Consider the following 57671-nt stretch of genomic DNA (forward strand, 5'->3'; position numbering starts at 1 on the left):
CAGGAATATTACCGTTTTAATCAGGGTTTTGTAGGTGCCAATAATTCAACTGAAACAACTTTGACAGACCTGAGTGGTAATAACCGTCATGGAACACTCAGTGGTTTTGCATTAACAGGAAACAATTCAAACTGGTTACAGTCAGGCTTTGTCAGTACTGCCAATTGTGCTCCATATGTAGCTCCAATAGCACCTATAGTGGGTAATATGTCTCTTTGTATTGGTAGCAATACTACATTGACAAATGCGAATGACGGTGGCAGATGGACAAGTAGTAATACGGGAGTAGCAACTATAAATAATACTACAGGTCAAGTGACTACCGTTAGTGTCGGTACGACTACGATCACTTATACCACAGAGTGTGGTGCTGTATCTACGGCTACCTTAACCGTGAATGCATTACCTGTTGCAAGCGTTGCTGGTACCAATACGATTTGTTCGGGAGGTTCAACAGTACTTACTGCATCAGGTGGTGCTACTTATTTATGGAATACTGGTGCAACTACAGCAGCTATTAATGTATCTCCGACTACAACAACCACGTACAGTGTTACAGCGACTAGTGCGGCTGGTTGTACATCTACAGCTAACCGAACAGTCACAGTGATTCCCAAACCAACAGTATCGGCCAGTTCAAATAGTCCGGTAAATCCAGGAGGTAATTTGCAGTTATCTGCTTCTGGTGCGGTTACTTATACATGGTCTGGACCAAATGGATTTAGTAGTTCACTGCAGAATCCTATTATTAATAGTCCAACATCAACTGCCAGTGGTACTTATACGGTAACAGGTACAAATGCTAGTGGTTGCACCAATACTGCTTCTGTAAATGTAACTGTGTTGTCAAATCCTGCTACTGCATTAAAAACAGATGGTGTGGATGATCATGTAACGATCAATAATCCATTCAGGTCATTTGGTAAAGCCATTACAGTAGAATTCTGGATGAATTCACCTACGGGTATATTGGCCCAGGGTTCTGTGATGGGTCAGTCTTCATTGAATGTGGATGGTATGACTACTGATGTATGGTTGATGCATCCGGATATTGGCCGTACAAAACTTGACTTTTATGTGAATGATGCCGGAACATGGAGACAAGTAACTGTACCTATCAGAGTGGGAGGCTGGCATCATTATGTAGGTGTGGCGAGTGAGTTTGGTACTAAATTCTATGTAGATGGTGTATTGGAGGTAACAGGGCCTGGTATCAGTACCGGTATCCTGAATAATGCCAATTCCATCATACAGATTGGTAAAGACCCAAGACATACCAACCTCCGTTTTGCAGACATGTCTATTGATGAAGTAAGGATATGGAGCCGTGCGCTTTGTGAGGATGAAATTATCAATAATAAAAACTGTGAATTGAATCCTGCGGGACAGAATGGTTTACAGGAATATTACCGTTTTAATCAGGGTTTTGTAGGTGCCAATAATTCAACTGAAACAACTTTGACAGACCTGAGTGGCAATAACCGTCATGGAACACTCAGTGGTTTTGCATTAACAGGAAACAATTCAAACTGGGTACAGTCAGGCTTTGTCAGTACTGCCAATTGTTCTCCATATACAGCTCCAATAGCACCTATAGCGGGTAATATGTCTCTTTGTATTGGTAGCAATACTACATTGACAAATGCGAATGACGGTGGCAGATGGACAAGTAGTAATACGGGAGTAGCAACTATAAATAATACTACAGGTCAAGTGACTACCGTTAGTGTCGGTACGACTACAATCACTTATACTACAGAGTGTGGTGCTGTATCTACGGCTACTTTAACCGTGAATGCATTACCTGTTGCAAGCGTTGCTGGTACCAATACGATTTGTTCGGGAGGTTCAACAATACTTACCGCATCAGGTGGAGTTGCCTATTTATGGAATACGGGTGCAACTACAGCAGCTATTAATGTATCTCCGACTGCTACAACAACATACAGTGTGACGGTTACGAGTCCTGCGGGTTGTGTATCTACTGCTAACAGAACTGTAACTGTGAATCCAAAACCAACAGTAACAGCCAGTTCAAATAGTCCGATAACAGCCGGTAGTAATTTGCAATTATCTTCTAACGGAGCCACTACTTATAGCTGGACCGGACCTAATGGGTTTACCAGTTCGGTGCAGCATCCTGTAATAACAGGTGCAACTACTGCAGCCAGTGGTGTGTATACCGTTACCGGTTTCAATGCTTCGGGTTGCAGCAATACGGCTACTGTAAATGTGACTGTTCTGGCAATTCCTGCAACAGCCCTTCATACAGATGGTGTGAATGATTATGTAGCGATTAATAATCCATTCAGGACTTTCGGAAAAGAATTAACAGTTGAATTCTGGATGAATACGCCTGATGCTATTATGCCTTATGGCTCAGTTATGGGACAGGCAACTGCTGGTGTAGACAATATGTCTACCAACGTTTGGCTCATGCATCCGAACACAACAGGTGGAATTGACTTTTTAGTAAATGATGCAGGAACCTGGAGAGGTGCTACCGTACCTATCAAAGCTGGTGGTTGGCATCATTATGTTGGTGTAGCAAGTGAATTTGGAACCAAGTTTTATGTTGATGGCATATTGGAAGCTACAGGGCCAGCGGTTACAACTGGTATTGTAAACAATGCAAACTCTGTTATTCATATCGGAAAAGATGTAAGACATAATACGGGTCGTTTCGGAAATATAACCGTTGATGAAGTGCGTATTTGGAGTAGGGTTTTGTGTGAAGGAGAAATTAATAATAGTATGAATTGTGAATTAAATCCATCAGGATTAACAGGTTTACAGCAATACTATCGTTTTAACCAAGGATTTATTGATGCTAATAATAGTTCGGTAACTACACTTGTAGATGCGAGTGGAAATGGAAGAGATGGGCAACTCAATGATTTTGCCCTAACAGGTGCCAATTCGAATTGGACGGCATCCGGTTCTACGAATACAGGTACTTGTACCAGTTACAGTGCACCTACAGCACCCATTACCGGTTTAACTTATATCTGTATTGGATCTACAAGTACTTTATCCAATTCCATACCCGGTGGTTTATGGAGCAGTAGTAATCCCGCCGTTGCTACCATTGATGCCCATACAGGATTGGTAACATCAGTGAGTGCAGGAGTAACTACGATCACTTACAAAAATGAATGTGGCGGTATTTCTACGACTACTGTTTCTACCCCTAATTTGCCTACACCTTCCATTACTGCACCTGTGGGAGGTACCAATGTTTGTCCGGGTTATACAGTTACTTTGAGTGCTCCATCTGGCTTTGGTCTAAGATACCAATGGTACAAAGATGGTGTAGAAATTCCTGGTGCAACATCTAGCAATTATACTGCAGCAGTTTCTGGTATCTATACTCTCGCCAGAACTAGTCTTCCATGTAGTTCACCTCAATCAAGTCCTGTAATAGTAACCATTGCTGATGCTGTTAAACCAAGCATTACATGTCCCCCAAATCAAACACTGAATCTGGATGCGACTTGTAAAGCAACTTTACCGGATTACAGAAGTCTGTTAACGGTGAGCGATAATTGTACGCCTGCAGGTTCTTTGGTAATCACACAAAGTCCGGCAGCAGGGTCAGTGGTGAATGATAAGGGTTCAATGATTGTTGCCTTTACTGTTACGGATGCAGCAGGTAATGAAAGTACCTGTACTATTTCAGTAGATAAGAAAGATATAACAGCACCTGTAATTAGTTGTCCTGCAAATATCAATGTTACTGCTACCAGTGCCGCTGGCGCCCTTGTAACTTATGCTACACCTGTAGGTACAGATAATTGTAGTGGTGCCACAACAGTAAGAACTGCAGGACTTGCCAGCGGATCAACTTTCCCAATCGGTACCACAACAGTTACTTATCGTGTTACTGATGGAGCAGGGTTATCAACGCAGTGCTCATTTACAGTAACGGTAGTTGGTGTGGCACCGGTAATTACCTGTCCGGCCAACATTACAGTGAACGCAGCGGCAGGTACATGTGCAGCCAATGTGAATTTCGCTGCAACAGAAACTGTGGGTATTCCGGCATCTACTATTGTTTATACGACTAATGGTACTCCGGTGGTATCAGGAGCCAACTTCCCTGTAGGTACAACAACTGTTGTAGCTACAGCTACAAACGCAGTTGGAAGTTCAAGCTGTTCATTCACTGTAACAGTAGTGGATAATCAAAATCCGACCATTACAGCACCTGCAAATGTTCAGGGTAATAATACCGCCGGACTTTGCACAGGAACTGTAACACTCGGTACACCGGTTACAGCGGATAATTGCGGAGTGGCATCTGTTGACAATGATGCACCATCTGTATTCCCTGTGGGTACAACGGTTGTTACCTGGACTGTAACAGATGTGCATGGTAATAGTGCTACTGCAACACAAACCGTAGTGATTGCAGATAATGAGAAGCCAACCATTGCAGCACCTGCAAATGTTCAGGGCAATAATACCGCCGGACTTTGCACAGGAACTGTAACACTCGGTACACCGGTTACAGCAGATAATTGCGGAGTGGCATCTGTTGACAATAATGCACCATCTGTATTCCCTGTGGGTACAACGGTTGTTACCTGGACTATAACAGATGTACATGGTAATAGTACTACTGCAACACAAACCGTAGTGATTGCAGATAATGAGAAGCCAACCATTACAGCACCTGCAAATGTTCAGGGCAATAATACCGCCGGACTTTGCACAGGAACTGTGAACTTAGGTACACCTGTTACGGGCGATAATTGTGGAGTTGCATCTGTTGAAAATGATGCACCTGCAGCATTCCCCGTAGGTACAACGGTTGTTACATGGACAGTAACAGATATACATGGAAATACAGCTACTGTATCACAGACTGTGGTGATAACAGATACTGAGCGACCCACCATTACAGCACCTGAGAATGTACAGAGCAATAATACCGCCGGACTTTGTACAGGAACAGTGAATTTAGGTACACCTGTTACGGGAGATAATTGCGGAGTAGCTTCGGTTACCAATGATGCGCCATCTGTATTCCCGGTAGGAACCACAACGGTTACCTGGACAGTAACAGATGTACATGGCAATACAGCTACTGCAACACAAACGGTTGTAGTAAATGATACAGAATTACCGGTAGTAGTAGCACGTAATATTGTTATTGAGTTGGCGGCTAACGGACAAGCTTCTGTTACACCTGCACAGATTAACAATGGCTCAACCGATAATTGTGGTATCGCTAGTGTAACATTGAGTAAGCTGAATTTCGATTGTAGTAATGTGGGTGCAAATACAGTTGTCTTAACGGTTACTGATATTCACGGAAATACATCAACAGCCAATGCAACGGTAACGGTTCAGGATAATATTAAGCCAACAGTAATTACTAAGTCTGTTACGGTTACTTTAGTAAACGGTGCAGCTTCTGTAACTGCGGCTCAGGTGAACGACGGTTCATTGGATAATTGTGGAATCGCTACCATGACTGTTTCACCTGCCAGCTTCAACTGTAATAATATTGGAATAAATACAGTAGCACTTACCGTAACAGATGTGAATGGTAATACCGCAACCAAAACAGCAATAGTAACGGTAGTGGGGCAATTACCAAGCTGTTCTATCACTTCAGTGCCAACGAGTAATGTATATACAGGTGGTAATCCTAAGAATATCTACCTGGGTTACGGTGCTCAAAGTACGGTATTGAATGTAGCAGCAACGGGTGGTAGTAGCTATACTTACCAGTGGAGTGGTAATGCAATACAAATGTTGAGTGGTACAACTGCTGCAGCGCCAGTATTCACGCCAACAGCAGCAGGTAACTATACATTCACGGTTACTGTTACTAATAATTTCGGATGTACTTCAACCTGCAGTATTACCATCTGTGTGAAAGACATCAGAGTGCCTGGAACCGGATTAAAGGGTAGCCCGGCTAAAGTGTACATCTGTCATTTACCTCCGGGTAACAACAACAATCCGCAGACATTGGAGATCAGTGTAAACGCTGTAGCTACCCATATTGGTCAGCATTCAGGCGACAGACTGGGAACATGTGCCATGACAGCTTGCGCTGAACCACCTGTAACAGCTGTAACAGCGAATAAGCAAACTGCTAAAATTGTATCTGACGAGTCTGCGAAAGCAAGCACAGAAGAAGAATTAAAAGTTACCGTAATGCCGAATCCGACAAGCACACATTTCACGCTGAAGCTGGAAAGTAAATACGATCAGCCGGTGAACATGAGAGTATTGGATGTATCAGGCAGGGTAATTGACAGCAGGGTTAAACTTGGATCAAATGCTACCATACAAATTGGACATAGCTACCATAGTGGAACTTATTTCGCTGAATTTATTCAAGGTAACAGACGTAAAGTGGTACAACTGATGAAAATAAAAGAAAGATAAAAATTTCAATAACCCTTCATGTAAACCAACCTAGAGACTGCCTTACCAAGGCAGTCTCTTTTTTTTAGCCCGGCCGTCTTTACTATTATGTTGATTGGGTTAGTGCATAAAAAAAGAGTTAACCATTGTAGTTAACTCTTTCTTTCTGTGTGACCGCGTCAGGATTCAAACCTGAAACCTTCTGATCCGTAGTCAGATGCTCTATTCAGTTGAGCTACGCAGCCGATTGTATGATTAAGGTCGATTCCTCAATCGGGGTGCAAATATAAGCCTTGTCAGATTATTTTCAAAAAGCTAAAGCGCTTTTTTCAAAAAATCAATCCAATTCATAAATGCCAGCCGCTGTTTTTTCAGCCAGTTTTTTGGGGAAAAGCCAAACCAGAAAAGCCCCTAACTGGTTAATAAAACCGGTTATCACTTCCGCTTTTTTGGCATACATGGCTTTTACAGCAATAGAAGCTACTGCTTTTGGGGTCATATTTACCTTTTCGGCAGCTCTTAATCCTTTTGCACCCACTTTGGCCCTTGCAGCAAAACCTGTGTCGGTTGATCCCGGACTCACTGCCGTTACCGAAACCCCTTTGTTCCTCAGTTCATAACGAAGTCCACGACTAAAACTCAGCATAAAAGATTTACTGGCGGCATAAGTGGTTAACCCAGGAACAGACTGATAAGCAGCCGAACTCACGATGTTTAAAATATAAGATGGCTGGTTTGTCTTTAGTTGTGGTAAAAGTGTTCCGGTAAGCTCTACAGGTACCGTCATGTTCACCTGCATCATGGCTTTGTGTTCTTCCGTGGTATAATCTGTAAACGGACCACTTAATCCGTAGCCGGCATTGTTCACCAGTATATTCACCTTAAACAGGTTGGTTTCAATCCAACTGTTTAAAGTGGTTACCGCATGGGGGAGAGCAAGATCAAGCGCCAGAAAATGTGCTTCGATATGGTACTGCTGTTTTAATGTTTGCGTCAGTTCTTCCAGCAGGCGGGCATCTCGGGCTACCAACAGCAGATGTACCTGTCTTGCAGCCAGTTCTTCTGCGATGGCTTTGCCGATTCCTTTGCTGGCACCTGTAATCAATGCATATTTCATGATGACAATAGGTTTGAATGAAAAAGGTCAACATAAGTTGACCTTTTAAAAATAATATTTTCTCTGTCTATTAGTGGTGAACTTTCCCGGTAAATCTGTGATAGAAAGGTGTTTTACTGTTTTCGTCTTTCGGCTTGTATTTACCTGTAACGATCGGTACATACATTACCCTTCTGCGGCTTTCCTCTCCAAATTTGGGCGACTGTTTTACACGGTGCCATAAACGGCCGTCGTGTACCGATAAATCACCTGAGTAAATATCAAACCCAACTTCTCTTGCATCATCATTGTTGTCGATGAAATATTTTTTGCCAAACAACAGTTTAAACATGCCTTGTTTGTGTGTGCCGGGTAGTACACGCAAACCGCCGTTCTCAAACATACAGGTATCAAGATGAATACCTACGTTGAGCATCGGCATAATTTTTTGTCCCATGAACAGGTCACGGGGGCTATCTGTATGCCAGCCCATTTGTGTAAATGTGCTGTTCGGTGTATTGATATAGTTGTTGATGACCAACCCGTCTTTTTCATTTTCTGCAATACGGCCCTCATAGGGTTGTAAAAATGCAGTTAATGCTTTCAGACGCTCATCGCCCAAAAGGTCATGGAGAGGGTTGCTATACAGTGAACTAAAGCATAAACGTTGAATGGTAGTATTGCCCTGGTCGTCTTTTCCGAATTTGAGCGGAATACCATTGATTTTATCTTTCTTTTCATCCAGCCACTGTTTTTCCAGTCGCTGAAGTTCACCGATGTACGTGGCCACTTTTTCTTTATCCAGAAAGTTGCGAAACACGATCACACCATGCTTATCAAAAAAATCCAGTTGCTCGGGGGTTACCGTATCGCCAAGCTTAAAATGACTGTCCCATTTTTTCATTCTGATCCGGTTCGTTTAGTATATAACTGTAATGTTAATTATTTATTACAAAATTGTAAAGTATCAGGGCCTATAAAACAAGCAAAAATAAGCAAATTATGACCAGATTTCCCATTTATAATGGTACCAACGGCTTATTTTGCATTTATATGACACGTTGCATCAGGCGTTTATGCCTCTCTACCTTGCTTTTGCCCTGTTTTTCCACAGTAATGTCGCAGGATTCTTCTCAAGCCAAACCAAAACTGGTTGTTTTTCCGGCCATGACTCGCTCCATTGAAACGAGCTGGGCTTTTGGGGGAGCTGCATCTTATACATTCCGGGCCTCGGCAAAAGATACCCTTTCCCGCACTTCCAGCATCCAGATGGGGGCGCTTTATTCATTGCGTAAACAATTGGTGAGCTCAGTTCGGGGTACCCAATACCTCAGAAATGAGAACTGGATATTAAATGAACAGGTCTCTTTCAGCTCTTTTCCCGATAAATTCTGGGGAATGGGGAAAAATACAACAGATGGTGCAGAGGAAGACTATTCATTCAAACAGATGTATGTATACCTGCATTTCATGAAAAAAATAGCACCCCGTTTATTTGCAGGACTTTTATATGAATACCAGCGTGTATGGGATATTGATTACAAACCCGGAGGACTGTTCGATCAGCAACAGGTAGTAGGCAGGTATGATTATTATGTATCCGGATTGGGATTAAGTCTTACTTATGATAGCCGCAACCATGCTTTTTACCCTGATAAAGGTTTCTTTGCACAAACTTATTTTAACCATTTCAGTAAACTAACTGGTTCTCAGTTTCCTTATACCAATATTGTAGTTGATATACGTAAATACATGCCGGCAGGAAGGGATGCTGTTTTTGCTACACAAGCATGGTTATTTGGCAATATTGGAAAATCAGTTCCATTGCGCAGCCAGGCAGCTTTTGGTGGCGATAATACGATGCGTGGATATTACCAGGGACGTTTTCGTGATCTTCAACAATTTGTGATACAGGGCGAATACCGGAGACATGTGTACAAACGAATTGGTCTGGTGGCTTTTGCAGGTTTGGGTAATGTAGCACATGAAATGGGGGAATTAAATTTCAGTAACCTGAAATATTCATTCGGTGGCGGACTAAGGTATGCATTGAACGCATCGGAGAAACTCAACCTGCGGATTGACTATGGAATAGGAAAGGGCCAAAACAGTGGCTTCTATTTCCAACTGGCGGAAGCATTTTAATAAATGCTGCTGATTTTACTTACCCGGTATACGATGTATGTAAAAAAGAAAGCAGCCACTACATCAATTGTGTAATGAACATGTTGCACCAATACCAGTATACCTACGGCCAGTGTAGCCAGCAGTGCCAGGTATTTATCTGTTTTTTTTGTTAGACAGAGACACATCAGGAACATATTCGAAGTATGACCGGAGAAAAACAGGTCTTTGGTCATGAATTTATCCTTTCCTCCATATACCATGCTGGTCAGTGGATCATTGAGTCTGATTAACCCATCCGGCGGATCAAGCGGAACCATCGTAATACTCACCATCCTGGCTATGCATAACAGGGTAAAAGAAGACAACATCAGCAGGGCAAATGCGGGGTTCTGTATCATTCGAACAATTACAAGAGCACTGATACTCCAGATGATCAGGAATGTAGGAATGGAAACGTCGGCTGCAGGAATAGCCTGTAAAATAAGATCGTGCAGGTAGGCACCTTCTCTTTTTTCGATATAATGAAAAAAGGAGGGAAGTGAAAAAATAATAATGGACAGAAGGATGGCACTGATGATAAACTTTCTTCTGAAAATGGCATTTGCCCAGGCTTCCTGCCAGCCCGATTTATAGGTTACGTCTTTTTGCGCCTTTTCCTGCATCCGGCAAATATAAAACCTCCGCTTTGTTTAAAAACGGAGGTTTTACAACAACGGTAAATTTCTATTAATAATGCCAGCGAACAAAAGCTTCCATGGCTGCGTATTTGGTCATGCCCAGAGCGGCATACAAGTTGGCCGTGTTTGAATTCCTCTCTTCAGCCCGCTGCCAGAATTCGCGGCTATCACTGCCCTGAAAAGGAACCATGTCTTTTTGCGACTGGTGTATGAAAATACCAAAACGTTTCTTCATGACCTGATCGGGACTCATAGGGATAGCCATTTCTATTTCTGCAATATCCCATTCCTGCCATGCACCCTTATACAACCAAACCCAGCAATCGTTGACCCAGTTATCGCCGGCAGCTTTAATGCGGCGAAGACTTTCAAAAATGATATCCAGGCAAACTTTATGTGTTCCATGCGGATCGGCGAGATCACCGGCACAGTAGATCTGTTGTGGCTGAAGTTTACGCAATAGTGCGATGGTGATTTCAATATCAGCCTCACCCATTGGATTTTTCTCAACAGTACCTGTTTCATAAAATGGCAGGTTCATAAAATGACAACGATCATCAGTAAGACCCACATAACGACAGGTAGCTTTGGCTTCGCAACGACGAATCAGTCCTTTAATAGCCCTTATTTCATTGGTATCGCGCTGATTTTTTTGTTTTCCTCCAATAAAGCTGCGGGCGGCTTTTAAAATGTCTTGACTCTTTTTATTGTCAATGCCAAACATATCTTCAAAGCCCACAGCGAAATCGATAAAACGTGTGACAAATTCGTCAGCTACTGCAATGTTTCCGCTGGTTTGGTAGGCTACGTGTACTTCATGCCCCTGATCGTGCAAACGCATAAATGTTCCACCCATACTAATGATATCATCATCAGGGTGCGGGGAGAAAATCAGGCATTTTTTGGGATAAGGGGTACTTCTTTCAGGGTGGGCTGGTATTATCGCGTTGGCTTTACCACCGGGCCAGCCTGTAAGACTGTCTCTCAGCATATAAAATACCTGTAGATTGATTTCATATGCTTCACCTTTCTCCACAATCAGATCTGATAATCCATTTTCATTGTAGTCGTGTTCGGTTAGACTTAAAACAGATTTATTGAGTTTAAGTGCCAGGTTAATAACGGCACGTTTGATCATTTTAGGAGTCCACTCACAATCTCCCGTTAACCAGGGTGATTTAATACGGGTAAGTTCAGAAGACGCAGCGTCGTCGATAATGAATGTACAGTTATCGTGTTGCTGGAGAATACTGGCAGGTACCTGTTCTGTTACATCGCCTTCCACTGAACGGGCAATGATTTTTCCTTTCATTCCCCAGCCCATCAGTAATATACGCTTTGCTTTCATGATGACACTGATACCCATGGTAACAGCGAGGCGGGGCACTTTGGAAATATTCTGGAATTCATACGCATTGGCAATCCTTGTTGTATTATCGAGGTTAACCAATCTTGTTTTTGAGTGTATGCTGGATCCGGGTTCGTTAAAACCAATATGTCCGTTATTACCAATACCCAACACCTGTAAGTCTATACCTCCAAGGTCTTCTATCAACTGGTCATAAGCGGCACAGTGTTGTTTAATTTCATCTTTTGGCCATAGTCCGTTTGGGATATATATATTCTTCGGATCTATATCTACATGGTTAAACAGGTGGCGATGCATAAAACTCCAATAACTCTGGAATGCGTCTTTTTCAATCGGGTAGTATTCGTCGAGGTTGAAACTGATGACATTGGCAAAACTTAACCCTTCCTCTCTGTGTAAACGCACCAGTTCAGCATACATACTGATGGGAGTAGAACCAGTAGCAAGGCCTAATATACATGGCTTTCCCTGTTGCTGTTTTTCGCGTATTAATGCTGCAATTTCCTGTGCTACATATTTTGAACCGTCCTTTGAACCAGGAAAGATTTTAACCGGAATCTTCTCAAAAGAATCGACCATGTTTGACATAATTTTAGCTTTACGAAAATACATGTATTATTTTAAAAAACGCAAAAACCTGCATTTATTAGGCTATTACCCGGCTTAGTCTGGGTAATTTTGTCTTTTAATTGCAATAATGTGCATGTATTACAATGATTAAAAGATAATAAAGCGTTCAGATTATTGATTAGCATTGACAACCAATATAAAAAAAGATTCCCAAGTGGGAATCTTTATATACCAAATTATGTGGAGATGAAGATTAAAGTACTTTGGTAAGTTTAATAATATTCGTTGGTAAATGCTGGTCAACCGGAGTAGAACCTGTATTCACTACAACATCGCCTGTTTGTAAAAAACCTCTCTCTTTAAGAATATTGATCTGGTCGAAAATGATATCATCCAGACTGTCTTCTTCCGCATAATAAAATGCACGAACACCCCAGCTCAGACTTAACTGGTTTACGAGCGATTTCTCTTTGGTAAAAATATAGAGTGGGGAAGAGGGTCTGTAACTACTGAGCATAAATGCCGTGTAACCACTTTGGGTCATACCAACAAGTGCCTGTGCTGATACATCTTCCGATATTTTACATGCATTGTAACAAATGGCATCGCTGTGGAAAGATGGCGAATGTGGTTGCGGTTTAAGGTCTTCTGAGCGGTTATAACGATATTCTTTTTTCTCTACTTCCAGAATAATCTTGCGCATGGTTTCTACTACCAGTGCCGGATGGTTACCTGCGGCAGTTTCACCACTCAGCATTACAGCGTCGGCTCCTTCCAAAACGGCATTGGCCACATCTGTAATCTCGCTTCTGTTGGGTTTTACCCGGTCAATCATACTCTCCATCATCTGTGTTGCCACAATAACGGGTTTGGCACGGTGAATACATTTGCGAATCAGTTCTTTCTGTATCAATGGAATCTGCTCAACCGGTAATTCTACCCCCAGATCACCACGAGCCACCATAATACCATCACTTTCAATAATGATATCACGGATATTTACCAGTGCTTCGGGTTTTTCAATTTTTGCAATGATCTTGGTCTTGCTTTTCTTTTCTGTGAGCTTGCTCCTCAATATCACGATATCTTTTACGCTGCGCACAAAACTCAAAGCCACCCAGTCGAGTTGCTGTTCAATAATAAAATCAAGATCAATCAGATCTTTTTCTGTTAATGCCGGCAAAGAAATTTTTGTGTCAGGTAAGTTGATACCTTTTTTAGATGATAAGATGCCACCAAGTGTTACCACCACTTTTACATCACCATTTTTTTCAATGCTGACTACTTTTACTTCAATTTTACCATCATCAATCATGATGATATTTCCAATAATCACGTCTCCGGCAAGATTGGGATATGAAACATAAATCTTTTCAAGATTACCAATGCATTTTTCATTGGTAAATGTGAGAATATCGCCCACTTTTACATCCAGTGCATTGTTCTCAATTTCACCTACTCTCAGTTTAGGCCCCTGTAAATCGCCAAGAATGGAAATATTATACGGTTGTGTTTTATTGATGTTGCGGATATGTTCAATGATACGTTGTTTGTCTTCGTGGCTGCCATGTGAAAAATTCAGCCTGAATACATTCACACCAGCTTTTACCAATGCCAGTAATTGTTCATAACTATCGCATGCAGGACCAACGGTAGCAACGATCTTGGTTTTATGATTCACGTGTTCCAATCCTGCCTGCTTGTCCATGTTCTTGTGCAGGTACTTGTCGAGATTTTTTGACATTGTGTGGAGTTGTGTTTATTGGTTTACGATCCTGTATTGATTGTGTTGCCCACACAAATCAACTTGCCAGTATTTTGACGATTTTAAGCCAGTCTTCTGAAATTTTCTGTTTCGCTTTAATGGCATTGTCTAAGGGTATATAATTCATCTTATTATTGAGTATTCCCACCATTACATTGAATCGTCCGGTGAGCAAACATTCTACTGCATGATACCCCATTCTGCTGGCGATGAGTCTATCAAGACAGGTAGGCGAACCACCGCGCTGGATATGTCCGAGTATACAAACCCTGGTATCAGCATTGGGTAATCTTTTTTTAATAATTTCTGCTACTTCATTGGCACCTCCATATTCATCACCTTCAGCTACAACGATGAGGTTAACGAGTTTTTTTCTTTTCTCTTTTTCTGTAAGTGAGCTGATGAGTTCTTCAATATCGGTTTTGGTTTCGGGGATCAGGATGTTTTCGGCGCCGGTAGCAATACCACTGTGTAAAGCGATATAACCGGCATCGCGTCCCATTACTTCCACAATAAATAAACGATCGTGTGCATCGGCAGTGTCACGTATTTTATCAATGGCTTCCACGGCAGTATTCACGGCGGTGTCAAAACCAATGGTGAAATCACTTCCTGCAATATCCTTATCAATGGTGCCGGGTAGCCCGATACAGGGGATATCGAATTCATTACTGAATTTCTGTGCACCCCGGAAGCTGCCGTCGCCTCCAATGATGACGAGTCCGTCAATGCCTCTTTTCTTTAAATTTTCGTAGGCTTTGGCACGGCCTTCCGGCTCGAAAAACTCTTTGCTTCGGGCTGTTTTGAGAATAGTTCCTCCACGCTGGATGATATTGGCAACTGAGCGGGAATCCATTTTGAAAATATCGTCTTCAATCATGCCACTATAGCCACGCATGACACCATATACCTCCAAACCATGGTAATTTCCCGTTCTGACAACAGCTCTTACGGCGGCATTCATACCGGGCGAGTCGCCTCCTGATGTGAGTACCCCTATTTTTGTTACTTTTTTAGCAGACATTTCTTTAGGCAGTTCTTCTTTCTTTTATGCAATAGGTCTTTCGACATTGAACGTATAACAATATGTGTATCAGCTACACGGAGTTTCAAAAATAAGCAATTGAGGTCAATTGCCAATAGCGTGATCTGATTACATTTTAGTAAACTTGCCGTATGAAAATCATGGTAACAGGTGCTAATGGCTTTACTGGTCAGCATTTATGTATATCACTTGCTGATAAAGGGTTTGAAGTTTATGCACTTGGACGAGGACCGCAAAGGATTGCGGTTCATAATCAGCTTACTTATCATAACATAGAACTAACAAGTGTTCGTTCAGTATTGAAGGTATTTGATCTGGTAAATCCTGATGTTGTTATTCATACAGCAGCCATGAGTAAACCCGATGAATGTGATCGTAACCGGGATGAATGTTTGCAGCAAAATGTGGAAGTAACCAGGTATTTGCTGGAAGCCAGCCGTCATTTTCCTATTCATTTTATCCATTTGTCAACAGATTTTATTTTTGGTGAAAATGGGCCACATAGTGAAGATGATGTGCCAGCACCAATGAATTTTTATGGCGAAAGTAAACTCATGGCTGAAAAACTGGTACAGGAAAGCGGGGTAAGCAACACAATTATCAGACCTGTGTTTATTTATGGACCCGTTTGGGAAGGTCAGCGACCGAGTTTTATTCAATGGGTAAAAAATAAATTGAATGCGGGTGAAACCATTCAGGTAGTAACCGATCAACAGCGAACACCCACCTATGTGTATGATCTTTGCACGGGAATAGAACAAATATTAATGTTTAAAAAGCAGGGGGTATATCATCTGGCGGGAAAAGATATTCTTTCTCCCTATGAAATGGCTTTAACGGTTGCCAAATTGATGGAACTCGATCCAAAACATATTATCCCTGTTACTTCGGCTGATTTTCCAGAACCCGTAAAAAGAGCAAAAAAATCAGGCTTGAAGATTGATAAAGCCATGAACGAGCTCGGTTATGCTCCACATAGTTTTGAAGAAGCCGTTCGCATGAGTTTACTATAAAATGTATGTATGAAACTTAAACAAATACTACTACCCGCTTTTCTTATTGTACTTGTACTGCATTGTATCTGCATTTTTACTGCGCTGGAAAGTTGGCGAGCAGTCACAAAATTATTGCTTGTGCCACTATTAATTACTTATTTCATTGTACAACAACAAGTGTTCAATTGGAGAATCAGACCAATATATGCGCTGTTCTTTTCCTTTCTGGGAGATGCTTTGCTGATAGGAGATGGGGCTACTTTTTTTCTTACAGGGATGATTGCTTTTGTACTGGCTCATTTAAATTATAGCTATTATTTTCTGCAATTACAACCGGTTAAAAAAGAAACAAGACAGGTATTTGTGCTTTCGCTGATCGCTATGTTATTATTTAGTTCAGTTGTTTATATTTTTCTTGATGGATACCTGGGTAGTTACCGGTTGCCTGTTTTGTTTTATATGCTATTCATCAGCCTGATGGCCTCGCTCGCCATTCATACAATTACCCATGATACAGTAAAACCAATTGCCATTAAATTCTTTTTGCCCGGAGCCATTTTATTTGTCGTTAGTGATGCGATACTAGCACTGAATATGTTCCGTTTACAGGAAGATATGCTTGCTATAGCTGTAATGCTTACCTATGGATTAGCCCAATATTTTTTAACCAGAGGTATGGTACAGGAGAGTAAACAAATCCATACATCATAAAAAAATCCCTTTCGATATCGAAAGGGATTTTTTTATGATGATCAGCCTCAGGCTGAAACCTGTCTTAGTAACCCATGCCACCCATATCAGGTGCACCCGCATGGCTATGTGGCGCTTCTGGTTTTGGTTTGTCTGCGATCACACACTCAGTGGTCAGCAGCATGGCAGCGATAGATGCAGCATTTTCCAATGCAACACGACTCACTTTGGTAGGATCAATAACACCTGCTTTTAACAGGTTTTCATATACTTCTGTACGTGCATTGAATCCAAAATCGCCTTTACCTTCTTTAATTTTTTGTACCACAATAGAACCTTCAATACCGCTATTGATAACGATCTGACGCAGTGGTTCTTCAATCGCTCTTTTTACGATCTGGATACCGGTAGCTTCATCTTCGTTAGCACCTTTCAGTTTTTCCAAAGATTCAACGGCACGGATATAGGCAACACCACCACCTGGTACGATACCTTCTTCAACAGCAGCGCGTGTAGCATGCAGCGCATCGTCTACGCGGTCTTTCTTTTCTTTCATTTCAACTTCTGTAGCAGCACCTACATATAATACCGCAACACCACCGCTTAATTTAGCCAGACGCTCCTGGAGTTTCTCGCGATCGTAATCAGAAGTAGTATTTTCAATCTGGGCTTTGATCTGGTTTACACGTGCAACGATATCCGCTTTTTTACCTTTACCACCAACAACAATGGTATTGTCTTTATCAATGGTAATAGAAGCAGCCTGACCCAAATAACTCAGATCAGCATTTTCCAGTTTGAAGCCCTGCTCTTCACTTACAACAGTACCTGCAGTGAGGATAGCGATATCAGTCAGCATTTCTTTTCTGCGGTCACCAAAACCAGGTGCTTTAACAGCAGCTACTTTCAGTGTGCCACGTAATTTATTTACTACCAGTGTTGCCAGTGCTTCACCTTCGAGGTCTTCAGCAATAATTACCAATGGACGACCGCTCTGTGCTACTTTCTCCAGGATATGGAGAATGTCTTTCATCGCGCCAATTTTTTTGTCGTAGATCAGGATATATGGATTCTGTAATTCAGCTTCCATTTTCTCGCTGTTGGTTACAAAGTAAGGAGAGATGTATCCACGATCGAATTGCATACCTTCTACTACATCAACAGTAGTGTCAGTTCCTTTTGCTTCTTCAACAGTAATAACACCTTCTTTTCCTACTTTACCCATCGCAGTAGCAATCAGTTTTCCGATTTCGCTATCGCTGTTGGCAGAGATAGTAGCTACCTGCTCAATTTTTTTAGAATCGTTACCAACGGCCTGAGACTGAGCTTTCAGGTTTTCGATTACTTTGGCAACTGCTTTGTCGATACCACGTTTCAGGTCCATTGGATTGGCACCTGCGGCAACGTTTTTCAAACCTTCGCTGATAATAGCTTGGGCCAGAACGGTAGCAGTAGTTGTACCATCACCCGCAATATCTGCGGTTTTAGATGCTACTTCTTTCACCATCTGAGCACCCATGTTTTCAATAGCATCTTCCAGCTCAATTTCTTTTGCAACGGTAACACCATCCTTGGTAACTGAAGGAGCACCGAATTTTTTCTCGATTACTACATTACGTCCTTTTGGACCCAGTGTAACTTTCACTGCATTAGCCAGGGTATCAACACCCTTTTTCATTTTATTTCTTGCTTCGATATCGAAGAATATTTGTTTTGCCATTTTGTTTAATTTGAGAATTTGAAAATTTAGAAATTTGAAAATGTAGGAGTGTGTATTTCGTTTGAAAATCTGAAATTGAAATGGTTCATTTTCAAATTTTCAGATTGGCACATTTTCAAATTATTTAAACAATCGCTAACAGATCGCTTTCGCGCATGATCAGGAGATCCTGTCCTTCGATCTGGATTTCTGTACCGGCATATTTGCCATACAATACCGTATCGCCCACTTTTACGGTCATGGGCTCATCTTTTTTACCGGTACCGGCAGCTACGATGGTTCCACGCTGGGGTTTTTCTTTTGCAGTATCAGGGATAATAATTCCGCCGGCTGTTTTTTCTTCAGCAGCGGCCGGCTTAACAATTACTCTGTCGTGCAGAGGAGTAACGTTGAGTTTCTTAGCCATACGTTATTGGTTTTAATTTAATAAGGTTTAAAATCTGAATGCCATTCATCGAGAATTATGCCATTAGTGGGCAACAGGTCAAAATTTCAGTTTTGGGGCCGTTTGGGCCAAAATCCTTCTATAACACTGTCAGAACGGGCGGCAAAGATGCAGGAAGTTTCCGGTTTCTGGTGTCAATTTTTCATTTCCTCTCTTTTCAGAAATCTTGCCGGGGTTCAATCCAAAGTCATCTGGTTAACGTAAATAATACCAAAACCAGGAAAATGAAACTCATTAAACGTATTGCAAAAGGAATATTGATACTGTTTTTGGTATTATTTGCCAGCCTGTTCATTTATGCCAATTGGAACAAACCCAGTCTGGGAGAACGCGTTTACCTGGAAAATCCCACTGAAATTGTTGTGATGACTTTCCCGGCTTCTTTTACCGCAAAAGATTCTGCTGCCATGGACAGTTATTTTCTGGCCCAGAAAGGGGTTTATTCAAATATTGTCAGCCTGAAAAGCCAGACATTATGTGTTACCATCGATCCACGCGAAACCAATCGTTCTGCGATACTCTCTGCCGGTCGTCGGTATAATCAAAGCATTGCTGAGCGGGCGCCCCTGAGTGCAAAAGCTGAATGTCCGGTGAATCTTCTTGCATTCAGGAAAATCACTTATGCGCTCAATATCCGCAAATAGCCATCATTTTTTCACTAACCAATAAATCAATAAACGATGAAAAAAAGTCTGTTGCGTATGTCGGCAATAGCATTTTCTGCCGCAATGCTGTTTACCGCATGTAAAAAAGACGACGCGCCACCTGTGAATGCAGGAAGTGAACTGTACAAAAGACTCGGCAGTAATGCCGGTATCAAAAAAGTAGTCGATGACTTTATCGGAATAGTAGTAGCCGATAATGTGATCAACGGTTTTTTTGCCAATACAGCTAAGTCGCAGGAACGTGTAGACGACCTGAAAATGAACCTGGTAAACCAGATTGGTCAGGCAGTTGGCGGACCGGAAAAGTACACTGGGTTGTCGATGAAAGCGGCACATGTGGGTCTGGGTATCAAAGATGTGCATTTCAATGCCCTGGTTAACGACCTGGTTGCAGCACTCAAAAAGAACAATGTGAGTGATGCGGATGTAAATACCATTGGCGGCGCTCTGCTGCCTATGAGGGCTGATATTGTTGAACCGTAATCTGAAAAGGGTTATTTATAGGTTGTATCAAGGTTAAACCTGTCCGTTCCCGGACGGGTTTTTTCATTTTGACGGGGTAGATGAAAACAATACCTTTGCCGCTTCCAAACAAGTTCTTACCAGATGATCAGTAGAAGAAATATTCGTGTGAAAGTGATGCAGTTACTTTATATGATAGAGGCTGCAGATACCAGTGTGACCCGTCAGAAACCGGAAATTGAGCTGAAAAAGCAATTCGATCAAACAACATCGCTGTTTGTTTACCTGCTCTATTTTATAACAGAAGTGGCCCGTTACGCCGAAACCAATGCGGTAAAACGTGCATCCCGTAACCTGCCAACCAGGGCCGATTTGAACGTAAATACCAAAATTGCGGGAAATGAACTGTTATGGAGTATACTTGAAAGTGGCACTTTTAAGAAAGCATTAGAAACCTTTTTACCGGAAAAAATACTGGATAAAGATCTGGTGCACAAAATATACAACGAGCTTACAGCAATGCCCCAATACCAGGAATATATTGCTGTGGATGGGAGGGAAAAGGGGAAAGAAAAGGAAATCATCAAACTCATTTTTACCCATCTCATGTTACCCAATGAATCCTTCATCAGCCATATTGAAGAACATTACAATAATTGGGATGACGACGCTGAAATGATGGAGCAACTCATGCTGAATTATATTCAGAAACCTGGCAGTTATAATCTCCAGGAAATGATCAGTACAGAGAAATGGCAGTTTGCCAAATCTTTATTGGTCACCAGTATTGAGAAAAAAGAACAGGCAACGGAACTCATCAAACCCAAACTGAAAAACTGGGATGCTGAACGAATTGCCCAGTTAGATATGATACTGATGCGTATGGGTGTATCTGAACTCCTGTACTTTGAAACCATTCCTACCAAAGTAACCATTAACGAATATATCGATCTGGCCAAGGAATACAGTACCCAGCAAAGTGGTCAGTTTGTAAATGGCATTCTTGATAATATCCATAAAGAGCTCACAGAAGCGGGGAAGATTCAGAAAATTGGATACAAGAAATAAGACACAAGGTTTTTTATGAAAAAAATAGCTGTTATTGTATCTGTTATCAGTTGCTGGCTGGGGGCTTGTACGGGACCCGATAAGACGGCACCAGCTGCAGAATCGCACCTGGCTGATACGGCTAACTATACAACCATTCAGTGGCTCGATTCGCTGGTAAACTTTGGTACAATTACACAGGGCGAAAAAATACAGTTGAAATTCAGGTTTAAAAATACCGGTAATAAACCCCTGTTTATTACGAATGTGCGGGCTGGCTGTGGTTGTACGGTACCCAGTTACACCAAAGAAGCGGTGGCGCCGGGTGCGGAAGGAGAAGTAATGGCAGCTTTCGATACCAACAGGTCGGCAGCAGGCGACACAAGAAAAACAGTCGTTGTTCATACAAATACACGCAACGGAAGTGAACACAGCCTTATCTTTACAGGCCATGTGAAAGAAGTAAAAGTTAACTAGTCATTTATCATTTAAACAAATAACAATGTTTTATCTTAATTCAGTTTTGCTTGCAGCGGGTGGACAACAAGGTGGAGGAATGGTTCAGTTGGTTATGATGGGTGCCATCATCCTCGTATTTTGGTTGTTTATGATTCGCCCACAGGCTAAAAAAGCCAAAGAGCAGAAAAAGTTTGTAGAGAATATGCAGAAAGGCGACAAAATTGTTACGATCGCCGGTATTCATGGTGTGATCAATAAGATCAACGAAGACAATACCATTCAACTGGAAGTAAGTCCGGGCAGCTACCTCAAGATTGAAAAATCTTCTGTGAGCATGGAATGGAGTGCTGCGATCAATAAGGCGGCTGATAAAAAATAATGATCCGTTTTATACTGGAAAATAAAGGTTCGGGAAGTCTCTTTCCGAACCTTCTTGTTTTATCTTTAGTCCATGTTAAAAATTGGTCTCACAGGTGGAATAGGTAGCGGAAAGTCTACGATAGCCGGCATCTTTAAAGTGCTGGGTATACCTGTGTTCGATGCCGATGCCAATGCACGGCAATTGATGGAAACAGACAAATCATTACAATCAGGTATAATTAGTTTATTGGGTGATAAAGCGTATGAAGATGGAAGGCTCAACCGTAAGTTCATTGCTGATATTGTTTTTAGTGATCCTTTTCAACTGGAAAAGCTGAATGCACTGGTTCATCCGGCAGCTATCAGGGCCGGTGAACAATGGGCCGATAAGCAGAACGCACTATATGTTGTCAAAGAAGCTGCGTTGTTCTTTGAAGCAGGGTCAACAGAAGGAATGGATTATATCATTGGCGTATATGCACCTCAGCACATCAGAGTCAACCGCGTTATGAAAAGAGATGCTGTATCAAGAGAAGAAGTATTGAGCAGGATGAAAAGACAGATTCAGGAAGAAATAAAAATGCGTTTATGTGATTTTGTGATACTGAATGATGACCAGCACCTGGTTATTCCACAGGTATTGCAGTTGCATGAACAATTTTTGAAGGAAGCAAAAGAAATAAACCATGGATAAAGTAAACGTGCTACAGGCTTTTGACAAGGTAGAAGGTTATTGGAATCCAACCGTTGCAGGGGCATTAAATGGGCAGGAAGTAAAGCTGGTGAAATTTAAAGGACCATTTACCTGGCATCACCATGATCAGGAAGACGAATTGTTTTATGTGATCAAAGGATCCTTTGTAATGGAGCTTAGAGATAAAAATATTGAACTAATGGAAGGCGATTTCCTGGTGGTGCCCAAAGGGGTGGAGCACAGACCCAATGCTGCAGAAGAAGTATGGGTAATGCTGTTTGAACCTGCATCCACCTTAAATACGGGCAATATTGAAAATGAATTCACCAAACACACACTCAACAGGCTATGATTGCAAAAACACCCCAGCCTCCTTATTATGCGGTCATCTTTACCAACGAATTAACCGTAGATACAGATGGATATGAAGAAATGGCCGACAAAATGTGCCAGATGGCATTAAAACAGCCAGGCTGCCTTGGGTTTGAATCGGCGCGGAATGGTTTGGGTATTACTATTTCTTATTGGGAAAGCCTTGAAGCCATTAAAAACTGGAAAGCCAATACAGAACACCTGGAGGCACAAAAAATGGGAAGAGATATTTGGTACAAATACTATAAAACAAGAATTTGCAAGGTAGAACGTGATTATGGTTTCGAAAGAAACGTTGACTAACCTAGACCCCCTGACTGAATATGATTCTTTCCCCCATTGCCGCCAATGAGCAGGAACGTTTACTGGAGTTGTTGCGCTATGAAGTATTGCATACCCAATATGAAGAAGACTTTGATCAGATTGTTCAGCTTGCCTCCTCTATTTGTAAAACACCCATATCGACCATCACACTGCTTGACGTGCACAAGCAATGGTTCAAAGCAAAAATAGGTATCGAAAATACAGATGGGGATCGTGATACTTCCTTTTGCGGACATGCCATTCATCAGTCTGATATCATGGAAGTGGAAGATGCGCTTTCTGATGAACGTTTTTTTGATAATCCACTGGTTTTAGGCGATCCCAAAATACGGTTTTATGCAGGGTATCCGTTGGTTAGTCCGGCAGGTTATACATTAGGTACGCTTTGTGTAATTGATAATGTACCACGTTCTCTGACAGAAGAGCAGAAATTAACCCTGCGGATACTTGGTAACCAGGTGATGAAACTGTTTGAGCTAAGACTGAAAAATAAAGAAGAGATAGCCAGAAATCAGCTGATTGAAGAACAGAAAATAAAATTAGAAGCCTCTAAATCGATCAAGAATAAGATCATTTCAATTATAGCTCATGATGTACGAGGCCCCGTTGCTTCAGTAAAAGCCATGATTGAACTTACCAAGGACAGTAGCTTATCCGAAGCAGAAATATCAGAATTATTAGGGCTTCTTGACAAACAATTGGATAGTACTTTAGATATGCTTACCAACCTGGTAGAATGGGGAAGCATACTCATAAAAAATGAAAAATCAGTTCTCTGTCGGGTAGATCTGGCAGCTTTGACCAATAAAATCATCAGTAACCTTCAACCATTTGCAAGTCTTAAAAACAATAAAATTAAGAACCTGGTAAATACCGATTGCAGGGTTCAGGCAGATGAAAATACACTTAGGTTCATCATGCGGAATATCATCAGCAATGCTAATAAATTTACCAGTTCCGGAACAATCGCCATCACCTGCGAAACAATGAATGAACGGGAGATAAGGGTATCGATAACCGATAACGGTTGTGGTATGAATGAGGAGATTTTACAACAGCTGTTCAATCCCGCAAAACGACAGAGTCGTGAAGGAACGCATAAAGAAAAAGGAAGTGGTTTGGGGCTTATCCTCGCGAAGGAATTTGCAGAAGCCATGCAAATTGATATGAATGTAGTTAGTGAACAGGATAAAGGTACCAGTTTTCATTTGACATTACTGTCTGCCTGATACACGAATGCTGTCTTAAGTATGTTGTTGCTCGAGAAAAAATAATACTTGTCTAATTAAGTAGTGGTTAAAACAATAAGCCTCCTAGTTGTTTTTATCTTAGGATATATTTATGTCATGCACATATAATAAATCCGCTAGCTATTTTTTGTTAATAGCTTTTTTTACACTTGCCTTTTTACAAGAACCAAAGGCTCAGGGAACCTTATTACAACGCAGAGCGGCAGATTCAATGCGATTACGTTACCTGAATGATCAATATATCCAATCATGGATTAAATCAGATACGGCCACCTATCATCGTTTGTTATGGGCAGATGAGTTCGTGCATCTGGGTGCCGCAAAAGGAAAATTGTTCACAAAAACTGCATTATCACCCGTATTTGCTGCAAAGCGATTCGATCAGATCGATTTCTTTTATGCAGACAGTGTTATCATCCGGTTGGTGGCTGATTCAGTTGCATTTGTTTATGCAGTTACACCTTATAAGGGAAAAAATTCCTCTGCTGTGGAATTCAGCCGATACAATGATGTATATATCAAATATGCAGAAGGATGGAAATGTGTGGCAGCCAATACGGTAAACATTGATCCTCTCCATTTCAAATTAACTGAAATACAGCGTCCTTATCCTGACCCGCAACCCCGATTTCCAGGTGGGTTGATAAAAGCAGAAGCAGGAGCCAAAATCTTGCAGTTGAACCAGAGTTGGGTGAAAGCATTTGCCAGAAACGATCAGCTATTTCTGGCGAAAAATACATCTGAAAAGAATTGGGTTACTTATCCGGATGGTAGCCTTGACAAAGGAATGCTGAAAACTTTCAGATCGCTGGCAATACCACCGTTCAGGGATAGTATAATACATGAAACAGTATTTTTTCCGAGAAATGATTTTGCCATCGTCAGGAATGTGTTATTGTTTACCATAGGTCAGGCGAAAATGATGGCGCTGCAAATCTGTAATTATTATTTACATCACAATGGTACATGGGAGATGGTATCGTTTAATGCTACTGCCATAAGAGATTAGTGTATTGTGATAATGCAATGCCTATATCGTTTTCATAAAAGCATCAATTGTTTTTTTATAGGATCGTCCGATAGGTATTTGCTGGTCGTCGAGATGAATTTTTCCATGCTGTATTAACCTTATTTTATCTCTGGCGACGATAAACGATTTATGTACACGTATAAACAGATCGTCTGGTAATTTTGATTCTATAATTTTCATATAGCCCAGTATAACATGTTTCTGTTTGCCTGCATACACAATCGCATAATCTTTTAACCCCTGCACATGTGTAATGCTTTTAATATCGAGTTTGGTATACCTGGTGCCCGATTTAATGGTAATTGTTTCCAACTGGTTTTCTGATTTAGCATCAACAATCTTGGCATTCATATGAATCAGATCCAATAACTCTCCGGCACGTATACAGGCCTGTTCGAACCTTTCGAATTTAATGGGTTTTAATAAATAGTCCAGTACCCCGGCATCAAAACCATCTAATGCATACTGTCTGTAAGCAGTTGTAATAATGGTAACGGGTTTGAATGTAAGGGAACGTAAAAAATCCAATCCATTAATTGACGGCATTTCGATATCTAAAAAAAGAATATCTGGCTTTTGTTCTTCTATCAGCAGTTTGGCTTCAGTTGCATGTGTATGTTTGCTAAGTACTGTCAGCAGACTACTTTTTTGAACGTAATTCTCTATTACTTCGATTGCCAGTGGTTCATCATCCAGGATGGTGCATCTGTATTTTTTCATAATTGAATTTCCAGTTGAACTTTATAGGTGTCGGTATTTTTTTCCTGGTGGAAACAGTATCTGGAAGGATAGTACAAATCCAGTCTTTTTTTCAAATTTAAGATGCCCATTTTTTTGCCCGGCTTTTTGATCGAATCAGCATAGCTGTTCTCGCATGTAAATAGCAAGGTTTCCTCTTTGATCACACATCGTATTTCAATGCTGCCTGGTTTCTCATCGTTGGGGTGAGCATATTTAAAAGCATTCTCAACAATGGGGAGTAATAGCATGGGCGCTATTTTGTAACGATTCTTCGGAATTTCAGTGATTGAATAGTTGATCTGGTATTCATTGCTGTCTTTTCTGATTTCCTCAAATTGTATATAATTAATCAGGTTGGTAATATCGGCTTCCAGCGGAACGGTGTTTTCATCTGTTTCATATAACATGTATTCCATCATGTCAGATAATTTCAATATTAATGCTGGGGTCTTTTCGGAATTTTTCAGTGATAAAGCGTACAGGTTATTGAGTGTATTGAATAAGAAGTGAGGGTTTATCTGGGCTTTGAGTAATGTTAATTCAGTATATAAATAATCGATTCTCATGGCGTCAAACTTTTCCTTCTGTGTAAACTGTTCTTTCAGGTAGTAAAAGAGCGATGAAATAAGCACGTAACGCAATGCCACAAAATAATTGTTCCAGAACTGGATGGGGTTTGTTTTATAAGTGATGAACAGTTCTGATACGCTTGGGTAATATGCCTGATAGCAAAAAGCAAATCCCGTCATGAGTAACAAATGAAACAGACAGTACTGGACAAATTTCCGCTGGATAAAAAATCGGGGAATCAGGTACCAGAGATTGATATAGGTGATAAGGGCTAATAAAAAAACGCGGTAAAAAAGAGAGAAAAAGAAAATGACAGGATGATCAGGCAGAAAACTGATGACATCGAGTATGAAAGAACAGAACATGGTAATCCAAAACAGAATATGATAGATGACCCATGATTTTTTTTGTTTCTTTTTCATCCTAGATAAAGGTTTACAGAAGCTGTAAAGGTAGTATTTGAAAACGCATGATAATGGAATAATAGGCAAACAATTAGTCTTTGGTCGATTTCTACAGTAGTTGGTCGGGTATCTTTTTTATGGGAGATGCAGTGAGTATAATTTGACGCATAAATTATACCCACTGTGAAAAAAATCAGCTTCCTTTTTGTTTTGTTTTGCCTGCTACATCAAATCAGTAAAGCACAAACAATTACCATCACACAAGTTCCCAACGGAGGTAACCAAAAATCAAGTGTATCTCAATGGATGGGATTAGGTTCGGTAACTGTTACCTATCGGGGACCTGATGTGCATGATCATACAGGGAAAGACCGTAGAGGCAATATTTGGGGTAAGCTGGTGCATTATGGAATGGAGAACCTTGGTTATGGCACTGCATCAACGTCGCCATGGCGTGCTGGAGCCAATGAAATTACTACTATCCAGTTTTCACATCCCATGCGTGTAAATGGCAAACCAATTCCGGCTGGTACTTATGGGTTGATGTTGATGGTAGATTCGCTAAAACCCTGGACCTGGATATTGTCTTCTACATCAACAAGCTGGGGCACTTATTATTATAACTCGGGTGAAGATATGCTTCGCATTGAAGCTAGTCCGGAAAAAGCACCTTATACTGAATGGCTGAGTTATTCTTTTGACCAGCGACAATCTGCTTCCTGTTCTCTTTGGCTGAACTGGGAGGATAAGCGGATTGGATTGAATATTGAACTTCCCGGTGCCAACGATCTGTATGTAGCAAAAATGAAAGAAGAATTGGTGGGTTATGCAGGCTTTGATGCCCGTAACTGGGTACGGGCGGCGAAGTTTTGCCTCGACAGTATGGTTCAATTGGAAAGAGGACTATGGTTTATCAACAACGCAATGGATACCGTTAAAATGAATGGTGTAATTGATGCAAATGCCTTAAGGATCAAATATGAACTTGCGACTGAGTTACGACGAATGGATGATGCCGACCAGACATTTAAACAATTGAGTCAGTTAAATGGAATCGGCGCAGTGGATATTTTTGTATTGGGAAGAAATATCCTCAGGAAGGGATATAAGGATAAAGCAGGAGAAATTTTTAGGTTTAACTCGAACAGATTCCCCACAGAAAGTTATTGGACTAATTTAGGGATGGCATTATGGTCTACAGCACTTGGCAAAAAAAAGGAAGCCATTGAATATTGGGAACTGGTTATTCAACATACACCTGCAGAGCGAAGAGCGAGTATCAGAGATTATGAGGCAGAAATTCAAAAATTGAAATTATAAATGGAACGGTATAGCATGATGTTCGTCGAATATCATGGTCACTGCTCTTTTTTTTATGCATTATCTGAATGGTTTATTATTTCTTGCAGCCTATTCTTGATTTTTAAATGTTCAGTATAATATAACAAAACAGAAAAAAAATATTGCCGGTACAGGCTACAGGATCGAATAAATTAATATCCCCCCGAAACTGAATCAGCCGCCATCAGGCTATACAGATTCAAATAATACTATTAGTAAAGATCTCATGTGTGTCGTTTATTGATTAAGCACGCAACGACCTGTATTTCTATGCGGGTCTTTTCATGTTCAGAAAAACAGGAAACGCTTACGACAGATGTTGATTAGGTATGTATCACTAATAAAATAAATGAGGGGTATACTTTATGCAAATATTAACGATTACGGCAGCGGATGGATATAAATTGAGTGCACTTTATAGCAAGCCGGTTGGAGACAGTATTGGTTATGTTATTCTCAGTTCGGCTACCGGGATAAAAAAAGAGTTTTACATCAATTTCGCCAGGTTCCTGGTGCAAAATGGGTATAGTGTTTTGTTATACGATTACAGGGGTATTGGCCAATCGGCACCACAGCATTTAAAAACCTGTACTTCGTATATGCACGAATGGGGCATACTGGATATGAACGCAGTATTAAACTTTATGGTGCATGTAAAAGGAGCAACCAATATTATATGGGTGGGGCATAGCGTTGGTGCGCAAATGGTTGGATTTGTTAAACAGCAGCAATATATCCGCAAGGTAATCGCCATCAGTGCAGCATTTGGATACTGGGGCTATTTCCCTTCAGCCATCAAATGGAAAATCTGGGCTCTTTGGTTTTTTATTGGCCCATTGATGGTTGGGTTATTTGGTTATGGCGCAATGAAAAAAATTGGCTGGGGTGAAAACCTCCCGAGAAATATGATGAAAGAATGGAGGGAATGGTGTTTGAGTAAAACCTATTTCAGGTCTGCCATACTGAAAACAATAAACCTGGATAAGTTTTATGGGTTTACCATTCCAATTACATCCATCTATATGAGCGATGATCAACTCGCAAATGATATCACTGCTCCAATGATGATGGATTTTTTTCCAAACGCTCCATCAAAAGTCTACAAGCTGCAGGTTGAAAAATATACAACCTGTAAAGTAGGGCACATCGGTATATTCAGGAAAAAATTCCAGGATAACTTATGGCCATTACTGGTAGATGTGATCAGTAATGAATGTAATACGGAAAACCAGATAAGCAACAGGTTGGTGTATTCTCCACACTCTGGTTAAATAAGCACTATTTGTTGCCTGTTATTTCCGTAATTACTTTTCCAACGGCACCGTTAGGCATTTGAATACTTAACATGGCCGCAATGGTAACAGCAATATCTGTCATATAGTGTTCCTGGTTGCTTTTACCACTCCGTATTTTCCAGCCATACCAAACCAGTGGAATATGCGCATCATAAGGGTTCCAGACACTGTGATCGGTACCTTTGGGATTATCTTTAAACCAATTGGGTTTGGGAATTACCTGTAAGTCAGCACTTCTGTAAGGATAGTAGCCATTGATTAAACGTTCCCGGATGGTTTGCTGTAAATTCGATTCACCCAGTTCCTCTTTGTCAACAACACGATAGATACCTTCTTCTTTTTCCATCGTTTTAATGATGAAAGATTTGATTTCGTCGGTATCCAGGTCCAGTGAATCGATTTCTTTATGATTTAATGCAAGGTTGTAATAGGTAGAATTAATGATGCCGTTTTTCAATTTGTATTTCGACAACAATTCAGAGTTTACTTTTCTCACCACATTTCCCAATGGAATAGAACCACCCGGCAGGTTATGCTCCTTTAAAAAGCCGGGTACATGCGCCGCGCCATGATCGGCTGTAAGGAATAACAAATAATTCCCCTTGCCCACCTGAGCGTCAAGGAAATTCAGGAATTGTTCAATGTCTTTGTCCAGTCGCAGGTAGGTATCTTCCAGTTCAACTGCATTCGGACCAAAACTATGTCCGGAATAATCAGGTGAAGAAATACTTACTGCCAGAAAATCGGTTTCCCTGCCTTTGCCCATTTGCTCGTTGATGGCAGCAGCTTTTGCCATTTCAAATGTATAAGTGGCAGCTTGCGGAAGGAAGGGGAGTTTGTAATAGTCTTTTCCTACATAAGCACTCATGTCGTAGGGGAAACTGTTCTTGGGGCCAATTTCTGTTCGTTCATAATCTTTTGCATCACTTGTACTCTGTGTATATGTTTCAACAGGATACAAGGTTTTCCATCCTTCTTTATAATAAGTATCAGGTAATTTTCTTGCATTGAAATCCTTCACCCACTGTGGCAGATCAGTCATGTAATAAGTACTGCTGATAAAAATACCTTTCGATTCATCGTACCAGTAAGCAGCATTGGCCGAATGTCCGGCTGGAAGAATAGCGCCACGATCTTTAATCGATATGCCAATTACCTTGCTTCTGAAATTGGTGGCCAGACGCAGTTCATCGGTCACAGTATTACTTACCATATTTACCGGACTCATTTCACCATCCCTACTATCTGATCCAACTGTTTTTACCGACTTATCTTCTGCGCAATAAACACTTTTCTGCAATTTGCTGTCCCACCAGTTATTGCCGGTGATGCCATTGATGGCCGGAACGCTACCTGTGTACACACAGGCATGTCCACAACCGGTTGCAGTAGGCGTATATGGTATAAATGTGTTCTCACAACTAAATCCCTGGTTCAGTAAACGATTAAAACCGGCTTTTCCGTAACGATTCTGGTAACGATACAGATAATCCCAGCGCATCTGGTCCACCATGAGGCCCACGACCAGTTTAGGGCGGGCAACAGGCGTTGGAGAGGCGGAAGAGGTATTCTGACCAAACCCGGTACTAACCAGCAGGGAAAGTACAGTTATCAACAGCATTTTTTTCATGTGACGCAGTTTTCCTATGTTGAAGCGATTAAATGGACCGTGAAGATAAGGCAGCGTGAATAAATGCGCTTGCCCTTTACCGATGAAAAGACTAATTTTGCGGAAATTCAGAACCAAAGTAATAATTTGATAATATGGCAGACATTTTTGAGAAACTGGTTAAGAACTATGGTCCCATTGGTCAGCACCGTGAACGTGCACATGGTTATTTTGCTTTCCCTAAACTGGAAGGTGAGATTGGCAGTCGTATGATGTTTCGGGGTAAAAAAATGATTGTATGGAGCCTGAATAATTACCTCGGACTGGCCAATCATCCTGAAGTGCGTAAAACAGATGCTGAAGCTTCCAAAGAATTTGGTCTGGCTCTGCCCATGGGAGCGCGTATGATGAGTGGAAACAGTAACTATCATGAGCAGTTGGAAAGAGAACTGGCTGAGTTTGAATCAAAAGAAGATGCCATCCTCATGAACTTCGGTTACCAGGGTATCATGAGTGCCATTGATGCCATCTGTGGCCGTCATGACGTAATTGTATATGATGCGGAAAGTCATGCATGTATTATTGATGGTCTACGCCTGCATCCCGGACATCGTTATGTATTCAAGCATAATGATATGGAGGACTTTGAAAAACAAATGCAACGTGCCACTGCATTGATTGAAAAACAAAAAACAGGTGGTATACTCGTTATTACCGAAGGTGTATTTGGTATGGCGGGTGACCAGGGTAAATTGAAAGAGATCGCAGCATTGAAAGACAAATACGATTTTCGTCTGATGGTAGATGATGCACATGGATTTGGTACATTGGGTACAACAGGTGCAGGTGCAGGCGAGGCGCAGGGCTGCCAGGATGCAATTGATCTCTATTTCTCAACATTCGCCAAATCAATGGCATCCATTGGTGCTTTTATGGCCGGACCAAAAATCATCATCGATTTTATCCGTTACAATATCCGTTCACAGATTTTCGCCAAAAGTTTACCCATGCCGATTGTGGTAGGAAACCTGAAGCGCCTCGATATGTTGAGAACCATGCCCGAGTTGAAAGAAAAACTCTGGAGCAATGCCATGAAACTGCAGAATGGTTTAAAAGAAAGAGGATTTGATATTGGTAAAACCGATACACCTGTTACACCTGTGTATATGAAAGGTGGGGTAGAAGAAGCAACAGCCATGGTCATGGACCTGCGTGAGAATTACCATATCTTCTGTTCTATTGTAGTGTATCCTGTAATTCCAAAAGGACATATCATTTACCGCTTAATTCCAACTGCGGCACATACAGATCAGGATATTGAGGAAACACTGAAAGCTTTCAGCGAAACAAAAGCCAAACTGGATGCGGGAGCGTATAAAGCAGAAGCGATTCCGGATATGGCGGAAGCGAAATAAACAGCAGAATAAGGAACAGAGAAAGTGATAGAGGAAGAAATAAAAAAAGTCGTCACGCTTTAGGCATGACGACTTTTTTATTGGAGAGGGTGTTCTTTATAATTTTTTGATCAGTTCTGTTCCGAGTTTTACGTATTCTTCATTGGGCGAAGCGGCAGCTTTGGCCAGTTCAATACATTTTTCGGCGCTGGCTTTAGCACTGATTTTATCACCCAAGTCACGCTGGATTTTTGCTTTCAATAAAAATATCCAGTAACCGTTGGGGTTTACTTCAGTGGCTTTGGTAGCAGCACTCAGGGCCTTGTTCAGGTCTTTGTCCATTTCATAATAAAAATTCGCGGCAGGATAGTAAGCGTTGGGGTTTACTTTTTCAGCACTTAATGCTTTTTCAACCTGTGCACGTACACGATCTTTAATATTGGTACTGATGGGTATTCTGATGGCAGTGCTGCCCCATACAATGTTCAGATCGCAGGTTTCGGCAGCAATGTTTGAAAACTGCATGGTAAAAGTTTCGGTATTACCAGCGGCTTTATCTGCTTTTACTTTGAAACGAACCACATCTTCAGCCTCTTTGTAGCCATCGGTGCCCCAATTGCCCAGGCCTTTGTTCAGGATGACTTCCCAGTTGTCTTTTCCTGGAATGGTGTACAGTACATAAGAACCGGTATCGAGTTTTTTACCCCCGATGGTAACATTGTCTGTAAATTTCAAACGGGTAGCGGCATTGGCACCTGTGCGCCATAATTTGTTTAAGGGAGCAAGATCACTGCCTTCTTTCAATAAACTACGCCCATTGATATTCGGACGGGAATAGGTGAGCTCTATAGAACCCATACCAAAAGCCTGTGTAACACGCTGTGTAGTGCTGGGCTGAGGCATACTGATCTGCGCAAATGCATTGATGCTGCAAACTGTGGCAGCAAGCAATAATAGTTTTTTCATACTGATGATCGTTTTAGAATGGTAAAGCTACCTGAATTTCATTCAACTAAAGAACCATTTATACCGAATGGCTATTTTTTATCTTTAAATGCCGGATGAAACTGCTGTAAAGTATTACGGAGGAAATCGCGGTCAAGATGGGTATAGATTTCCGTGGTGGTAATGCTTTCATGCCCCAGCATTTCCTGAACGGCGCGCAGGTCTGCACCACCTTCTACCAGGTGTGTGGCAAAAGAGTGCCTGAATGTGTGGGGAGAAATCGTTTTGCTGATGCCTGCTTTTTTTACAAGATCGCGTATGATATAAAAAATCATGACCCTGGATAATCCTTTGCCCCTTCCATTCAGAAAAAGGATGTCTTCAAAACCTTTCACCAGTGGTTGATGAACCCTGATATTGTCTTTGTAGAGTTTAATATACTTTACTGCATCTGAACCAATAGGAACCAGTCTTTCTTTATCGCCTTTACCAATTACCCTGATAAAGCCTACATCAAGGTACAGACAGGATATTTTCAATCCTACCACTTCACTTACCCGTAAACCGCAACTATACATGGTTTCAAGGATGGCTTTATTACGACCACCTTCGGGTTTGCTCTGGTCAATCTGTCCGATGATCAGTTCTATTTCTTCAAAACTCAGTACATCGGGCAGGGCCCTTTTTGTTTTGGGTGCTTCCAGTAAAGAAGTTGGGTCAACTGTAACAATCTGTTCGGTGAGCAGGTATTTATAAAAACTCCGGATACCTGAAATAATCCTGGCCTGTGAAGTAGCTGTCATACCCAGTTCACCAATCCATCTGGTAAAACCTTGTAAGTCTTTTAAAGTAACAGTGGCAGGAGAGGGGTTCGCTTCATCTTTGCCAAGAAACTGTGTGAGTTTGTCAACATCACGCAAATAGGCTTCAACAGATAAATCACTCAACGATTTCTCCAGTCGCAGGAAAGCTTTGAATCCTTTTTTGTAGGCATCCCACATGCAATTTGGAAATTAGGTAATTGGAAAATGAGGTGAATTCCCGCGGAATTTTTATTTGTTGTAAAAGTAAAGATTAAAGGGGGCTTTTGATGCGGGAGGGGGATAAATCTGAGAATGTATAGCGTTGTATAAAATGATTTGGCATAACGCAGTTGCTCACCGATATTGCAAGCATAAACATATATCTTAGTTCTACATGCAGCCGATTAATCTTCGTTCGTTTAAACAAAAAGTAAGACACCACCAGAAAGCATTCAAAAAATTCTTAGGTAAGATTGAGAAAAATCCTCCCAGGCATTTGGATAAAATGGCTGAAACCATTGATGCAGAAGTATGGAAGGAAATAGATTGTCTCACTTGTGCCAACTGCTGCAAAACCATGAGTCCGACATTCACCAATACCGATATCAAAAGAATAGCCACTCATTTCAGCATGACTCCCAAAGAGTTCAAGGAAAAATGGCTGTACTTCGATGAAGAAGATGGAGACTGGATGAATACCAAACAGCCCTGCCAGTTTTTAAACCTCAGCACCAATATGTGTGCTATTTACGAAGTAAGACCTGCTGACTGTGCGGGTTTTCCACACCTCAAGAAAAAGAAGATGACTGATTACATTCATGTACATCAGCAAAATGTATCCTACTGCCCGGCCACATTTAAAATGGTAGAAAAAATGATGGATCGTTTAGCTTAATCAGCCAATTAGTACCGAAGTCATAGAGATAGATCCATAAATGGTTTTATCATTAAAAAACTGCAGACTGTCTGCATCGTCTTTAAGTCCGAGTAAATAAAGCAGGGGCAGAAAATGTTCGGGAGTAGGAATCGATTGCTGAACTGCTTTACCCAGTGCATGGTAGGATGTTAGTTGTTGATGATCTCCCTTGGTGATTAAATCTTTAAAATGTTCATTGGCTTCTGTTGCCCAGTCATAACCGGTTTCAGGTGTACGCCAGTTCATCAACCCGAGATTATGTACCATATTACCGCTACCCACAATTAAAACACCTTTGTTGCGTAGGGCTGATAATTCTTTGGCCAATGCATAATGCCAGTCTGGCTTTTGCAATTGATTCATGCTGAGCTGCACCACCGGAATGGATGCGTCGGGATACATATGATTTAATATACTCCAGCACCCGTGATCCAGTCCCCATTGATGATCGGGCATTACTTCTGCCGACTGCACACTCTCCATGGTCAATGCCGCCAGCGACGGACTACCGGGAGCAGGGTATTCCACATCAAAAAGTGCTTTCGGAAAACCATAAAAATCATGGATTGTTTTCGGTTTCTCCATGGCGGTTACATAAGTACCCCTGGTTTCCCAATGAGCTGAAATACATAAAATTGCGGTGGGAGAAGGGATATCTGATGTGATGTTCTTCCAGCCGGCAGCAAACTCATTGTATTCAATGGCATTCATCGGACTTCCATGTCCAACAAAAAGAGCTGGCATGCGTGCTGTTGAGCCTGAAGAATGGATAATATCTGAAAGGGCTGTAAAAGACAATATTTAAAGTTTAAACATCAAAACTATTTCATTCTCTTCAGGTAGAAAAGTTAAAGCTTGTTTTATTAAAAATACACATCCTCAATAAGATAGATTTCTTTGGCAATCCCATTGACAAGCGTAATGGCAATGACATTAAACTGGAGATATTTCCATGCCGGGTTACGGAACTGGTATTCTTCTGCAGCATTTTTCAGGTGGGTCATTTTTTCCCTGGTGATACTTTCTTCGGGTTTGCCAAATCGCATGGAGTTTCGTGTCTTCACTTCCATAAAATGAAGTTTCCTGTCTTTCGAGGCAATGATATCTACCTCCCAGTGTTTGAAACGCCAATTGCGTTCAAGAATGGTATAGCCTTTATCTGTGAGGAATGCTGCGGCAATATCTTCGCCCTGCTGACCGGTTTGTATGTTTGTCTGTTGCATGGTTTCGTTAAAACTTGATGGCGGGATATGATTTTGAAGGATTTCAGCGTTATTTTAAATTAATTGCGTAACGATGAATGTAGCATATACCATTTCGGCTTTACAAGGTAAAGTACAACACTACGAATGGGGCGGCTTTAGCTTCCTGCCAGAATTATTGGGGATAAATAATGCAGAAAAACGTCCATTTGCAGAATATTGGCTGGGTGTTCATCCTTTGGGTGTAGCTTACGTTTTACAGGGAAATACTGCCGTTTCATTGACTGATGTGATTAGTAAGGATCCGGTTAAAGCACTTTCTGCCAGCGTGAACAGTCAGTTTGGAGAACTTCCTTACCTGCTTAAAATACTTGATGTAAACCAGATGTTATCCATCCAGGTACATCCTTCCAAAAAAGTAGCAGAAGAAGGGTTCGACAGGGAAGATAAAATGGGCATTGCCGGCAATGCTTTTAACCGTAACTATAAAGACCGGAATCATAAACCAGAAGTAATGCTGGCAATCAGTGAGTTCTGGCTGTTACATGGATTTAAACAACAGCATTTGCTGGAGCAAACACTGGCCGACATACACGAATTCCAGATACTGCTACCACTGTTTAAAAAAGAAGGACTTGCTTCACTGTACAGCTTTATCATGGAAATGGACCAGCAGTCAGTCAACAATCTCCTGCTGCCATTGGTGAAAAGAGAAATCAGGAATAAGAGAGAGGGATTGCTGACTAAAAATGACCCCGGATGGTGGGTGGCCAAATATTACCAGGAAGAAAACCCGGTTGGCGACATCGACAGGGGCGTATTCTCTATTTATCTGTTCAATATAACCCAGTTGCAACCGGGTGAAGCCATTTTCCAGGGTGCAGGTGTTCCACATGCTTACCTGGAGGGACAAAATGTTGAATTGATGTCGAACAGTGATAATGTATTACGTGGCGGACTCACCAGTAAACATATTGATGTGCCTGAATTCCTGGCCAATACCCGTTTCGAATCCATCACCCCAAAAATTCTGAAAGGAAGCGCTTTGAAAGATGGGGAAACAGTGTTTCATTTTCCGGTTCCTGATTTTGCACTTGGTTATATTCAGTTGAATGAAGCTGCACTATTTGAAGACAGTGCTTCCGGACCAGAAATATGGATGGTATTGGAAGGCGGTGTTATCATCAATAACGAAATGGTCATGAAAAAAGGGGACTCATTTATCGTGTTTCCCGATCAGTCATACATATTCAGAACATCGGGTAAAACAATCCTCTGCAAAGCATTTGTACCTGTAGATAATGCTTATTCACAATATGAGGAAAATTGAAACCGGAACTTTGAGGAGAAGGCCTATTTTTGTACCCGAAATCGACCAAAATGAAATTGAACCGTTCGCTAATTATTTCACTTGTACTGACTGTTTTTTTAAGTGCTATTTATCGCGCCATGCCTAACAGGCCATGGGGTTTTGCACCTCAATTTGCCATTGCCTTATTTGCTGGTGCTGTTTTTGTAAAAGACAAGAAATGGGCTTTTATCATACCATTGGTTTCCATGTTTCTTTCCGATCTGTTATACCAGGCATTGTATGTAAACGGGTTAACTGAAATACAGGGTTTTTATACAGGTCAGTGGAAAAATTACCTGTTATTTACTTCCTTAACTGTTTTTGGTTTCCTCTTAAGAAATGGTAAACCATTGAAGGTATTGGCTGCTTCTTTAGCATCACCTACTACTTTCTTCCTGGTTTCCAACTTTATGGTTTGGTCAGGTGGCGGTGGATTGAATCGTCCTAAAACTTTTGAAGGCCTGATCCAGTGTTATGCAGATGCCGTTCCTTTTTATGGTAACAGTTTAATTGCTACCGTTGTATTCTCGGCGATTCTGTTTGGAGGTTATTATTTATTGAATCAGTACAACGCTAAAAAAGAATTAGCGAAATAAAATACCAGTTGTGTATGCAACAATAAAAAAGGTAGGATCGTCTTATACGATCCTACCTTTTTTATTGTAAAACCAGTTCCGAGAACCAATAATTTTCATGTGCTAATGTCTGTGTTACCGCAACTTCAATGGGTTGGGTAAACAGGGGGCAATGGTACACAAGGGTATGATATTCTCCATTTTCGCCACAGGCATCTATGCCCAAGGCTTCCAGTTCATCAACCAACGCAGGGGTAATGGTTTTTCCAAGAAAGGAAGGCCCCATCACACTATTACAACTCACAATCATGGTTTGAATACCGGCATTGAGCATTTCAAACACTAATTTTCTTCTGTCCTCTAACCACAAAGGTAAAAATGCATCGAGTCCTGCATGGGAACAAACTTTTTCTTCCCAGTCGCGGTGTGCCTGTAAATCGATATCACCAAAAACAGCCGTAGTAAGCTGGTATTGCTGTTTCAGATCCATCAGTGCCGTTACAAAATTATTTTCATAATCCTGCCAGCTACTGCTGATGAGCTGTATGGGTAATCCTGCTGCTGCAGCCTGTGCCCTTAAAATATTTTCAGGAATACCATGGCTTCGGGAAATCTTACCCGATTCATTCATCACGTTCAATAATACAGCGGGATTCATGCCGGCTGCTTTGGCCTTCATCAGCGCAAAACAACTGTCTTTGCCACCGCTCCAGGAGGAGAGACAATTACTCAATTTGAAAATTTGGAAATTTGGAAATGGAGAACTGCTTTCCCGGTGGGAAAGGCAGTTGACAGCAATTTACGATGAACACTTAAACTATTTATTAGAAATCTATACATCAAACTCATTTTCAAATTTTCAAATTTTCAAATTTGGCTTTTCTCAAACTCCTCATCTACTAATAAATCCCCTCCATCTGCAGCCGCAGTTGCCAATTCGTCGCAGCGATTGTTCCAGGGGTTATCGGCATGACCCTTTACCCACACAAATCTTACTTTAAAATGGCTGGCAATGGCTTTATACCTTAACCAGAGATCCTTGTTTTTTTTGCCACCTTTAAAATCGGTTCTGATCCAGTTGTCCAACCATTTTTTTTCTACTGAATTAACAATATACTGGCTGTCGGTATAAATGGTGACAGCAATATTTTTTTTGGTCAGCGATTCCAGTGCCACAATCACACCCATCAATTCCATACGGTTATTGGTGGTGTGGCGATATCCGGCTGCCAACTCCTTTCTTTTATCGCCCCAAAGCAACACAATACCATAACCACCCGGACCAGGATTACCCCTTGCCGAACCATCGGTATAAATAATCAGTTGATGTGCCTGTTGTTCACTCATGCGATCCGGTATGTTCCTTTCATGTATAAAACGGCTTTGCCTGCAATGGTAACGCGGTCGCCATTGATGCCACACCATAAATCGCCTCTGCGTTTAGATAGCTGTACAGCTTTCATCGAAGTTTTGTCTAAAGCTTTTGCCCAGTAAGGAATAAGTGTTGCATGTGCAGAGCCGGTAACAGGGTCTTCACCAATCACAGAATTGGGCACAAAAAAGCGCGATACAAAATCAGCCTCTTTTCCTTTGGCAGTAATAATGATACCCAATGTTTCCACCTGGTTCAGTTCAACAAAATCGGGTACTGCATTCATGATCTCTTCTTCTGATTCATACAGCAGGAAATAATCACGTGAGCGTAATACTTCTTTGGGTTTGATACTGAAGCCCTCTAATAAATGTGCAGGTATTTCACAAGGTACTGGCATACGGGCCGGGAAATTCATTTCCATCAGTTCCCCTTTTTTGGTAACAGTGAGTAAACCACTTTTGCTGTGAAAACGAATCTCATCTTTGGCATAACCTAATTCATAAAATAATACATGCGCCGTGGCAAGGGTAGGGTGACCAGCCAGGTCAATTTCTAACTCCGGCGTAAACCAGCGGATATCAAAATCGCCATCAGGTCTCTCAACAAAAAAAGCCGTCTCAGATAAATTATTTTCATTGGCCAGTTGCTGCATGGTCTCTGTTGATAACCATGCTTTCAATGGGCATACCGCCGCGGGATTGCCACCGAATACATGATCGGTAAAAGCATCCACCGTATAAATAGGATAGGTTTGCATAGTAAAAATTAAACGACAAAGTAAACGGATTCATACAAACAATAAATGCCGCTGTTCATAATTCGTTTAACCTCTTATACACAACGGCTGCTTATACCTGGAATACACCTGTTCTAAATGTATCCATATCGGGATTGTGGTTGGCTGCATGAATGGCTTCTGCAATAACCTGTCTTGTTTCGAGCGGGTCTATAATGCTGTCGACCCAAAGTCTTGCGGCTGCATAATAGGGTGTGGTTTGTTTTTCATACCTGCCCTTTATTTCATCCAGCAGTTGTTGTTCCAGCACTTTGTCAACTTCTTTTCCCTGCGCTTTCATACTGGCTACCTGAATCTGAGCAAGTGTTTTAGCCGCCTGTTCTCCACCCATAACAGCAATCTTTGCGGAAGGCCATGCATAAATAAAACGTGGATCATAGGCTTTACCACACATGGCATAGTTACCGGCGCCATAACTGTTGCCTACGATAATGGTAATTTTAGGTACCACTGAATTGGCCACGGCATTCACCAGTTTGGCACCATCTTTTATAATGCCACTGTGTTCACTTCTGCTGCCCACCATAAAACCGGTTACATCCTGCAGGAAGACCAATGGAATTTTTTTCTGGTTACAGTTCATGATAAAACGGGCGGCTTTATCGGCACTGTCATTATAAATTACACCACCAATCTGCATTTCACCTTTCTTGTTTTTGCAGATGAGTCGCTGGTTGGCGACAATACCTACGGCCCATCCATCAATTCTTGCATAACCGCAGAGAATGGTTTTACCATAATCCTGCTTGAACTGTTCAAACGCACTATTGTCAACCATCCGTTCAATGATCTCTAGCATATCATAAGGCTTCTGGTTGCCTTCGGGAATGATACCGTATAATTCCTGCGGATTTTTTTGTGGTGGCTGAGCGGTAATCCTGTCGAAACCTGCTTTGGGTTGTGCACCCAGTTTCGACATCAGCTTTTTAATATGATCAAGACAGTCTTCTTCTGTTTTAAATTTATAATCTGCAATGCCGCTTATTTCTGTGTGGGTGATGGCACCGCCCAGTGTTTCGTTATCGATGTCTTCACCAATGGCTGCTTTCACCAGATAGGATCCTGCCAGGAAAATACTTCCATTGCCTTCCACCATCAGTGTTTCGTCGCTCATAATGGGTAAGTAGGCACCACCTGCAACACAGGCACCCATAACGGCAGCAATCTGAGTAATACCCATGGCACTCATCCTCGCATTGTTGCGAAAGATGCGTCCGAAATGTTCTTTATCGGGAAAAATTTCATCCTGCATGGGCAGAAAAACGCCGGCACTGTCAACCAGGTAAACAACAGGCAGTTTATTTTCCATGGCGATCTCCTGCATGCGCAGGTTTTTCTTTCCCGTAATGGGAAACCATGCACCTGCTTTTACGGTCTGGTCATTGGCCACAATAACGGCCTGTCGCCCACTAATATAACCCACTCCGGCAACGGTGCCCGCTGCGGGACATCCACCTTCTGCTTCATACATATCAAAACCGGCAAATGCACCGATTTCAACAAAGGGGCGGCCTTCATCGCATAAATAGGCAATCCGCTCACGGGCGGTGAGCTTCTTTCTTTCTTTTTGTTTTTCGATTGATTTTTTTCCGCCTCCCAGTTTTATCTTATCCATGTGTTGCTGTACCTGGCTGAGTCCAAGTTTCATCCAGTCTTCGTTACGGTTGAATGCCATGTCTGTCATACGAACAATTGTTAGTTTTGCAAAGATAGGGGTTGAGAGGTATAGAACAGGGTTGATTGTATTACTATCAATTCTTAATAACGCGGCTGATTAGCTGACAATTTCGTTTATTTTTAATATTGATGAAAGAATATATCGAAGAAGTATATTCACCACAGATCCGCGGAGAAATCAAGGAGAAAACTTTTACTGCAAAGAGAAAAATATGTCATTCGACTACATCATCATCGGTGCAGGGTCTGCGGGCTGTGTACTGGCCAACCGTTTATCTGAAAACAGTGAGCATAAAGTGCTTTTACTGGAAGCCGGTGGTCGCGATACAAAGATGGAAATACATATTCCCGGTGGTTATGGAAAACTCCACCGCTCTGAAGTAGACTGGGCTTTCTGGACTACTCCCCAAAAATCAATTGATCACCGTAAACTTTTTATTCCGCGTGGTAAAACACTCGGGGGTAGTAGTGCCACCAATGCCATGGCTTATGTTCGTGGCAATAAAGCCGACTACGATGATTGGGCCGCATTAGGTAATAAAGGTTGGTCGTTTGAAGAGGTATTGCCTTTTTTCAAAAAATCGGAACACAATGAACAGTTTGGCGGCGATTACCATGGATGGGATGGAGAACTGAATATTACACAATCCACACAGCCACATCCACTGGCCGAAGTATTTATACAGGCCTGTGCCGAAATCGGCATAGCTCGAAACGATGATTATAACGGCCCCGAACAATTGGGTGCTTCCTTGTTGCAATTCAGCATCAAAAATAACCGGCGGCATAGTACGGCAACAGCATTTCTGAAGCCCGCCATGAAAAGATCCAATCTGACCGTGCGAACAGACTGCCAGGTAAAATCAATACTGGTAGAAAACGGAAGAGCAGTCGCTGTGGAGGTGATGATAAAGAACGGAGGCACTGAACGGATCAACTGCAACAAAGAAGTGATCCTGTCTGCAGGTGCTATACAATCGCCTCATATCCTGATGCTGTCTGGTATTGGCGACCCTATAGAACTGGGTAAGGCTGGAGTGAACATCATTCATCCTTTACCCGGTGTGGGTAAGAACCTGCAGGATCATGTATGGGTGGGAACAGGTGCGCATACCATTATTCCCACATCCAACCACCTGCTCAAGCCCTGGAACATGGGAGTGGCGGTGTTGCAACAACTGTTGATGAAAAAAGGGCCATTGTCAAACAGTCCTGTTGAAGCCAATGCTTTTGTTGCACTGGACCAGGCATCATCGCGACCAGATATACAGTTTCATTTTGCACCGGTTGGTATTGCCGATGATTACAGCACGGATATCTATGACCTCAAAACCTTTCCGCAGAAAAGCGGAATAGGTATCATGGCCATTTTATTAAAACCAGAAAGCAGGGGAGTGATTGGATTGAAAACAGCCAATCCAAAAGATTACCCCGTTATTCATCCGAATGTATTGGCCACAGATGCTGATCGTGCTACTTTACTGACCGGTTTACAAAAAGCCATTGCACTGATGCGTACTTCGGCACTGGATGCGTATTTTGAAGATGGTATACAACTACCAAAAGAACCAGATGATGAAGTTTCACTCAACAAACATATCAACCGCAGTCTCGAAACCCTTTACCATCCTGTTGGTACCTGTAAAATGGGTAATGATGCGTTAGCCGTAGTTGATGACCAGCTTCGGGTACATGGTATCAAAGCCCTGCGTGTGGTTGATGCATCCATTATGCCTGTTATTGTTGCCGGCAATACCAATGCCGCCACCATCATGATTGCAGAAAAAGCAGCCGACCTCATTAAATCCGCCAACTAAACTTAGTTTTGCCTGCCTGGGATTGAATTATTGTGTTGTATTTACACATTAAATAACTAATTTGTGACTTCTAAAACTGCTCAAGTGGCTACCACTAAGAAAACGATTGCTACAGTTAAAGGTAAACCTGTGTCCAAACCTGAAGCAGGTGCCAGCAAAAAAGCCAGCTCTAAAGCGACAGCTACCACAAAAACGCCCACAAAAGCATCAACCAAAACTATAGCTCCTAGGCAACCATCAGCCGTAAAACATATTACTTTTCAACTGCGTTTTCATACTGTATTTGGTCAGGGTTTGTTTATTGTGGGAAACCATGCTTTACTCGGTAACGGCGAGGTAGAACAAGCTGTACCCATGCAGTATTTTAGTGAGGAATATTGGGTGTTGACGCTGCCTTTTGAAGCAGCAGACTGTACAGGATCGGTTACCTATCATTATGTACTGAAAAATGCAGACGGAACCATCCAGCAGGACTGGGGCAATGATAAAGTGTTTGATCCACTCGCTGTTAAAGCAACTGAAATACATATCATCGATACCTGGAACTATGCGGGATATTTTGAAAATGCATTTTATACCGAGCCTTTTAAAAAAGTGTTGTTGAAAAACAACCACACAGCAGTAAAAACAAACAAACCCAAAACAGTTACACATATACTCAGTGTAAAAACACCTTTGTTACAAAAAGGAGAAACGATCTGTGTAACAGGCAGTGGCAATGCATTTGGTTATTGGGATACCACAGAGCCCGTTCTTTTGTCGAAACCGGAAGGTGTAGATTATTACAGCGTTGAATTAAATCTGAGCAAAGAAAATTTTCCGATCGCCTATAAATTTGGAGTGTATGATACCGTGCAGAAGAAGTTTGTGCGGTATGAAGATGGCAATAACCGCATTCTTCACGAAGCAGTACTAAAAGACAAGCTGACCATTGTACATGATGGTTTTGCGGTATTACCCAATAATGCCTGGAAAGGCGCAGGTGTGGCTATTCCGGTATTCAGTATCAGAACAGAACACGGATTAGGTGTGGGTGAGTTTGTGGATTTGAAAAAAATGGTGGATTGGGCAGTACAGGCTGGTTTAAAAATGATACAGCTATTACCCATCAACGATACAACGGCCACACATAGCTGGACAGACTCTTATCCTTATGCTGCTATATCTGCATTCGCTTTACATCCTATTTACCTGAACCTTGATTTATTGGTGAAAGAGGATGCAAAACTGCAGAAACAGATCAATGTTGAAAAAGCCAAACTCAATGCACTGGCTGAGATGGATTATGAAGCCGTGATTCGTTTTAAAACCAAACTGATCGAGAAAGTATATGCGACCAAAGGGAAGGATGTATTAGCATCGGAAAGCTTTAACAGTTATTTCGAACAAAACAAACACTGGTTGCAATCATATGCCACTTTCTGTTACCTGCGCGATCAGTATGGAACGGTAGATTTTAACCAGTGGCCTGCATACAGACATTATGTGCAGTCTGAAATTGATGCGCTGTCTGCTAAAGATTCTGCTGCTTACCCTGAAATCGCTTTGCATTATTTTATACAATACCAGTTGCATGTACAATTAAAAGAAGCCACTGCTTATGCCCATGCACATGGCATTATTGTGAAGGGTGATATAGCTATTGGCGTTTACCGGCATGGTGCCGATGCATGGCAGCATCCTGCATTGTATCATATGGATGCACAGGCTGGTGCACCACCAGATGATTTTGCAGTGTCGGGACAAAACTGGGGTTTCCCTACCTATAACTGGAAACAGATGCAAGCAGATGGTTTTGCCTGGTGGAAACAGCGCTTTGAGCAGATGAGTTATTATTTTGATGCATTCCGTATTGATCATATACTCGGCTTCTTCCGAATCTGGAGTATTCCGATGGATGCAGTGGAAGGTATTCTGGGTCGCTTTGTTCCTGCCATTCCTGTTCACATCAATGAGTTTCAGCAGCGTGGTATTTCATTTGATCATCACCGTTTTACGCAACCCTTTATCAATGACAATGTGTTGTGGGAACTGTTCGGGTACGATAATGAACTGGTAAAAAAAGAATTTCTTGACTACGATGGATTTGGCAACTATACCCTCAAACCCGCTTTCGCCACACAAAGACAGGTAGAAGCTTATTTCAATACACTCGAACAGGATGACCAGCATGAGAAAGTAAAGAAAGGTTTGTATGACCTGATCAGTAATGTGATACTGTTTGCCGCATCGGAAGATGATCATGAGCATTTTCATTTCCGTATTGGTATTGAAAATATTTCTTCCTTCCGTTACCTGGATGCACATATCCAGGGGTTACTGAAATCGCTGTATGTTGATTATTTCTATCGCCGTCAGGATGATTTCTGGAAACAGGAAGCCATGCAAAAATTACCGGCACTCAAACGCGTTACCAATATGCTGATTTGTGGTGAAGACCTGGGTATGGTTCCGGATTGTGTACCGGATGTAATGAAGCAACTCGGATTGTTGAGCCTCGAAATACAAAGGATGCCCAAGGATCCCAAGAAAAGTTTCTTTCATCCCAATGATGCACCTTACCTGAGTGTAGTAACACCTTCCACACACGATATGAGTACCATACGTGGCTGGTGGGAAGAAGACCGGGAGCGTATTCAGCAGTTTTATAACCATGAGCTGGGTCAGTGGGGAGAAGCACCTGCATATTGCGAAGCATGGATTAACCAGGCAATCGTATTACAGCATTTATATTCACCTGCTATGTGGTCTGTGTTTCAGTTACAGGACCTGTTGGGTATGGATGCGTCGGTACGCAGGGAAGACCCCAATACCGAACGAATCAATATTCCGGCCAACCCCAAACATTACTGGCGATATCGCATGCACCTGAGTATGGAAGAGTTGATGAATGAAGAAACATTCACAAAAGAGCTGCGCGGATATATTGAAGCCAGTGGCAGAGCGTCATGAGACGTGAAAGCTGAAACGCGAAAAGTGAGATATGAGCAGCCCTCTGTGAAACTTCGTGCCTTACTCTGTGTAACACTGTGGTAAAAAAGATTTAAAGTTTTGACAACCCATCAAAAATCAAAAAATCACAGATCAAAAATTCAAAGATCATAATCTGCTATCTTTACGGCTCCAAAATCAATCCCTTTGAAACTGAGTTACCGGGCCATCAACCTTCCATTTCAATACCCATTCACGATTTCTCATGGCAGAACCAAAACGCACCAGCCATCACTGATTGTTGCACTGGAACTGGGACCTTTTATGGGTTTTGGGGAAGCGCCTGCAATTACTTATTACAATGTTACGGTAGAAGATATGATCGCCGATCTCGAGAAGCACAGACCGATGATCGAGAAATTTGCCTTAACAGAACCCGAACGTTACTGGCATTACCTGCATCACCTGATTCCAAACAATCCTTTTCTCGTTTGTGCACTCGATATGGCCTGCTGGGATCTGTTTGGAAAGATGAAAGGTCAGCCTGTATATCAACTCTGGAACACGAGCTGGGAAAATACCCCCATTACCGATTACACGATCGGTATTGATACGATTGATGTGATGATCAATAAAATGAAAGCACATCCCTGGCCCATCTATAAAATAAAACTAGGCACCCCACAGGATATTGCCATCATTGAAGCATTGCGACAGTACACCAGTGCTACATTCCGTATCGATGCCAATGCAGGATGGACCACAGAAGAAGCTTTGCGTAAAATTCCACAGTTGGCTACATTGGGTGTTGAGTTTATTGAACAGCCCCTCGCCAAAGACAATTGGGATGGGATGAAACTATTGTATGAAAAATCTTCTCTGCCTTTGTATGCGGATGAATCATGCGTATCGGAACAGGATGTAAAAAAATGTGCGGGTCATTTTCATGGCATCAATATCAAACTCACCAAATGCAGTGGTATGACGCCTGCCATCAGAATGATACAGGAAGCCAGAACACTGGGTTTGAAAGTGATGATGGGTAGTATGAATGAATCTACGATTGGCTCTGCAGCCATTGCACAATTTTTACCCCAGATTGATTCTGTGGATATGGATGGACCACTGTTATTGGCAGCAGATATTGCAACAGGTATTGAATACGATAACGGACAGGTTCGTTTATCAGGAAAACCGGGATTAGGTGTGCGAATTTCCTGATCGGTGAATAGTAAAAACGTTACTTCTTTATTCACTTTTCTATAACAGTTATTTCTTTTTCTGGCATCGGGTTTGGCTTATACAAGGTATAAAACCATGAACCATGAAAAAGAAAATTTTACCCATTGCCATTCTATTATCAGTCTTACTGATACACACAGCCGATGCGCAGGTGAGGGTTAACCTCAATGTGAATATAGGTCAGCGACCAGCCTGGGGCTTGCCCGGTAATTATGCAGGCGATTTTTATTATTTCCCAGAAATAGATGTGTATTACAATATACCTCAACGCAGGTTTGTGTACCTCGATCGCGGTCACTGGATATATGTAAACGACCTGCCAAGGGCTTATCGTGGATTTGATCTCTATCGCGGACATAAAATTGTGATCAACGATCCCAACCCATTTGCCCGCCCGCATTATTACCGTGAAAGATATGGCCGCCAGTACATGGCTTACAGACCACCCGTGGTAATTGTTGATAAAAGACGTGGTTACGACCGCGATGATGACCGCAGAGACAGGAGAGACAGGAGAGACGATGACGACAGAAGAGACAGAAGAAGGTGGTAGACAGTAGAATATTGAATGTCGAATCAGGAATATCCAATGTTCAAGTAGCCAGCTACTTGAGTATTGGATATTCAACATTCATGATTCTGCTGTTCAATATTTCTTTGTTTAGTTCTGATTTAGTACCGATTTTCGGGTTATGACACCGGAGCGCAAAGAAAAACTATTACAGGTATTACAGCACAGACAGCCTAACCTGGCAGTGGTGATGGAAAATGTACACGATCCGCACAATGTATCGGCAGTAATGCGTACCTGCGATGCGGTAGGGATACAGGATATTTATATCCTCAATACAAAAATTCCCCGTCATGAAAAATTTGGTGCCAAAAGCAGCAGCAGTGCTGCCAAATGGTTAACAGTGCACCAATATGAAGATGCACAGCTTTGTTTTCAGGAATTACGTAAGCATTACCAAAAGATTTTAACAACCCATCTCTCTTCAGATGCCGTAAGTTTATATGCTATTGATTTTACCGGCAGTATTGCATTGGTGTTTGGTAATGAGCATGCAGGGGTAAGTGAGGAGATCAGGGCCCTGGCAGATGGTAATTTTATTATTCCCCAAATGGGCATCATTCAAAGCCTGAATATTTCTGTAGCCTGTGCTGTAAGTATTTATGAAGCCAGTCGTCAGAAGAAAATAGCAGGGCATTATGACCGTATGTCGATGCCTGCAGACAGACAGGAGCAGTTGTTACAGGAATGGGGATTTAAAGAAATTGAATAATCATTTTCTTCTTTTTCTTTGCCCCGGACTTAAGTCCGGGGCAAAGAAAAAGAGGAGGAAAGAAAAATAACAGACAATAACAGTTATGCATAAAATAATTACACTACTATTTGTATTGATCTTAAGCACACAAATACAGGCACAGAATCAGTCAATCAGGAAAGTAAAAATCAATGACCTGATGAAAATCATCGATACAAGTTCTGTTCCGTTGGTGGTTAATTTCTGGGCCAGCTGGTGTGGACCTTGTATCAGGGAAATCCCCTGGTTTGAAAAATCGGTAGCTGCTTTTCGCGACCAGAAAGTGAAACTCTTACTCGTGAGTATGGATTTTGCGGAGGATTATCCAAAAGTAATAGCCGATTTTGCCAAAAAAAATAAATACAGTTCCACCATTGTATGGCTGGATGAAACCAATGCCGATCTGTTCTGTCCTAAAATAGACCAGCAATGGGATGGAGCCATCCCGGTTACCCTGATGGTGAACAACAAGAAGAAATACCGCAAATTTTTTGGACAGCAGTTGCCCGAAGAGCGGCTGCTCCTCGAATTAAAAGCGTTGACTGCTCAATAATTTACTGGTATTCACCCTCGGCTTCTTCGGCTTTTTTCTCTAACTGATGTGTGAGGTAAATGGCGTACACCAAAGCAATAAGGCTGCAGGTAGCTAAAATGATGCCGGTAACGCTTCCATAGTTAATACCCTGGGCAATGGCATAAGCAATGAGTACCAGCATGATGATGATAAAAATGGGTCTCATATGACAGAAGTTTGGTTATAATTTGGATGCAGGCTTCCATAATTTCCATAAAAAAAGCGATTTTTTTTAGATCATTACCGATACTCATATGTGCATTAAAAAAACCAGCCCGGGAAATTCAATCCCGGGCTGGTTTTTTTAATGGGGTAGGGATAAATTAGTTTCTCTTAATACTGCAACCTACAGAACGGCTCTCTCTAACCGATACTGATTTGCCCTTCACTAATTCTGTAATGGCTTCACGTGCATGTACACGTTTTACATTGCCTGCATCATTGGGGTTATCATCAATAGCGCCTTTGTATTGTAATTTTCCATTGGCATCAAACAGGAAGATTTCGGGTGTACGGGTTGCACCAAAAGCATTAGCGATTTTGGAATCTTTATCTACCGTATAATAAAAGCTATAACCCTGGTTTTTTGCATAGGCTTTCATGTCTTCATAAGAGTCATCACTGTCGCGGGTAGCTTCATTCGAGTTCAGGAGGATGATGCCGATATTATTTTGTTTGGCATAAGCCGCCAGATCAAGTGTCCGCTGCTGGTTTTTAATGACGTACGGGCAGGTATTACAGGAAAACATGACCAATACGCCATTCTGCTGAATCGTTTCTTTAATAGAAACTTCTTTGCCTGAAATATCTTTCATTTTTACATCACCCATTGGCAAATCGGAGCCAACGGCCAATGATTGCGCAGTGGCACATACCATTAAGCCCAGGAATAGTGCCGAAAAAAGGATTTTTTTCATACGTGTATGTTTTTATAGCATAATGACAAAAGAAAATACAGACTGGTTTAACCAGCATGGTTATTTTTCAGCAGGTGCAGTAGATAACAAGGCTTCTTTGCTGGCTTCCTTTTGCTTACGAAGCTCAGCTTCTCTGGTAAGATAAGTAATACTTACGTTTAATTCAAAGCCGATCAATAAAATTAACGAATTGAAATACATCAGCAGCATGAGAATCAGCACAGTACCAATAGAGCCATAAATACGGTTATAGCTGGAGCTGGCAAACAGACTTACCCAATACGAAAAGGCAAGGGTAGTGGCCAGGGTTAAAAAAGTAGCCAGCAGGGAGCCGGGTGATACCAGTTTCCAGCGCTTGGTAACAGAAGGAGCGTACTTGTAAGTAAAAGCAATGCCATAAAAAACCAGTCCCACAATCACCAACCAGCGCAACGTATTCCAGAGAGAGAGGGATGCTTTTGATTTGATATCAAAAAGGCTTTTGAGCAGTCCTGATAATTGTTCCTGTCCAATCAATACAAGCGATGACCCTATGACCAGCAGAATGAGGATGGCAGTTAGTTGTATGGCCCTCCATCGCTGGTGAAACAAAAATCCTTTTTGCTCCTGTATGGACCTATCGAAAGTGCGGATAATCCCAATCATGGCATTGGAAGCATAAAAAATAAGCAACAGGAAACCAAAGGAAAAAACACCGACATGTTTTTTCAAAAGGTCCACCATTATGTCTCTGATAAAAACATAAGTCTCAGAATTAGGGGTAATGTCTTTGAATAATTTCAGGATTTGTTTATCAACATTAAAAGAATCAGGGAAATAGGGTATCAGTGAAAAAAGAAACAACAATGCCGCTGGTAAAGCCATGATCAGGTTAAATGAAATAGCAGCAGCCCTTTCATTCAAACCAACCTTATTAATCTGTTTAAAAAAGAAAACTACCACATCAAATAAAGGCAGACCCTGAAAGCCGGGTATCAACAGTGTTTTGCTTTTGCGGATTACAAAAGAAATGGGTTTCCAGGAGATAATGATGCGCTGCAGTTTAATCAAAATGCTTTTTTATTTTTTATTCGCCATATAAATATCTAATTGACGCTGGTATTCTTTAGCATATTTATCATGCTCTTCATAACTGGCACTGAAATGATGATAACCGCTGAAATCGCTCTTGGCCACAAAGAAAAGATAGTCAGTTAAGGGCGCTTCCAGAATAATATCTATGGTTTTGGGTGAGGGGGTGCAGATGGGCCCCGGTGGTAAACCCTTTCTGCGATAGGTATTGTAGGGCGATGGATTCAATAAATATTTTTCATAAATACGCGTAATGGTAAAATCCTGCATAGCATATTTAATGGTTGGACAAGCCTGCAGGGGCATGTCTTTTTTAAGCCTGTTGAGGTATACACTGGCGATTTTATATTTATCGCTGTCGAAATTGGTTTCTTCTTCCACGATAGAAGCGAGGGTATAGGCTGCTGTTGTTGAAAGACCTTTTACCTGTGCTTTTGCCAGACGATTATTTTTTTGCCAGAAAGCATCACTGTTTTCTTTGAGCTTGCGCATGATTTTTATGAGAGGCGTGTTCCAATAAAAAATATAGGTATCGGGTATGATCTGGCTAAACAACAAGGTAGTATCCGTTCCCAGTTGCTGTAATGAATCATTGGAAGAAAGAAATGCCATGGCCGCCGTGGAGTCGGTGGAAAACTGTTTACTAATAAGCCTTGCAAGATCTGCTTTGGTGCGAAGCTTATTGATCACCAGTCTGAGTTCAGCCTGTTTACCATTGCGCAGCATGCGGGCAATATCAAAAGCGGATTGTCCCTTTTTCACTTCATATTTACCCACTTTGAGTTTTGGCCATACAGTTGTTACCGAGCCAATCAACTGAAGCCCTGTTGTCCGTGATACAATCTTTTCTTCTTTTAAAATAGCGAGTACCGCCTCTTTGCTGGTTTGTCCTTCCCTGATAATAAAATAGCGGCTTTTTTCTTCAAAAGCCGTTGCCGACCCCCAAATAAGCCAGGCTACCAGGGCGCCACCCAGTAACAAGAGGAGTAAAAACCAGCCAAACATTCTTTTCATATCATCAAATTAAATAAAAAACCCTGTCTGTAGTACAGGCAGGGTTTTGGAAAAATGTTTTTTATGTTTATTTCTTGCCGGTATCGGGCGTAGCCGTTGTTGTATTCGCCGGTACAGCAGGTGTAGGAGCGGGCTGACTCGTAGTCGTATTTACTTTTTGTAATACTGAATTGTCAACACCGGAACCTCCTTTCAGGAACAGGCTTGATACCAGTGCCAGTATAGCAATGATGCTGGCAAATATCCAGGTACCTTTTTCCAGTACATCGGTGGTTTGTTTTACACCCATGAAATTGTTGCTTAAACCACCCACATTGGCAGAGAGACCACCACCTTTGGGGTTCTGAATCAATACAACAAAACCCAGCGCCACACAGGCTAACACAATCAGAACAAGAAACAGAATGATCATTTTATATACCTTTTAAATGTTGAATCTTGGCCGCAAAATAAGCGGATTTTTCAGGATTTATGAAACTTAATTTAATATAGAGCTGGATGGCTTTCTCGGTTTGCCCCTGTTTTTCGAGTACTTCGGCCATGGTTTCGGTAACAACCTCCCTCGATTCATTCGAATTTTCGGCAATCAGTGCCACCGCCTGTTCGAGGTCTGTACCCGTTCCCAGATCGGAAGTCTGCTGGTTTACATGCTTCATTTCCTTTAGCCAGTCGGTAAATTTCCGCAACTGGGAAGTGAGTTTATCCTGCGGCATCTTGTTCAGGTCAACTTTAATGCCCTGGGAAGCAAAATAATCGATTGTATGCAGGCGTTCGGTCTCAATTTCGAGTTTGTCGCCGGCTTCAACCGGTTTCTTGAAATCGGCCAGTTGCTCTGATAACAGGCCTGATAATTTCGTATCAGGCAAGGGCAGAGTTTCAGCCTCATCCGGAGCTATTTCTTCCGTATCATCTACATCAGAGGGGTTATCGGGTATTTTCCGTGGATCGATGGAACGAATGATATCCCGTACATCTTCCATGGTTGGTATGGCAATCTGCTTCTGAACCGGTTTGTCTATAACCGGTGTTTCAGGCATGCCAACAGTAGGAGGGGCAACATCAATGTCAACAAGGTATTGCATCCACAACGGGTTTGTGATATGCAGAAGTGACTTACCCATCGATTGCTGATAAGCTTCCACCTGACCCTTCTGTTTTAACCTGACAGTATGCAGTACATGCGCAGGAGAGAAATAAGGATATGATTTAACCAATGCTTCCAACTGGTCAACCGGCACCAGTTCGGCTGATGACTGACCTGTTAAATGCAATAAGGCTTTCTCCCGTATGGAATTCATTTGTTTATATTAATTGATTTTGGCCACATGGAATTCGCCAATTAAGTATTTCAGCAGACATCCACATTTTTTGGCTCATTTCATAGCGATAAATGTACTAATTGATTACCAGTTTGAAAAAAGTCGGTTGAAGATCTCATCCACCATATTTCTTACCACTTCATCGAGCAACTGGGCTTCGGCGGTATTAAAGGAAAGATTCGCACTGTAATCGAAGCTTCTGCTTACATCAAATTCTTCTGTAACATTATCCAGGTTTTTACGGAAGACAATATGGATGGTTACTGTTAAACGATTGGTACTGGCCTGTCTGTTGCTGATACCGACTGTTTGTGTACCGTTATAAGTAGTAATACTTCCATTGATGACATAATGGGCATCATCACTGGTAACCCGGGTGAGTTTGGTCTGGTTGGTAATCTTTTGCTGCAGTTTATCATTCAATTTCGGACTTAACTGCGGATTGATATACTGGGCTTTGTTATCAATAAAACCAAGTTTAATGGTTTTTACTTTTGGATCGATACTGGCATCATTGAATTTATACGTCACTTTACAGGCCGCCAATAACATGACAACGAGCATACAAATGCTGATGCTGTAAATACCATATGTGCCAATCGTTTTTTTCATACCCGGATTATTCTTCAATATCGTATTCTTTCAGTTTGCGGTACAAAGTTCTTTCGCTGATACCCAGATCAAGTGAAGCATCTCTGCGTTTGCCCTTGTGTTTTTTCAGTGCTTTCAGGATCAGTTCCTTTTCCTTATCCATGATATTCAGCGATTCTTCCACTTCTTCATGGTGATGAATATCATCCTCATGCAATAAAACCGGTTGTCCGTTGGCAGGCATGATCTGGTGTGCTGACGATACCTGTGTACTAACAACGGGTTGCAGCTCACCATTACCCTGAAAATCCTGTAACAATGAATCCCTGGTAAAATTAGCCGCCGATCCTGCAAGGGATGGGTTTTGTAAGATTTCCAGGAACATTTTTTTCAGTTCTGTTACATCTTTCTTCATGTCGAAGAAAAGTTTGTACAGGATTTCTCTTTCATTGGCAAACTCTCCCGAGCCATTGGCTGCATGTCCGGCCAGCACAGGCATACGTGAGTACTTTGACTGGTCGGGCAGAAACTGGCTGAGGGTGGTTGCCGATATCTGGTTGGTTGGACTCAACACAGAGATCTGTTCTGCAATATTCTTTAATTCACGCACGTTACCCTGCCATGGATGGTTAATTAACAAGGATTTTGCGTCGTCTTCCAGTTGAACGGGTGTTGTTTTATACCGTTCTGCAAAATCAACCACAAACTTGCGGAACAGAAGCAGAATATCCTCTTTCCGGTCACGTAAAGAAGGAACACGGATGGGTACGGTACTTAAACGGTAATACAGATCTTCCCTGAAACGTCCTTTCTGTGTAAACTCCAGTAATTCGCGATTGGTGGCGGCAATAACACGTACATCTGTTTTCTGTACTTTAGATGAACCTACACGTATAAATTCACCTGTTTCGAGCACCCGTAGCAGGCGTGCCTGTGTACCCAATGGCATTTCTCCAATTTCATCGAGGAAAATGGTACCGCCACTCACAGTTTCAAAATAACCTTTCCTGCTGTCTACGGCACCGGTAAATGCACCTTTTTCGTGACCAAACAATTCTGAATCGATGGTACCCTCCGGAATGGCGCCGCAGTTGACTGCAATAAATGGGTTGTGTTTGCGTGCTGATAAAGCATGAATGATCTGAGAAAATACTTCCTTACCTACACCACTTTCACCTACTATTAAAACAGTCAGATCAGTTGCAGCCACCTGTACCGCTGTATTCAGTGCATGATTCAGCGACGGTGAATTACCGATGATGCCAAACCTGTTTTTTATACTTTGAAGATCCATATGGATTTTTTGATGTCAGATATCTGATGTCAGATGTCTGATTTGATTTTTGTTCCTTGTCTCTTACCCTTTCTGATTCCTTATTCCTTATTTCTTATTTTCTCACTCCCAGCAATGTTGTTCTGGTATAGTCGGTCACTTTTACCATCACATAAGTTCCTTTCAATTGTTCATCCATTTTGAGCTTGGGGAAAACCAATACTTTATTCTGACTGGTTCTGCCCATCCATTCGCCCTCGTTTTTTCTGCTATTGCCTTCTACCAGAACTTTAAATGTTTTACCCAAATCGTTTTGATTGCTTTGAGTAGATAATATCCCCTGAAGGTCTACCACTTCCTGTAGTCTTCTTTTCTTTACTTCTTCCGGAATATCATCGGTGTATCTTCTGGCGGCCAGTGTGCCTGGTCTTTCGCTGTAGAAATACATATAACTCATGTCGTAACCACTGTATCGCATGATATCGAGTGTATCCTGGTGATCTTCTTCCGTTTCGGTACAGAAGCCGGTAATAATATCGGAACTGATACCACATCCGGGTAAAACTTCACGGATACGGTCTACTTTCGACATATACCATTCACGGGTATATGTTCGGTTCATCAATTGCAGCATACGTGTACTTCCACTTTGAACGGGTAAGTGAATGTATTTGCAGATATTTTCGTGTCTGGCTATGGTATGCAACACTTCATCTGTAATATCTTTTGGGTGTGATGTGCTGAAACGTACGCGCAGATCGGGATTCACCAGTGCTACTTTTTCGAGGAGTGCGGCAAAAGTAACGGTCTCATCTTTCTGCTCATCTATCCAATAATAACTATCTACATTCTGTCCCAGTAAGGTTACTTCTTTATATCCTTTCTCTACCAGGTCGGTTACTTCACGTAAAATAGAGTTGGCATCGCGGCTTCTTTCACGCCCCCTTGTAAAAGGTACCACACAAAAACTGCACATATTGTTACAGCCACGCATAATGGATACGAATGCGCTGATGCCATTACTGTCGATACGGATAGGAGCAATATCTCCATAAGTTTCATCACGGCTCAGTAAAAC

At 41.7% G+C, this 57671-nt stretch carries 54 protein-coding genes and 1 tRNA gene (1 of these 55 only partly in view); 26 read left to right on the forward strand and 29 right to left on the reverse strand.

Annotated elements, in window-relative coordinates; all coding sequences use genetic code 11:
- The coding region (locus tag ACH3Z1_RS12380; protein WP_490822287.1) for an HYR domain-containing protein at nucleotides 1-6405 on the forward strand (6405 nt) is incomplete at its 5' end.
- A 150-nt stretch (nucleotides 6406-6555) separates the two neighbouring features.
- On the opposite strand, the gene ACH3Z1_RS12385 is transcribed toward ACH3Z1_RS12380, so the two are convergent.
- The 3 genes from ACH3Z1_RS12385 to ACH3Z1_RS12395 form a co-directional block, all read right to left on the reverse strand.
- Nucleotides 6556-6629 (reverse strand) — tRNA-Arg (locus ACH3Z1_RS12385).
- A gap of 92 nt (nucleotides 6630-6721) precedes the next feature.
- Nucleotides 6722-7501 carry an SDR family NAD(P)-dependent oxidoreductase gene (locus ACH3Z1_RS12390; protein ID WP_490822288.1) on the reverse strand — a complete coding sequence of 260 codons (780 nt, stop codon included), beginning with the start codon at nucleotides 7499-7501 and terminating at the stop codon, nucleotides 6722-6724.
- Between the two features lie 70 nt (nucleotides 7502-7571).
- Entirely contained in the window at nucleotides 7572-8384 is an 813-nt protein-coding gene (locus tag ACH3Z1_RS12395) for a phytanoyl-CoA dioxygenase family protein (RefSeq protein WP_490822289.1), read from the reverse strand.
- 98 nt (nucleotides 8385-8482) lie between these two features.
- On the opposite strand from ACH3Z1_RS12395, the gene ACH3Z1_RS12400 reads away from it, so the two are divergent.
- Nucleotides 8483-9625, forward strand: coding sequence for a BamA/TamA family outer membrane protein (locus tag ACH3Z1_RS12400; RefSeq protein WP_490822290.1), 1143 nt, complete (start codon nucleotides 8483-8485; stop codon nucleotides 9623-9625).
- On the opposite strand, the gene ACH3Z1_RS12405 is transcribed toward ACH3Z1_RS12400, so the two are convergent.
- The 4 genes from ACH3Z1_RS12405 to pfkA form a co-directional block, all read right to left on the reverse strand.
- Nucleotides 9622-10269 carry a phosphatase PAP2-related protein gene (locus tag ACH3Z1_RS12405; protein ID WP_490822291.1) on the reverse strand — a complete coding sequence of 216 codons (648 nt, stop codon included), beginning with the start codon at nucleotides 10267-10269 and terminating at the stop codon, nucleotides 9622-9624. The genes ACH3Z1_RS12400 and ACH3Z1_RS12405 overlap by 4 nt on opposite strands.
- Nucleotides 10270-10333: 64 nt before the next feature.
- Nucleotides 10334-12241 (reverse strand): glucosamine-6-phosphate deaminase, encoded by a 1908-nt coding sequence (gene nagB, locus ACH3Z1_RS12410; RefSeq protein WP_490822292.1) that lies wholly within the window; start codon nucleotides 12239-12241, stop codon nucleotides 10334-10336.
- A 235-nt stretch (nucleotides 12242-12476) separates the two neighbouring features.
- Nucleotides 12477-13967, reverse strand: a complete 1491-nt coding sequence (pyk, locus tag ACH3Z1_RS12415) for a pyruvate kinase (protein WP_490822293.1) — start codon at nucleotides 13965-13967, stop codon at nucleotides 12477-12479.
- A gap of 58 nt (nucleotides 13968-14025) precedes the next feature.
- Nucleotides 14026-15012 carry a 6-phosphofructokinase gene (pfkA, locus tag ACH3Z1_RS12420; protein ID WP_490822294.1) on the reverse strand — a complete coding sequence of 329 codons (987 nt, stop codon included), beginning with the start codon at nucleotides 15010-15012 and terminating at the stop codon, nucleotides 14026-14028.
- Nucleotides 15013-15164: 152 nt separating this feature from the next.
- Between pfkA and ACH3Z1_RS12425 the strand changes: the two genes are divergently transcribed.
- Both ACH3Z1_RS12425 and ACH3Z1_RS12430 read left to right on the forward strand, forming a co-directional pair.
- Nucleotides 15165-16046, forward strand: a complete 882-nt coding sequence (locus ACH3Z1_RS12425) for an SDR family oxidoreductase (RefSeq protein ID WP_490822295.1) — start codon at nucleotides 15165-15167, stop codon at nucleotides 16044-16046.
- A gap of 9 nt (nucleotides 16047-16055) precedes the next feature.
- Nucleotides 16056-16739, forward strand: a complete 684-nt coding sequence (locus ACH3Z1_RS12430; RefSeq protein WP_490822296.1) for a lysoplasmalogenase — start codon at nucleotides 16056-16058, stop codon at nucleotides 16737-16739.
- A 64-nt stretch (nucleotides 16740-16803) separates the two neighbouring features.
- Here ACH3Z1_RS12430 and groL read toward each other — a convergent pair whose 3' ends face one another.
- Both groL and ACH3Z1_RS12440 read right to left on the reverse strand, forming a co-directional pair.
- A complete protein-coding gene (groL, locus tag ACH3Z1_RS12435) occupies nucleotides 16804-18438 on the reverse strand; it encodes a chaperonin GroEL (protein ID WP_490822297.1) in 1635 nt (544 codons plus the stop codon).
- Nucleotides 18439-18562: 124 nt separating this feature from the next.
- Nucleotides 18563-18844 (reverse strand): co-chaperone GroES, encoded by a 282-nt coding sequence (locus ACH3Z1_RS12440; protein WP_133475620.1) that lies wholly within the window; start codon nucleotides 18842-18844, stop codon nucleotides 18563-18565.
- Between the two features lie 263 nt (nucleotides 18845-19107).
- Here ACH3Z1_RS12440 and ACH3Z1_RS12445 point away from each other — a divergent pair, with 263 nt between their 5' ends.
- From ACH3Z1_RS12445 to ACH3Z1_RS12490, 10 genes are all read left to right on the forward strand, one after another.
- Nucleotides 19108-19527, forward strand: coding sequence for a hypothetical protein (locus tag ACH3Z1_RS12445; protein ID WP_490822298.1), 420 nt, complete (start codon nucleotides 19108-19110; stop codon nucleotides 19525-19527).
- A 36-nt stretch (nucleotides 19528-19563) separates the two neighbouring features.
- Nucleotides 19564-20031: a group I truncated hemoglobin gene (locus tag ACH3Z1_RS12450; RefSeq protein ID WP_490822299.1), complete on the forward strand. Its 468-nt coding sequence runs from the start codon at nucleotides 19564-19566 to the stop codon at nucleotides 20029-20031.
- Nucleotides 20032-20154: 123 nt separating this feature from the next.
- The gene (gene nusB, locus ACH3Z1_RS12455; protein ID WP_490822300.1) at nucleotides 20155-21078 is read left to right on the forward strand and encodes a transcription antitermination factor NusB; all 924 of its coding nucleotides are present in this window, start codon (nucleotides 20155-20157) and stop codon (nucleotides 21076-21078) included.
- 15 nt (nucleotides 21079-21093) lie between these two features.
- Nucleotides 21094-21534 carry a DUF1573 domain-containing protein gene (locus ACH3Z1_RS12460; RefSeq protein ID WP_490822301.1) on the forward strand — a complete coding sequence of 147 codons (441 nt, stop codon included), beginning with the start codon at nucleotides 21094-21096 and terminating at the stop codon, nucleotides 21532-21534.
- Nucleotides 21535-21559: 25 nt separating this feature from the next.
- A complete protein-coding gene (gene yajC, locus ACH3Z1_RS12465; protein ID WP_490822302.1) occupies nucleotides 21560-21895 on the forward strand; it encodes a preprotein translocase subunit YajC in 336 nt (111 codons plus the stop codon).
- Between the two features lie 72 nt (nucleotides 21896-21967).
- Nucleotides 21968-22570: a dephospho-CoA kinase gene (gene coaE / locus ACH3Z1_RS12470; protein ID WP_490822303.1), complete on the forward strand. Its 603-nt coding sequence runs from the start codon at nucleotides 21968-21970 to the stop codon at nucleotides 22568-22570.
- On the forward strand, nucleotides 22563-22922 hold the full coding sequence (locus ACH3Z1_RS12475; protein WP_490822304.1) for a cupin domain-containing protein: 360 nt from the start codon (nucleotides 22563-22565) through the stop codon (nucleotides 22920-22922). The genes coaE and ACH3Z1_RS12475 overlap by 8 nt, the downstream gene beginning before the upstream one ends.
- A complete protein-coding gene (locus ACH3Z1_RS12480) occupies nucleotides 22919-23245 on the forward strand; it encodes an antibiotic biosynthesis monooxygenase family protein (protein WP_490822305.1) in 327 nt (108 codons plus the stop codon). The genes ACH3Z1_RS12475 and ACH3Z1_RS12480 overlap by 4 nt, the downstream gene beginning before the upstream one ends.
- A gap of 20 nt (nucleotides 23246-23265) precedes the next feature.
- A complete protein-coding gene (locus ACH3Z1_RS12485; RefSeq protein ID WP_490822306.1) occupies nucleotides 23266-24495 on the forward strand; it encodes a GAF domain-containing sensor histidine kinase in 1230 nt (409 codons plus the stop codon).
- A gap of 232 nt (nucleotides 24496-24727) precedes the next feature.
- Nucleotides 24728-25525 carry a hypothetical protein gene (locus tag ACH3Z1_RS12490; protein WP_490822307.1) on the forward strand — a complete coding sequence of 266 codons (798 nt, stop codon included), beginning with the start codon at nucleotides 24728-24730 and terminating at the stop codon, nucleotides 25523-25525.
- 21 nt (nucleotides 25526-25546) lie between these two features.
- Here ACH3Z1_RS12490 and ACH3Z1_RS12495 read toward each other — a convergent pair whose 3' ends face one another.
- Both ACH3Z1_RS12495 and ACH3Z1_RS12500 read right to left on the reverse strand, forming a co-directional pair.
- Nucleotides 25547-26266 carry a LytR/AlgR family response regulator transcription factor gene (locus ACH3Z1_RS12495; RefSeq protein WP_490822308.1) on the reverse strand — a complete coding sequence of 240 codons (720 nt, stop codon included), beginning with the start codon at nucleotides 26264-26266 and terminating at the stop codon, nucleotides 25547-25549.
- On the reverse strand, nucleotides 26263-27279 hold the full coding sequence (locus tag ACH3Z1_RS12500; protein WP_490822309.1) for a sensor histidine kinase: 1017 nt from the start codon (nucleotides 27277-27279) through the stop codon (nucleotides 26263-26265). Before ACH3Z1_RS12500 ends, ACH3Z1_RS12495 begins: the two co-directional genes overlap by 4 nt.
- A gap of 165 nt (nucleotides 27280-27444) precedes the next feature.
- Between ACH3Z1_RS12500 and ACH3Z1_RS12505 the strand changes: the two genes are divergently transcribed.
- Both ACH3Z1_RS12505 and ACH3Z1_RS12510 read left to right on the forward strand, forming a co-directional pair.
- Nucleotides 27445-28581: a DUF2911 domain-containing protein gene (locus ACH3Z1_RS12505; protein ID WP_490822310.1), complete on the forward strand. Its 1137-nt coding sequence runs from the start codon at nucleotides 27445-27447 to the stop codon at nucleotides 28579-28581.
- A gap of 386 nt (nucleotides 28582-28967) precedes the next feature.
- On the forward strand, nucleotides 28968-29873 hold the full coding sequence (locus ACH3Z1_RS12510; RefSeq protein WP_490822311.1) for an alpha/beta hydrolase family protein: 906 nt from the start codon (nucleotides 28968-28970) through the stop codon (nucleotides 29871-29873).
- 7 nt (nucleotides 29874-29880) lie between these two features.
- On the opposite strand, the gene pafA is transcribed toward ACH3Z1_RS12510, so the two are convergent.
- A complete protein-coding gene (gene pafA / locus ACH3Z1_RS12515) occupies nucleotides 29881-31527 on the reverse strand; it encodes an alkaline phosphatase PafA (RefSeq protein WP_490822312.1) in 1647 nt (548 codons plus the stop codon).
- A 134-nt stretch (nucleotides 31528-31661) separates the two neighbouring features.
- On the opposite strand from pafA, the gene ACH3Z1_RS12520 reads away from it, so the two are divergent.
- Entirely contained in the window at nucleotides 31662-32921 is a 1260-nt protein-coding gene (locus ACH3Z1_RS12520; protein ID WP_490822313.1) for an aminotransferase class I/II-fold pyridoxal phosphate-dependent enzyme, read from the forward strand.
- Between the two features lie 96 nt (nucleotides 32922-33017).
- Here the strand turns inward: ACH3Z1_RS12520 and ACH3Z1_RS12525 are convergent, their stop codons facing one another.
- Both ACH3Z1_RS12525 and ACH3Z1_RS12530 read right to left on the reverse strand, forming a co-directional pair.
- Entirely contained in the window at nucleotides 33018-33866 is an 849-nt protein-coding gene (locus tag ACH3Z1_RS12525) for a DUF2911 domain-containing protein (protein WP_490822314.1), read from the reverse strand.
- Between the two features lie 71 nt (nucleotides 33867-33937).
- Nucleotides 33938-34846 carry a site-specific tyrosine recombinase gene (locus tag ACH3Z1_RS12530; RefSeq protein WP_490822315.1) on the reverse strand — a complete coding sequence of 303 codons (909 nt, stop codon included), beginning with the start codon at nucleotides 34844-34846 and terminating at the stop codon, nucleotides 33938-33940.
- 196 nt (nucleotides 34847-35042) lie between these two features.
- Here ACH3Z1_RS12530 and ACH3Z1_RS12535 point away from each other — a divergent pair, with 196 nt between their 5' ends.
- Nucleotides 35043-35543: a YkgJ family cysteine cluster protein gene (locus tag ACH3Z1_RS12535; protein ID WP_490822316.1), complete on the forward strand. Its 501-nt coding sequence runs from the start codon at nucleotides 35043-35045 to the stop codon at nucleotides 35541-35543.
- On the opposite strand, the gene ygiD is transcribed toward ACH3Z1_RS12535, so the two are convergent.
- Entirely contained in the window at nucleotides 35544-36308 is a 765-nt protein-coding gene (ygiD, locus tag ACH3Z1_RS12540) for a 4,5-DOPA-extradiol-dioxygenase (protein ID WP_490822317.1), read from the reverse strand. It lies immediately after the preceding gene.
- A 119-nt stretch (nucleotides 36309-36427) separates the two neighbouring features.
- On the reverse strand, nucleotides 36428-36787 hold the full coding sequence (locus tag ACH3Z1_RS12545) for a YraN family protein (RefSeq protein WP_490822318.1): 360 nt from the start codon (nucleotides 36785-36787) through the stop codon (nucleotides 36428-36430).
- 73 nt (nucleotides 36788-36860) lie between these two features.
- Here ACH3Z1_RS12545 and manA point away from each other — a divergent pair, with 73 nt between their 5' ends.
- Both manA and ACH3Z1_RS12555 read left to right on the forward strand, forming a co-directional pair.
- Nucleotides 36861-38096, forward strand: coding sequence for a mannose-6-phosphate isomerase, class I (gene manA / locus ACH3Z1_RS12550; RefSeq protein ID WP_490822319.1), 1236 nt, complete (start codon nucleotides 36861-36863; stop codon nucleotides 38094-38096).
- A gap of 50 nt (nucleotides 38097-38146) precedes the next feature.
- The gene (locus tag ACH3Z1_RS12555; protein ID WP_490822320.1) at nucleotides 38147-38713 is read left to right on the forward strand and encodes a DUF6580 family putative transport protein; all 567 of its coding nucleotides are present in this window, start codon (nucleotides 38147-38149) and stop codon (nucleotides 38711-38713) included.
- A 61-nt stretch (nucleotides 38714-38774) separates the two neighbouring features.
- Here ACH3Z1_RS12555 and ACH3Z1_RS12560 read toward each other — a convergent pair whose 3' ends face one another.
- From ACH3Z1_RS12560 to ACH3Z1_RS12575, 4 genes are all read right to left on the reverse strand, one after another.
- Complete coding sequence (locus tag ACH3Z1_RS12560) at nucleotides 38775-39425, reverse strand: Dph6-related ATP pyrophosphatase (RefSeq protein WP_490822321.1); 651 nt, start codon at nucleotides 39423-39425, stop codon at nucleotides 38775-38777.
- Between the two features lie 134 nt (nucleotides 39426-39559).
- Nucleotides 39560-40039: a ribonuclease HI gene (rnhA, locus tag ACH3Z1_RS12565; RefSeq protein ID WP_490822322.1), complete on the reverse strand. Its 480-nt coding sequence runs from the start codon at nucleotides 40037-40039 to the stop codon at nucleotides 39560-39562.
- Nucleotides 40036-40824: a PhzF family phenazine biosynthesis protein gene (locus tag ACH3Z1_RS12570; protein WP_490822323.1), complete on the reverse strand. Its 789-nt coding sequence runs from the start codon at nucleotides 40822-40824 to the stop codon at nucleotides 40036-40038. The genes rnhA and ACH3Z1_RS12570 overlap by 4 nt, the downstream gene beginning before the upstream one ends.
- A 91-nt stretch (nucleotides 40825-40915) precedes the next feature.
- Complete coding sequence (locus tag ACH3Z1_RS12575; protein WP_490822324.1) at nucleotides 40916-42547, reverse strand: acyl-CoA carboxylase subunit beta; 1632 nt, start codon at nucleotides 42545-42547, stop codon at nucleotides 40916-40918.
- 205 nt (nucleotides 42548-42752) lie between these two features.
- On the opposite strand from ACH3Z1_RS12575, the gene ACH3Z1_RS12580 reads away from it, so the two are divergent.
- From ACH3Z1_RS12580 to ACH3Z1_RS12605, 6 genes are all read left to right on the forward strand, one after another.
- Nucleotides 42753-44357 carry a GMC family oxidoreductase gene (locus ACH3Z1_RS12580; RefSeq protein WP_490822325.1) on the forward strand — a complete coding sequence of 535 codons (1605 nt, stop codon included), beginning with the start codon at nucleotides 42753-42755 and terminating at the stop codon, nucleotides 44355-44357.
- Between the two features lie 84 nt (nucleotides 44358-44441).
- Nucleotides 44442-47309: a 4-alpha-glucanotransferase gene (locus tag ACH3Z1_RS12585; RefSeq protein ID WP_490822326.1), complete on the forward strand. Its 2868-nt coding sequence runs from the start codon at nucleotides 44442-44444 to the stop codon at nucleotides 47307-47309.
- Between the two features lie 186 nt (nucleotides 47310-47495).
- Nucleotides 47496-48509 carry a dipeptide epimerase gene (locus tag ACH3Z1_RS12590; protein ID WP_490822327.1) on the forward strand — a complete coding sequence of 338 codons (1014 nt, stop codon included), beginning with the start codon at nucleotides 47496-47498 and terminating at the stop codon, nucleotides 48507-48509.
- Nucleotides 48510-48612: 103 nt separating this feature from the next.
- Entirely contained in the window at nucleotides 48613-49083 is a 471-nt protein-coding gene (locus tag ACH3Z1_RS12595) for a hypothetical protein (protein WP_490822328.1), read from the forward strand.
- Between the two features lie 139 nt (nucleotides 49084-49222).
- Nucleotides 49223-49813, forward strand: a complete 591-nt coding sequence (locus tag ACH3Z1_RS12600) for a TrmH family RNA methyltransferase (RefSeq protein ID WP_490822329.1) — start codon at nucleotides 49223-49225, stop codon at nucleotides 49811-49813.
- Between the two features lie 85 nt (nucleotides 49814-49898).
- The gene (locus ACH3Z1_RS12605) at nucleotides 49899-50387 is read left to right on the forward strand and encodes a TlpA disulfide reductase family protein (RefSeq protein ID WP_490822330.1); all 489 of its coding nucleotides are present in this window, start codon (nucleotides 49899-49901) and stop codon (nucleotides 50385-50387) included.
- Nucleotide 50388: 1 nt separating this feature from the next.
- Here ACH3Z1_RS12605 and ACH3Z1_RS12610 read toward each other — a convergent pair whose 3' ends face one another.
- The 9 genes from ACH3Z1_RS12610 to miaB all read right to left on the reverse strand — a co-directional run.
- A complete protein-coding gene (locus ACH3Z1_RS12610) occupies nucleotides 50389-50574 on the reverse strand; it encodes a hypothetical protein (protein WP_490822331.1) in 186 nt (61 codons plus the stop codon).
- Nucleotides 50575-50731: 157 nt separating this feature from the next.
- Nucleotides 50732-51325 carry a thioredoxin family protein gene (locus ACH3Z1_RS12615; protein WP_490822332.1) on the reverse strand — a complete coding sequence of 198 codons (594 nt, stop codon included), beginning with the start codon at nucleotides 51323-51325 and terminating at the stop codon, nucleotides 50732-50734.
- A 60-nt stretch (nucleotides 51326-51385) separates the two neighbouring features.
- Nucleotides 51386-52375 (reverse strand): YihY/virulence factor BrkB family protein, encoded by a 990-nt coding sequence (locus ACH3Z1_RS12620; protein ID WP_490822333.1) that lies wholly within the window; start codon nucleotides 52373-52375, stop codon nucleotides 51386-51388.
- A gap of 9 nt (nucleotides 52376-52384) precedes the next feature.
- Nucleotides 52385-53410: an endolytic transglycosylase MltG gene (gene mltG / locus ACH3Z1_RS12625; protein WP_490822334.1), complete on the reverse strand. Its 1026-nt coding sequence runs from the start codon at nucleotides 53408-53410 to the stop codon at nucleotides 52385-52387.
- A 67-nt stretch (nucleotides 53411-53477) separates the two neighbouring features.
- Nucleotides 53478-53822 carry a preprotein translocase subunit SecG gene (gene secG / locus ACH3Z1_RS12630; protein WP_295203950.1) on the reverse strand — a complete coding sequence of 115 codons (345 nt, stop codon included), beginning with the start codon at nucleotides 53820-53822 and terminating at the stop codon, nucleotides 53478-53480.
- A 1-nt stretch (nucleotide 53823) separates the two neighbouring features.
- Nucleotides 53824-54708, reverse strand: a complete 885-nt coding sequence (locus tag ACH3Z1_RS12635; RefSeq protein ID WP_490822335.1) for a DUF8458 domain-containing protein — start codon at nucleotides 54706-54708, stop codon at nucleotides 53824-53826.
- Between the two features lie 105 nt (nucleotides 54709-54813).
- The gene (locus ACH3Z1_RS12640) at nucleotides 54814-55341 is read right to left on the reverse strand and encodes an LptE family protein (protein ID WP_490822336.1); all 528 of its coding nucleotides are present in this window, start codon (nucleotides 55339-55341) and stop codon (nucleotides 54814-54816) included.
- 7 nt (nucleotides 55342-55348) lie between these two features.
- A complete protein-coding gene (locus tag ACH3Z1_RS12645) occupies nucleotides 55349-56614 on the reverse strand; it encodes a sigma-54 interaction domain-containing protein (protein WP_490822337.1) in 1266 nt (421 codons plus the stop codon).
- Nucleotides 56615-56708: 94 nt separating this feature from the next.
- Nucleotides 56709-57671, reverse strand: partial view of a tRNA (N6-isopentenyl adenosine(37)-C2)-methylthiotransferase MiaB gene (miaB, locus tag ACH3Z1_RS12650; protein ID WP_490822338.1) — the 3' portion only. The gene runs 462 nt beyond the window's last position; only the last 963 of its 1425 coding nucleotides appear in the window; the start codon falls outside the window, past its right edge — the gene reads right to left on this strand; the stop codon is at nucleotides 56709-56711.

This window comes from Sediminibacterium sp. FW305-C-49 (assembly GCF_058231085.1).

What these genes read in the sequence shown, in the direction of transcription:
- pafA (WP_490822312.1), bottom strand. Translation starts at nt 31,527, where the DNA reads ATGAAAAAAATGCTGTTGATAACTGTACTTTCCCTGCTGGTTAGTACC.
- ACH3Z1_RS12610 (WP_490822331.1), bottom strand. Translation starts at nt 50,574, where the DNA reads ATGAGACCCATTTTTATCATCATCATGCTGGTACTCATTGCTTATGCC.
- secG (WP_295203950.1), bottom strand. Translation starts at nt 53,822, where the DNA reads ATGATCATTCTGTTTCTTGTTCTGATTGTGTTAGCCTGTGTGGCGCTG.
- ACH3Z1_RS12545 (WP_490822318.1), bottom strand. Translation starts at nt 36,787, where the DNA reads ATGCAACAGACAAACATACAAACCGGTCAGCAGGGCGAAGATATTGCC.
- ygiD (WP_490822317.1), bottom strand. Translation starts at nt 36,308, where the DNA reads ATGCCAGCTCTTTTTGTTGGACATGGAAGTCCGATGAATGCCATTGAA.
- pfkA (WP_490822294.1), bottom strand. Translation starts at nt 15,012, where the DNA reads ATGTCTGCTAAAAAAGTAACAAAAATAGGGGTACTCACATCAGGAGGC.
- ACH3Z1_RS12395 (WP_490822289.1), bottom strand. Translation starts at nt 8,384, where the DNA reads ATGAAAAAATGGGACAGTCATTTTAAGCTTGGCGATACGGTAACCCCC.
- ACH3Z1_RS12605 (WP_490822330.1), top strand. Translation starts at nt 49,899, where the DNA reads ATGCATAAAATAATTACACTACTATTTGTATTGATCTTAAGCACACAA.
- ACH3Z1_RS12635 (WP_490822335.1), bottom strand. Translation starts at nt 54,708, where the DNA reads ATGAATTCCATACGGGAGAAAGCCTTATTGCATTTAACAGGTCAGTCA.
- ACH3Z1_RS12600 (WP_490822329.1), top strand. Translation starts at nt 49,223, where the DNA reads ATGACACCGGAGCGCAAAGAAAAACTATTACAGGTATTACAGCACAGA.
- ACH3Z1_RS12490 (WP_490822307.1), top strand. Translation starts at nt 24,728, where the DNA reads ATGCGATTACGTTACCTGAATGATCAATATATCCAATCATGGATTAAA.
- ACH3Z1_RS12615 (WP_490822332.1), bottom strand. Translation starts at nt 51,325, where the DNA reads ATGAAAAAAATCCTTTTTTCGGCACTATTCCTGGGCTTAATGGTATGT.
- ACH3Z1_RS12400 (WP_490822290.1), top strand. Translation starts at nt 8,483, where the DNA reads ATGACCAGATTTCCCATTTATAATGGTACCAACGGCTTATTTTGCATT.
- nagB (WP_490822292.1), bottom strand. Translation starts at nt 12,241, where the DNA reads ATGTCAAACATGGTCGATTCTTTTGAGAAGATTCCGGTTAAAATCTTT.
- ACH3Z1_RS12495 (WP_490822308.1), bottom strand. Translation starts at nt 26,266, where the DNA reads ATGAAAAAATACAGATGCACCATCCTGGATGATGAACCACTGGCAATC.
- ACH3Z1_RS12480 (WP_490822305.1), top strand. Translation starts at nt 22,919, where the DNA reads ATGATTGCAAAAACACCCCAGCCTCCTTATTATGCGGTCATCTTTACC.
- ACH3Z1_RS12440 (WP_133475620.1), bottom strand. Translation starts at nt 18,844, where the DNA reads ATGGCTAAGAAACTCAACGTTACTCCTCTGCACGACAGAGTAATTGTT.
- rnhA (WP_490822322.1), bottom strand. Translation starts at nt 40,039, where the DNA reads ATGAGTGAACAACAGGCACATCAACTGATTATTTATACCGATGGTTCG.
- mltG (WP_490822334.1), bottom strand. Translation starts at nt 53,410, where the DNA reads ATGAAAAGAATGTTTGGCTGGTTTTTACTCCTCTTGTTACTGGGTGGC.
- ACH3Z1_RS12525 (WP_490822314.1), bottom strand. Translation starts at nt 33,866, where the DNA reads ATGAAAAAACTATTATTGCTTGCTGCCACAGTTTGCAGCATCAATGCA.
- ACH3Z1_RS12390 (WP_490822288.1), bottom strand. Translation starts at nt 7,501, where the DNA reads ATGAAATATGCATTGATTACAGGTGCCAGCAAAGGAATCGGCAAAGCC.
- nusB (WP_490822300.1), top strand. Translation starts at nt 20,155, where the DNA reads ATGATCAGTAGAAGAAATATTCGTGTGAAAGTGATGCAGTTACTTTAT.
- ACH3Z1_RS12445 (WP_490822298.1), top strand. Translation starts at nt 19,108, where the DNA reads ATGAAACTCATTAAACGTATTGCAAAAGGAATATTGATACTGTTTTTG.
- ACH3Z1_RS12520 (WP_490822313.1), top strand. Translation starts at nt 31,662, where the DNA reads ATGGCAGACATTTTTGAGAAACTGGTTAAGAACTATGGTCCCATTGGT.
- ACH3Z1_RS12510 (WP_490822311.1), top strand. Translation starts at nt 28,968, where the DNA reads ATGCAAATATTAACGATTACGGCAGCGGATGGATATAAATTGAGTGCA.
- ACH3Z1_RS12530 (WP_490822315.1), bottom strand. Translation starts at nt 34,846, where the DNA reads ATGTGGGATGCCTACAAAAAAGGATTCAAAGCTTTCCTGCGACTGGAG.
- yajC (WP_490822302.1), top strand. Translation starts at nt 21,560, where the DNA reads ATGTTTTATCTTAATTCAGTTTTGCTTGCAGCGGGTGGACAACAAGGT.
- ACH3Z1_RS12575 (WP_490822324.1), bottom strand. Translation starts at nt 42,547, where the DNA reads ATGACAGACATGGCATTCAACCGTAACGAAGACTGGATGAAACTTGGA.
- ACH3Z1_RS12570 (WP_490822323.1), bottom strand. Translation starts at nt 40,824, where the DNA reads ATGCAAACCTATCCTATTTATACGGTGGATGCTTTTACCGATCATGTA.
- groL (WP_490822297.1), bottom strand. Translation starts at nt 18,438, where the DNA reads ATGGCAAAACAAATATTCTTCGATATCGAAGCAAGAAATAAAATGAAA.
- ACH3Z1_RS12640 (WP_490822336.1), bottom strand. Translation starts at nt 55,341, where the DNA reads ATGAAAAAAACGATTGGCACATATGGTATTTACAGCATCAGCATTTGT.
- ACH3Z1_RS12580 (WP_490822325.1), top strand. Translation starts at nt 42,753, where the DNA reads ATGTCATTCGACTACATCATCATCGGTGCAGGGTCTGCGGGCTGTGTA.
- ACH3Z1_RS12460 (WP_490822301.1), top strand. Translation starts at nt 21,094, where the DNA reads ATGAAAAAAATAGCTGTTATTGTATCTGTTATCAGTTGCTGGCTGGGG.
- ACH3Z1_RS12405 (WP_490822291.1), bottom strand. Translation starts at nt 10,269, where the DNA reads ATGCAGGAAAAGGCGCAAAAAGACGTAACCTATAAATCGGGCTGGCAG.
- ACH3Z1_RS12425 (WP_490822295.1), top strand. Translation starts at nt 15,165, where the DNA reads ATGAAAATCATGGTAACAGGTGCTAATGGCTTTACTGGTCAGCATTTA.
- manA (WP_490822319.1), top strand. Translation starts at nt 36,861, where the DNA reads ATGAATGTAGCATATACCATTTCGGCTTTACAAGGTAAAGTACAACAC.
- pyk (WP_490822293.1), bottom strand. Translation starts at nt 13,967, where the DNA reads ATGTCAAAAAATCTCGACAAGTACCTGCACAAGAACATGGACAAGCAG.
- ACH3Z1_RS12430 (WP_490822296.1), top strand. Translation starts at nt 16,056, where the DNA reads ATGAAACTTAAACAAATACTACTACCCGCTTTTCTTATTGTACTTGTA.
- ACH3Z1_RS12475 (WP_490822304.1), top strand. Translation starts at nt 22,563, where the DNA reads ATGGATAAAGTAAACGTGCTACAGGCTTTTGACAAGGTAGAAGGTTAT.
- ACH3Z1_RS12595 (WP_490822328.1), top strand. Translation starts at nt 48,613, where the DNA reads ATGAAAAAGAAAATTTTACCCATTGCCATTCTATTATCAGTCTTACTG.
- ACH3Z1_RS12500 (WP_490822309.1), bottom strand. Translation starts at nt 27,279, where the DNA reads ATGAAAAAGAAACAAAAAAAATCATGGGTCATCTATCATATTCTGTTT.
- ACH3Z1_RS12450 (WP_490822299.1), top strand. Translation starts at nt 19,564, where the DNA reads ATGAAAAAAAGTCTGTTGCGTATGTCGGCAATAGCATTTTCTGCCGCA.
- ACH3Z1_RS12645 (WP_490822337.1), bottom strand. Translation starts at nt 56,614, where the DNA reads ATGGATCTTCAAAGTATAAAAAACAGGTTTGGCATCATCGGTAATTCA.
- coaE (WP_490822303.1), top strand. Translation starts at nt 21,968, where the DNA reads ATGTTAAAAATTGGTCTCACAGGTGGAATAGGTAGCGGAAAGTCTACG.
- ACH3Z1_RS12555 (WP_490822320.1), top strand. Translation starts at nt 38,147, where the DNA reads ATGAAATTGAACCGTTCGCTAATTATTTCACTTGTACTGACTGTTTTT.
- ACH3Z1_RS12535 (WP_490822316.1), top strand. Translation starts at nt 35,043, where the DNA reads ATGCAGCCGATTAATCTTCGTTCGTTTAAACAAAAAGTAAGACACCAC.
- ACH3Z1_RS12485 (WP_490822306.1), top strand. Translation starts at nt 23,266, where the DNA reads ATGATTCTTTCCCCCATTGCCGCCAATGAGCAGGAACGTTTACTGGAG.